This window comes from Lonsdalea quercina subsp. quercina (genome assembly GCF_000688695.1).
GTDB classification, from domain to species: domain Bacteria; phylum Pseudomonadota; class Gammaproteobacteria; order Enterobacterales; family Enterobacteriaceae; genus Lonsdalea; species Lonsdalea quercina_D.
Window position 1 is genome coordinate 173,015 of the sequence record NZ_JIBQ01000003.1, and the last position, 57,671, is coordinate 230,685.

Genomic DNA, 57,671 nt, shown 5'->3' on the forward strand with positions numbered 1-57,671 from the left:
ATTCTGACACCATTGACTATGCTTTAACGGAAGAGCTGGACAAAATTGCCGACAAATTCGCCAATCCAGACAAGGGGCCACAGCCTGCGGTCAGCCATTATCGCGCGCTAGCGCAGGCGGAGATGCCGGTCGCCATCGGCCGTTATCCAACGTCTCGCTACACATTGATGGAACTGCAGCCGGAAAATGGGCGTAAGCATCAGCTTCGACGGCACATGAGTCACATTCATCACCCCATTATTGGCGACAGCACGCATGGCGATCTCAAGCAGAATCGCGGTATGGCTGCTCATTTTGGCTGCCAGCGGATGATGTTGCATGCCAGCTGTTTGTCGCTCGCTCACCCTGTTACAGGGGAGACGCTGGAGATTAAAGCGCGCTGGGATGAAACCTGGCAGAGCGTGATGTCGCAGTTCGGTTGGGAGGGTATTCTCCCTGATTTTGAAAGGGTTGAGTTTCCCGCGACCTGAGGTCAGGATAGCGGGGTTAATCTGTCTGATTGAGGGAGTTGCGTCATGGCGCAGATCGGTATTTTTGTTGGCACTGTTTACGGTAACGCGTTGTTGGTCGCTGAAGAAGCGGAAAATATTCTCAGAGAGCGCGGGCATGAAGTGAAGATTTTCGAGGGCGCCTCGTTGGAAGACTGGCTGACCTATCGTGAGCAGCAAGTGCTGGTGGTGACTTCCACGACAGGGCAGGGTGAACTGCCTGAGTCTATTGTCTCTTTGTACGCCGCGCTACGCGACACCTGCGGGCCCTTACCTCATATGGGATACGGCCTGATTGCGCTAGGCGACACCAGCTATGACGTCTACTGCGGCGGCGGTCGTCAATTCGATGCCTTGCTGCAAGAGCTAGGGGCAGAGCGAATCGGCGAAAGGCTGGAGATCGATGCGACAGAGCAGCCGGAACCGGAAGTGGTGTCCTGTGCATGGGTTGAAACGTGGGCTGATCAGGTGGAAAGCCGCGCCTAAGATTGACCTCGACGTCAGTGGCGCTAAATCAGCGCGAAAAAAACGGGGCTTCGGCCCCGTTTTGCTGCATAGCGCAAGGAAATGAGTGGATAGACGCCTTACCGGTTTTTGGTCAGCTTTTCCAAATCGGACTCAATCTCACTAATTTTGTTGGTGACGACGCTTTCCAGATGACGTAAGTCGGCCAGAATTTTGCGTTTCAGGTCAACTTCGACCTGTTCACGCTGACAGATCTGGTCTAGCTCATCAATGACATAGCGGAGATTAGGACTGATTTCGTTAATTTCCCGGAAGCCCTGACCCGCATTATCCGCCGCAATGGTTTTACGTTGACGGGGATATTTGAATTTCACGCTTTTGGCAAAAAACTCGCCTTTATCCTTGCGGAAATAGATTTTCAGAATGTCATTGCTGGCTTCTTGCCGCAGGCTATAACGGTCGATATCTTCCGGGTTGCTGATCCCGAGGCTCTTCAGATTGTCATACATAGCATCACCTCTTCCTGTTCTAAGCCATGCTACATTTTGTGCAATGCAGCGGTCCATATGCGCCGTGTTTCGACCGGTCATAAAAATGGCGGGTCATTTTTACCCGCCAAATGTAGATTTATCAGTCGATGGTGCGCAGCAGCTCGTTGATGCCCACTTTACCGCGGGTTTTCGCATCAACTTTCTTGACGATGACGGCGCAGTACAGGCTGTGGCTGCCATCTTTGGAAGGCATGTTGCCGGAAACGACGACAGAGCCTGCCGGTACGCGACCGAAGTGGACTTCGCCGGTTTCGCGGTCATAAATGCGGGTGCTCTGGCTGATGAACACGCCCATTGAAATGACGGAACCTTCTTCAACGATCACGCCTTCAACCACTTCGGAACGTGCGCCGATGAAGCAGTTGTCTTCAATGATGGTCGGGTTGGCCTGCAGCGGTTCCAGAACGCCGCCGATGCCGACGCCGCCGGACAGGTGGACGTTTTTACCGATCTGCGCACAGGAACCTACGGTGACCCAGGTATCGACCATCGTGCCTTCATCGACATAAGCGCCGATGTTGACGTAGGAAGGCATCAAGACGGTATTACGAGCGATAAAGGCGCCCTGACGTACGCTGGCAGGCGGCGCTACACGGAAACCCTCACGCTGGAAGCGCGCTTCGTCATAGTCGGCGAATTTCATCGGCACTTTATCGTAGTAACGTGTTTCGTTGCCATCGATGATGCGGTTTTCATTGATACGGAAGGAAAGCAGTACGGCTTTCTTCAGCCACTGATGAGTGACCCACTGACCGTCGATTTTCTCTGCAACGCGCAGCGCACCGCTGTCCAGCAGGCTGATGGCCTGATTGACCGCTTCACGCGTGACGGTATCTGCATTTGCCGGCGTAATTTCTGCGCGGCGTTCGAAGGCTGTTTCGATGACGTTTTGTAATTGCTGCATCCTGACTCTCTATCTCGTGATTACCAAGGTAATAATTAATTAACACAAGCCTACTTTATCGTTTGGGTTAAGGGCCTCTGTCAACCGTTGTTGCAATTTAAGCTGCAATTCAGGGCTTAACGCCCGCCGATCGTTGTCCGCCAGAATAAATAAATCCTCTACGCGTTCGCCGATGGTGGAAATACGAGCGCCGTGCAGCGATATGCGAAGTTCGGCGAAGACTTCGCCGACCTGAGCCAACAGGCCGGGTTGGTCAAGGGCGACCAACTCCATATAACTGCGGCGATCGGTATGCGTCGTCGGCAGAAAGCTGACTTCGGTCTCGACGCTGAAATGGCGGAGTTTGGACGATGTGCGGCGGAGGCGGGGAGAGTGGTAATCCTTCTGCGTCAGCGCTTGTTCAATCGCAAGACGAATCATGTTGTGACGATCTTGCGCTACCGGGGTGCCTTCCGGCTCCAGCACGATAAAGGTATCCATCGCCATGCCGTCACGGCTGGTGAAAATCTGCGCATCGTGAACGTTCAGATTACGGCGATCCAGCTCGCCCGCCACGGTGGCGAACAGATAAGGGCGATCGGGACTCCAGATAAAGATTTCCGTGCCGCCGCGCGTGGTGTCATCGCCGATGAGCACCAGCGGTTTGCTGGGATCGTGATTCACTAGGTGGAGGGCGTGCCAGGCCAGTTGATTGGGCGTGTGACGAAGGAAATAGTCGGCTCGGCAGCGGCTCCAAATATTATTCAGCGCAGTTTCGTCGATGTTGTCCATACGCAGCAGCGCCAACGCCTGCTGTCGATGATGTCGTACCCGTTTCCGAAGATCGGGCGAGTGTTGCATGCCGCGTCGCAGCTGTTTCTCGGTAGCGAAATACAACTCGTGCAACAGGCTTTGTTTCCAGCTATTCCACAGTGTTTCGTTAGTGGCGCAGATATCGGCGACGGTCAAATTAATCAGGTAGCGCAACCGAGTTTCGCTCTGCACTTCCTCGGCGAACTGCTGAATGACCGCCGGATCTTGAATATCGCGGCGCTGGGCGGTGACCGACATCATCAGATGACAGCGCACCAGCCAGGAAACCAGCTGTGCTTCGCGCAGATTCAAGCCGTGCAAGGCAGCGAACTCCAGCGCATCTTTCGCGCCCAGCTCCGAGTGGTCGCCGCCGCGGCCTTTGGCGATGTCGTGGAATAGCGCGGCCAGCAACAGCAGCTCGGGCTGCGGCAAACGGGGGTAAAGTTTGACGCACAACGGATGTTCTTCCAGGGTGGATTCATCGGCAAAGCTTTCCAGCTTGAGCAACACGCGAATCGTGTGTTCGTCTACGGTATAAGCGTGGAACAAATCGAACTGCATTTGGCCGACGATATTGCTCCACTGCGGCATGTATGCCCACAACACGCTATGCCGATGCATTGGCAACAGCGCCTGACTGACCGCGCGCGGATGGCGCAGAATGTTCATGAACAGGCTGCGGGCTTCCGGGATGGTGCATAATGGGCTGGCGAGGTGACGGCGGGCGTAGCGCAGTCGACGCAGCGTGGTGGAGTAGATACCGCTGATTTCCGGATGGCGCACCATGGCATAGAACATACGCATGATGGCTTCAGGCTTGCGGTCGAACAGGGTTTCATCCTGCAGATCGATAAGCGTGCCGCGTAGCTGAAATTCATCGTCCAGCATGCGCGGTTTTTCATGCGGATCGAGCGCCAGAATGGCCTCATCGAACAGCTGAAGCAGCATCTGATTAAGCTCGTAAACTCGTCGCGTGACGCGAAAGAAGTCTTTCATCATGCGTTCGACGGGCGCGTTTCCTTCACCTTGATATTGCAACAGTTGCGCCACGTTAAGCTGGCGGTCAAACAGCAACCGGTTGTCGTAGCGGCTAAGCTGCGAATGCAGGGCGAAACGGATGCGCCACAGGAAGCTTTGGCATTCGTTAAGTTCGTTGCGCTCGGCCTCCGTCAGGAACCCGAAGCCGACCATTTCATTCAGGGACGTTGCGCCGAAATGACGACGCGCGACCCAAAGCAGCGTGTGGATATCGCGCAGGCCGCCCGGGCTGCTTTTGATATCCGGTTCGAGATTGTAGCTGGTGCCGTGATAGCGCTGATGACGTTCGCGCTGTTCGGCGACTTTGGCGGCGAAGAATGAAGCCGATGGCCAGAAGTCGTCGCTGAAGATGTGTTTCTGCAATGACAGAAACAGGGCGACATCGCCGCAGATCATGCGGGATTCGATCAGGTTGGTCGCGACGGAAATATCTGCCCGACCCTCCTCCAGACATTCATCCAGCGTTCGTACGCTATGACCCACCTCCAGACGTAGATCCCAAAGCAGGGTAATCAACTGGCTGACGGCCTGTGACTGTGCTTCGTCAAATCCGTCACGGCTCAAGACGAGCAGGTCGATATCGGAGAGCGGATGCAGTTCTCCGCGTCCGTAGCCGCCGACGGCGACCAAGGCCGTCTGCTCGGCACTGTCCAATTGGTAAAAGTGCCACAGTCGTTGTAGCAGGCGGTCGATGAATTGCGTACGGGCGTCGATCAAGGTTTCCGCGCTGACGCCCGACTTGAACTCATCCGTCAGCCATATCTGGAACTGTTCAAGGTCCTGTTTCAGCGTCTGGCGTTCCAGCATGTCGTCGCTGAAGGTCAGCGGAGATTGGGGGGCGGGGTGGGCCGTCGTCGGCGTCCCGGGGGAGATATGCGGCAGGTCCTGATCGATTTCGTTCATGTACGGCGCCCATAAAAAAGCCGGCGATTGCCGGCAGCGGTTTATTCCTGATGCGTGATGATTTTTGGGATGGTGTCATCCTTACGCAACGTCATTATTTCGCATCCGTCCTCGGTCACCACAATAGTATGCTCGTATTGCGCCGACAAGCTGCGATCTTTGGTTTTCACCGTCCAACCGTCTTTCATGGTGCGAATGCGGAAGTCGCCGGCATTAACCATGGGTTCAATGGTGAACGCCATGCCGGGCTTCAGTACGACGCCGCCATCGTCTGCATCATAATGCAGAACCTGCGGTTCCTCGTGGAAGCCAGTACCGATACCGTGTCCGCAATACTCGCGCACCACGGAGAAATCCTGTGCCTCGACGAACTGCTGAATGGCTTTGCCAATCGAACGCAGACGAATACCGGGTTTTACCATTTTGATTCCCAGATACAGGCTGTCTTGCGTGACGCGGCACAGACGCTCGCCCAGAATCGTGGGTTTGCCGACGATGAACATTTTGGAGGTATCGCCGTGGAAACCATCCTTGATAACAGTCACGTCGATATTGACGATGTCGCCGTCTTTGAGATGTTTCTCATCGGAAGGAATGCCGTGGCAGATAACTTCATTGATGGAGATGCACACCGACTTGGGGAAGCCGTGGTAACCCAGGCAGGCTGAAATCGCATGCTGCTTGTTGGTGATGTGATCGTGACAAATGCGATCCAGTTCACCCGTAGTGACTCCCGGTACGACGTGAGGCTCGATGATTTCAAGCACTTCAGCCGCCAGTCGTCCAGCTACGCGCATTTTTTCAATATCTTCCGGAGTTTTAATAGAAATAGCCATTGAGTGTGTCCGCAGGTGTGAATGTTCCTAACGAAAATAGGGTCAGCAAAGAGTGACTTATGGTATCAGCCCTGCAAAGGACTGCCAAATCATCATTGGCGCGCGGGCGCGAAAGCGCAAGTAAAGTTGGTGTCAGGGGGCTGTTTATGGTATAAAGCGCGCCGGTGATCCGGCTGGGTTGCGATCAGACTTTGAATGCCAAACTTTGATCTCGCCATCGGGTGACTAAATACTCACTATGTGTAAATAACACACACGTGTCGGCACATTTGCCGGGGTGCTCTGCAGCATGCTGCGGGGTCGGCATAATGGGACACGTGGAGGCATAACCCCATACTTAATTTATAGAGGTAATCATGGCAACTGTTTCCATGCGCGACATGCTCAAGGCTGGCGTACACTTTGGTCACCAGACCCGTTACTGGAACCCGAAAATGAAGCCGTTCATCTTCGGTGCTCGTAACAAAGTTCACATCATCAACCTTGAAAAAACCGTACCGATGTTCAACGACGCACTGGCTGAGCTGAGCAAAATCTCTTCTCGCAAAGGCAAAATCCTGTTCGTTGGTACTAAACGCGCAGCAAGCGAAGCGGTAAAAGAAGCTGCTACCAACTGCGATCAGTTCTTCGTGAACCATCGCTGGCTGGGCGGCATGCTGACTAACTGGAAAACCGTTCGTCAGTCCATCAAACGTTTGAAAGATCTGGAAACGCAGTCTCAGGACGGCACTTTCGATAAGCTGACCAAGAAAGAAGCCCTGGTTCGTACTCGTGAACTGGACAAGCTGGAAAACAGCCTGGGCGGTATCAAAGACATGGGCGGTCTGCCTGACGCGCTGTTTGTGATCGACGCCGATCACGAACACATTGCGATCAAAGAAGCTAACAACCTGGGTATCCCGGTATTCTCTATCGTTGATACCAACTCCGATCCCGATGGCGTTGACTACATTATCCCTGGTAACGATGACGCCATCCGCGCCGTTAGCCTGTACCTGAATGCCGTTGCCGCAGCAGTGCGCGAAGGCCGTTCTCAGGACCTGGTTGAGCAGGCTGAAGAGAGCTTCGTCGAAGCTGAATAATAAGGCTGGCTCTATCGAGCCCTTATTAACCAGGTATTGATATATGTTGGTTAGGGGGCCTGTAAAGGCCNCCTTTTACTTATCTCCCCCATGAGATAACGAGGAAAAGATAATGGCTGAAATTACCGCTGCCCTGGTAAAAGAACTGCGCGAACGTACTGGCGCAGGCATGATGGAATGTAAAAAAGCGCTGGTTGAAGCGAATGGCGACATTGAGCTGGCCATCGACAACATGCGTAAATCCGGCCAGGCTAAAGCTGCCAAGAAAGCGGGTCGTGTTGCTGCTGAAGGCATCATCCTGACCAAGATTTCTGCAGACGGCAAATACGGCGTCATCGCTGAACTGAACTGTGAAACTGACTTTGTTGCCAAAGATGCCGGTTTCAAAGCGTTCGGTGAAGAAGTCGCTACCGCTGCTCTGAACGATCGCATTACCGACGTTGAAGCGCTGAAAGCCAAATTTGAAGATCAGCGTACTGCGCTGGTGGCTAAAATCGGCGAAAACATCAACATCCGTCGTATCTCCGTACTGTCCGGCGACGCGCTGGGTTCTTACCTGCACGGCGCGCGCATCGGCGTTATGGTTGCCGCGACGGGCGCAGACGAAGAGCTGATCAAGCACATCGCTATGCACATCGCCGCCAGCAAGCCTGAATACGTGAAGGCTGAAGATGTTCCGGCTGACGTTGTTGCCCGCGAGCACCAGATCCAGCTGGATATCGCCATGCAGTCCGGCAAACCGCGTGAAATCGCAGAAAAAATGGTCGAAGGCCGTATGCGTAAATTCACCGGCGAAATCTCTCTGTCCGGCCAGCACTTCGTGATGGACCCGAGCAAAACCGTCGGCCAGCTGCTGAAAGAGCACAATGCAGACGTCACCAGCTTCATCCGTTATGAAGTCGGTGAAGGTATCGAGAAAGCTGAAGTTGACTTTGCTGCTGAAGTTGCAGCAATGAGCAAGCAGTCTTAAGAAAAAAGAGGAGCCGCCGGTTGGCGGTTCCTTTTTATCCAGCCAAAAGAGTTCATGACATCGGGTAACTCGCTATTCTGCGAAACCGGGTGTAAGCAGTGTAACCATCCCCAATACGACGACAGCCTGTTAGGACAAAACACCATGGCAACCAACGCAAAACCCGTATATCAACGTATCCTGCTCAAGCTGAGCGGCGAAGCCCTGCAAGGCGCGGACGGTTTCGGTATTGATGCTAGCATTCTGGATCGCATGGCTCAGGAAGTGAAAGAACTGGTTGAGCTGGGCATTCAGGTCGGTGTGGTTATCGGCGGCGGCAACCTATTCCGCGGCGCTGGACTCGCCAAGGCGGGAATGAACCGTGTTGTGGGCGACCATATGGGGATGCTGGCGACGGTAATGAACGGTCTGGCGATGCGTGATGCCTTGCACCGTGCATACGTCAATGCCCGACTGATGTCGGCGATCCCGCTGAACGGCGTGTGCGATAACTACAGTTGGGCGGAGGCCATCAGCCTGCTGCGCAACAACCGCGTCGTGATTTTCTCGGCCGGCACCGGCAACCCTTTCTTCACCACTGACTCCGCAGCGTGTTTGCGCGGCATCGAGATCGAAGCCGACGTGGTCTTGAAGGCGACTAAAGTCGATGGCGTTTACTCTGCCGATCCGGTAAAAGATCCGAATGCGACTTTGTACGAAACGCTGGACTACCAGGATGTGCTGGAACGTGAGCTGAAGGTCATGGATCTTGCCGCATTTACGCTGGCGCGAGACCACAACCTGCCGATCCGCGTGTTCAACATGAACAAGCCCGGCGCGCTGCGTCGTGTGGTGATGGGTGAAAAAGAAGGCACGCTGATCAGTAATAACGGCTAACGTCAAAGTAGGGTAATATCCTGCTTCGGCGATACAAGATAGCGCTATCGCTGCCCGCTACGGCTGGCATAAATTATTCACCGGATCATGCTAAGGCGTGATCTGACAGGCAACCAGTTTTCAAGGGTTCACAACGTGATTAATGAAATCAGAAAAGATGCTGATACGCGCATGGAAAAATGCGTAGAGGTTTTCAAAAACCAAATCAGCAAAGTCCGTACCGGACGGGCTTCTCCAAGCCTGCTGGACGGCATTCATGTGGAATATTACGGTAGCGCAACGCCGCTGCGTCAGGTCGCCAACGTGGTTGCGGAAGATGCCCGTACGCTGGCGGTGACGGTCTTTGACCGCTCTCTGAGCGCGGCCGTAGAAAAAGCGATCATGGCGTCCGATCTCGGTCTGAACCCGATGTCCGCGGGAACGGTCATTCGTGTACCGCTGCCTGCGCTGACGGAAGAACGCCGTAAAGATCTGATCAAAGTGGTTCGCGGCGAAGCCGAGCAGGGCCGAGTCTCCGTCCGTAACGTGCGCCGTGACGCGAACGATAAGCTGAAGGCGCAGTTGAAAGACAAAACCATCAGCGAAGACGAAGAACGCCGCGCTCAGGACGATATTCAGAAGCTGACCGACAGCTTTATCAAGAAAATCGACGCCGCGCTGGCTGATAAAGAAAAAGAGCTGATGGATTTCTAAATCTATCAGTCAGGACAGCGCCGCCAGTAGGTGAAGGTTTCTCCCTCCCTCTCGCGGCGCTTTATTTTTTACGCTTCCTTGATTCAGGTTTGGCGGTATCTATACCGGCTCAACCGGCATTGCCGACAGCAATGGAAGAGTCGAACTCCCGCCTGCTGCCACATCTGACAATCAACCGCTGTACGTATTAGAGCATCCCTATGAAGAAGCTGACAATTTTGGGTTCAACGGGTTCGATCGGCGTGAGTACGCTGGCTGTGGTCAGAGCGAATCCGAACAACTTTTCGGTCAAAGCGCTGGTAGCTGGGCGGAATGTACCGCGAATGGTGGAACAATGTCTGGAATTTCGCCCTGAATTTGCTGCGATGGCGGATGAAGACAGCGCAGGCGAGTTGCGTCGGCAGTTGAAAGAGCAGGGCTGTAAAACCGAGGTGCTGTGCGGCGAGCAGGGCGCCTGCGAGTTGGCCGGGCTGGATGGCGTCGACCAGGTTATGGCGGCTATTGTAGGCGCGGCTGGACTGTTGCCGACGCTGGCGGCGATCCGCGCAGGTAAGCAGGTACTGTTGGCGAATAAAGAATCGCTTGTCACTTGCGGTCATCTATTTATGCGTGAAGTGGCGGCTAACCGAGCCCAACTACTGCCTATCGACAGCGAACATAATGCTATTTTTCAGAGTTTACCTGAGCAAATTCAGCACCAGCTGGGGTACGCTGGCCTTATGGATTACGGCGTTGAACAGATTGTCCTTACCGGTTCCGGTGGGCCTTTCCGTGATACCGCGCTGGCGGACCTGAGGGCGATGACGCCCGATCAGGCTTGCGCCCATCCCAACTGGTCGATGGGGCGTAAGATTTCCGTGGATTCTGCGACCATGATGAACAAAGGTCTGGAATACATCGAAGCCCGCTGGCTGTTCAACGCATCGGATGAACAGATGGAAGTGGTGATTCACCCTCAGTCGGTTATCCATTCCATGGTGCGTTATCGGGATGGCAGCGTATTGGCGCAGTTGGGATCTCCGGATATGCGTACGCCGATTGCGCACGCGATGGCCTATCCGGCACGCGTCGCCTCTGGGGTACCGAAGCTGGATTTTTGCCAACTGGGCGCGTTGACCTTTTCGGCTCCGGATTATCAGCGTTATCCTTGTCTCACGCTGGCGATAGAAGCCTGTAACCACGGACAGGCGGCGACAACGGCGTTAAATGCCGCCAATGAGGTTGCCGTCGAGGCTTTTCTGCAGTCGGCTATCCGTTTTACGGACATCGCGCAGGTCAACCGGCAGGTGCTGGAGCAACTGGTACTGCCCGAACCCGACAGTGTGGATGATGTGCTGGCAATCGACCGCTGGGCAAGGATACAGGCACGGCAGGAACTGCAGCATTACCGCTGATTGGGCGGGGGTGCGCGTTTGTGGCAGGTGTTTTGAAATGGTATAGTCTGCGCCGCTAGGTGTAGGCTGTTTACGCGATAAGCCAACGGTAACGATAAGCTGTGCACGTTCACGGCTTTTTTTGCGCTGCCAGGTCCGATGACTGAAAGAACCTATCGATATTCTTGCTTGAGGAAATCAGTACACGCTATGCCCTCCAAAAATCAACAAGGCAGCCAAAGCCAGCAGTTATGCAGTCCTCGTCATGTGGCTATCATCATGGATGGTAACGGACGTTGGGCGAAGCAGCGGGGTAAACTACGCGTTTTCGGCCATCAGGCGGGAGTGAAATCCGTTCGCCGGGCAGTCAGTTTCGCCGCCCGTCATCAGTTGAACGCCTTAACGCTTTATGCGTTCAGTAGCGAGAACTGGAGTCGTCCGGCGCAAGAAGTGTCCGCGTTAATGCAGCTGTTCATGCGAGCGCTGGACAGCGAAGTGAAAAGCTTGCACAAACACAATGTCCGGCTGCGCATTATTGGCGACACCAGTCGCTTTAGTTCACGTTTGCAGGAGCGAATCCGTCTGTCGGAAGAGCTGACTGCGAATAATACCGGGCTTACCCTGAATATTGCTGCGAATTATGGCGGCCGTTGGGATATCATTCAGGGAGTCCGACAAATCGCCGAGCAGGTACAGGAAGGTGCGCTGCGTCCCGATACCATTGATGAAGCCACCCTGTGCCAGTACACCTGCCTTAACGAGCAGGCGCCGGTTGATTTAGTAATAAGAACGGGCGGAGAACATCGCATCAGCAACTTTTTATTGTGGCAAATAGCCTATGCTGAGTTGTATTTCACCGATGTCCTCTGGCCCGATTTTGATGAAGAAGTCTTTGAAGGTGCGCTGAATGCTTTTGCTCAACGAGAGCGTCGCTTCGGAGGAACCACGCCTAACGATGTCGTTGCATCCTAGGGGGACCTTTTGCTGAAGTATCGCTTGATTACTGCTTTAATTCTTATTCCTGCTGTTATTGCCGCGCTCTTTTTCCTGCCGCTGCTGGGATTCTCTTTGGTGACGTTGGCCGTTTGCATGCTGGCTGCCTGGGAGTGGGGACAGCTGGCTGGATTCGTTTCATACAGTCAACGTATCTGGCTGGCGTTGCTCTTTGGGCTGCTGCTGGCCGTCATGATGTTGACGATACCGGCTTACCAACGCTCAGTGCACGTGGTGCAGGTCTCTGCGTCGCTGTGGTCCTCTGTCGTCTGGTGGTGCGTTGCGTTGGTGATGGTGCTGTCCTATCCGGCATCGGCTCTCGCCTGGCGACATTCGCGCATATTGCGGCTGGTCGCCGGCATGCTGACTATTATCCCGTTCTTTTGGGGCATGGTGACGCTGCGTCAGATGGGCTACGAAGCCAACTCATTTACCGGCGCTTGGTGGTTGCTGTACGTCATGTTGCTGGTGTGGGGCGCCGACAGCGGCGCTTATGCCTTCGGTAAGCTCTTCGGCCGACACAAACTGGCGCCGAAAATCTCTCCGGGAAAAACTTGGGAAGGTTTGATCGGCGGGCTGGCGAGCTCCGCGCTGATTTCCGTTGTTTTTAATCATTTTGTTCCGCTGACAAGTTCGGGGCATATCCTGCTGATTTGCTCGATTGTCGCCGTGCTGGCTTCCGTATTGGGCGATCTGACCGAAAGCATGTTCAAACGCGAAGCAGGCGTTAAAGACAGTAGTCATCTTATTCCCGGTCACGGCGGGGTGATGGATCGCATTGATAGTCTTACGGCGGCGGTGCCTGTGTTTTCCTGCCTGATGCTGTTACTGTTCAAAGCTGTTTAGGGATACCGGTAGAGCCTGTTTATGATGAATATTCTCTGGAGTCTGGCCGCATTTATCGTCGCTCTCGGCGTGCTGATAACGGTTCATGAATTCGGCCATTTCTGGGTCGCCCGTCGGTGCGGCGTCCGGGTGGAGCGTTTTTCTATCGGCTTCGGAAAGGCGCTATGGCGACGTCGCGATCGTCAGGGCACCGAATATGTCATCGCACTCATCCCGCTGGGCGGCTATGTGAAAATGCTCGACGGCCGCGTGGCGGATATTCCGCCTGAATTGGCCGATCAGGCGTTTGACCGCAAGACCGTCTGGCAGCGCGCGGCCATTGTCAGCGCGGGTCCTATTGCCAACTTCATCTTTGCCGTTTTCGCTTATTGGCTGGTCTTTATTCTCGGCGTTCCGGGCGTGCGTCCGGTGGTTGGCGAAGTTTTGCCCGACTCGATTGCCGCGCAGGCGCAAATTTCGCCGGGGATGGAACTAAAGTCAATTGACGGTATCGAAACGCCTGATTGGGACAGTGTTCGTCTTGCGTTTATCAGCAAGATTGGCGACGCCGCTATGACGGTAGGCACGGCCCCGCTGGGGTCTTCGCTTATCGAACAGAAAAAACTGGATCTGCGCAGCTGGAGTTTCGAACCGGACAAGCAGGATCCCGCGGTTTCTCTGGGCATTGTGCCCCGCGGGCCGCAGGTTGAAGCGGTGTTGGCCGGAATTCAGCCCCATTCAGCCGCTGAAAAAGCGGGTTTGCAAGCTGGGGACAGGATCGTTAAAGTCGATGGTCAACTGTTGTCGCGCTGGCAACAGTTTGTCATTGCCGTCCGCGAACACCCCGGTGAGCGCGTCGAATTGTCGGTCGAGCGGGAAGGGGAAACGTTAACCATCACCCTAACCCCTGACAGCAAAACGGTAGGAAAAGACAAGATCGAAGGGTTTGCAGGCGTTATCCCGCGCGTGACGCCGCTACCTGAAGAGTATAAAACCGTTCGCCAGTACGGACCGTTCAGCGCTGTTTACGAAGCCACTGACAAAACGTGGCAGTTGATGAAGTTGACGGTTGGCATGATAGGGAAACTGATTGCTGGCGACGTTAAGCTGAATAACCTGAGCGGGCCGATATCCATCGCTCAGGGTGCAGGAATGTCAGCTGATTATGGATTGATTTATTACCTGATGTTTTTGGCACTGATAAGCGTCAATCTGGGGATCATCAATCTGTTCCCGCTGCCGGTATTAGATGGTGGTCACCTGCTCTTTCTGGCGATAGAAAAGCTGAAAGGTGGGCCGGTTTCCGAGCGTGTGCAGGACTTCAGTTATCGCATTGGCACAGTGCTGCTGATGATGTTAATGGGACTCGCACTTTTCAATGATTTCTCCCGCCTTTAAGGTGTGGATTAAGTTAGGAAAAACGCATAACAACGATGGCGATTAAAAAGTTGCTCTTAGCGTCGCTACTGTTCAGTAGCGCCACCGTATACGGTGCAGACGGATTCGTAGTGAAAGACATTCATTTCGAGGGCCTGCAACGGGTTGCCGTCGGTGCGGCATTGCTCAGCATGCCAGTCCGTGTTGGAGATAACGTCAGCGATGAAGACATCGGGAATATTATCCGAGCTTTATTTGCGACCGGAAACTTCGAAGATGTTCGAGTACTGCGGGATGGCAATACGCTGCTCGTGCAGGTGAAAGAACGTCCTACCATCGCCAGCATCACCTTCTCCGGCAACAAGTCGGTGAAGGAGGACATGCTGAAAGAGAACCTGGAAGCGTCCGGCGTTCGCGTGGGGGAAGCGCTTGACCGTACGATGATTTCCAACATCGAAAAGGGGCTGGAAGATTTCTACTACAGCGTCGGTAAATACAGTGCGACGGTGAAAGCCGTGGTCACGCCGCTGCCGCGTAATCGTGTCGATCTCAAGCTGGTCTTCACCGAAGGCGTCTCCGCCAAAATCCAACAGATCAACATCGTTGGCAACAAAGCGTTCAGCAGCGATGAGCTGATTTCACGCTTCCAGTTGCGCGACGAGGTGCCTTGGTGGAATGTGGTCGGCGACCGCAAATATCAGAAGCAGAAACTGTCCGGCGATCTTGAAACGCTGCGCAGCTTCTACCTCGATCGCGGCTATGCGCGCTTCAATATCGATTCCACTCAGGTGAGTCTGACGCCGGATAAAAAAGGCATCTATATCACCATCAACCTGACGGAAGGCGATCAGTACAAACTTTCCGGCGTCGATGTCCGCGGCAATCTGGCCGGGCACTCCGCTGAAATTGAAGGGCTGACCAAAATCCAGCCGGGCGAGCTGTACAACGGCACGAAAGTGACCCGGATGGAAGAAAGCATCAAGAAACTGCTGGGTCGCTATGGCTACGCCTATCCGCGCGTAATCACGCAGCCGGAAATAAACGATGCTGATAAGACGGTACGCCTGAACATCAGCGTGGACGCGGGCAACCGCTTCTCCGTTCGTCGTATTCGTTTTGAAGGCAACGACACCTCTAAAGACTCCGTGTTGCGTCGTGAGATGCGCCAGATGGAAGGCGGCTGGCTCGGCAATGATTTGGTCGACCAGGGTAAAGAGCGTCTGAATCGCCTCGGATACTTCGAAAGCGTCGACACGGAAACGCAGCGCGTTCCCGGCACGCCGGATCAGGTCGACGTGGTCTATAAGGTGAAAGAACGTAACACCGGTAGCCTTAACTTTGGTATCGGTTTTGGTACTGAAAGTGGCGTGAGCTTCCAGGCCGGGGTCCAGCAGGACAACTGGCTGGGTACGGGGAACTCTGTTGGGATCACCGGAACGAAGAACGACTACCAGACCTACATCGAACTGTCGATGACCGACCCGTATTTCACGGTGGACGGCGTGAGTCTGGGCGGTCGTGTCTTCTATAACGACTTTAAGGCGTATGACGCCGATCTGTCGGACTATACCAACCGCAGCTATGGCGCGGGTACGACGTTGGGCTTCCCGATTAACGAGAACAACTCGTTGCGTCTGGGTCTCGACTACGTGCATAACGACCTGTCCGACATGGAGCCTCAGGTCGCGATGTGGCGCTATCTCAATAAAGCCGGTGTTGAACCGGGCGTTGTGACCGGTAGCTCCGACAGCGCGAACTTCTCGGCGGACGACTTCTTCCTGACTCAGGGTTGGACCTACAACAACCTGGATCGGGGTTATTTCCCGACGTCGGGTAGCCGCGTGACGCTGAACGGTAAGGTGACGATTCCGGGTTCGGACAACGAGTACTATAAAGTCACTCTGGATTCGACCAGCTATCTGCCGCTGAGCGAAAATCGCAACTGGGTGCTGATGGGCCGCTCTCGTCTGGGGTACGGCGATGGTCTGGGCGGTAAGGAAATGCCGTTCTACGACAACTTCTACGCCGGTGGTTCAAGCTCGGTTCGTGGTTTCCAGTCTAATACCATTGGTCCGAAGGCCGCTTACTACAAATGTAACGGTACGGAGTCGTCCTATGCCGGTTGTCCGATCGATAAGGACAATCTTGATGATGCGGTGGGCGGTAACGCGGTCATGGTGCTGAGCGCCGAATTGATTGTGCCGACACCATTCATCAGCGAAAAATACGCCAACTCCGTGCGTACGTCCTTGTTCGTCGATGGCGGTACGGTGTGGGATACCCATTGGGAAAACACCCCGGCCTCGATTGCCGCGGGCGTGCCGGATTACAGCAAACCGGGTAATTTCCGCATATCCAGTGGTATTGCGTTGCAGTGGATGTCTCCGCTGGGGCCGTTGGTCTTCTCCTATGCCCAGCCGATCAAGAAATACGACGGGGATAAATCGGAGCAGTTCCAGTTCAACATAGGCAAAACTTGGTAATCTGAGGCCAGCAGAACGTATGCAGGCAAGCCGCACGGCAGGCAGCGTTGAGGACGCCGGCCCATATGGAGCGTTTCATCGCTGCCTGTTGTGCATACACGAGTGTGTTAAGACACAAATAGGTTAGCGTGAGGAGTTTATAGTGAAAAAGTGGTTGTGTGCCGCAGGTCTTGGCCTGGCATTAGCTGCATCAGCGGGCGTTCAGGCTGCTGATAAAATTGCAGTGGTAAACGTATCCAGCATCTTCCAGCAATTGCCGCAACGCGAAACCGTCGCCAAGCAGCTGGACAGTGAGTTCCGTGGCCGTGCGTCAGAGCTTCAGAATATGGAACGCGATCTGCAGCAGAAAATGCAAAAATTGCAGCGTGATGGCTCTACGATGAAAGCCAGCGAGCGCAGCAAGATGGAAAAAGACGTCATGGCACAGCGCGAACAGTTCTCCACTAAAGCGCAGGCATTTGATCAGGACAACCGTCGTCGCCAGATGGAAGAACGTAACAAAATCCTGAGCCGTATTCAGGATGCTGTGAAAAGTGTTGCCAGCAAACAGGGTTACGACGTCGTTATCGATGCTAACGCTGTAGCATATGCGGACAACGCGAAAGACATTACTGCCGACGTGCTGAAACAGGTTAAATAATTCGATGTTTTCAATTCGACTGGATGCTTTAGCACAACAGTTGGATGCACAGTTGCACGGTGATGGCGATATCGTCATCACCGCTGTCGCATCAATGCATTCTGCTCAGTCAGGTCAGATCACCTTCTTGTCTGACAGCCGTTATCGCGATCGCCTTGCGACCACTCAGGCTTCCGCCGTCGTGGTGACCGAAGCCGATCTGCCTTTCTGTCATACCGCCGCTCTGGTGGTGAAAAACCCTTATTTGACCTATGCGCGTATGGCGCAGGTGATGGATACGACGCCGGCGCCGGCCGAAGATATCTCACCTGCGGCGACAATTGCGTCGGACGCACGCGTAGGTAAAGGCGTCTCAATCGGCCCGAATGCGGTGATTGAGTCCGGCGTTGAGCTGGGCGATGGCGCCGTCATTGGCGCTAACTGTTTCATCGGCAAGAATACGCGCATCGGCGCAGGCAGCCGTTTGTGGGCCAATGTCACGATTTATCACAATGTCGTTCTGGGTGAACAGTGCCTGATTCAGTCTGGAGCGGTCATTGGCTCGGACGGCTTTGGTTATGCCAACGATCGCGGCAACTGGGTGAAGATCCCTCAGTTGGGTACGGTCATTATTGGCGACCGCGTTGAGATCGGCGCCAATACGACGATCGACCGTGGCGCGTTGGACGACACGATCATCGGCAACGGCGTCATCATCGATAATCAATGTCAGATTGCACACAACGTGGTGATTGGCGACAATACCGCAGTTGCCGGGGGCGTTATCATGGCGGGAAGTCTGACAATCGGACGTTACTGCATGATCGGCGGCGCCAGCGTAATAAATGGTCACATGGAAATTTGTGACAAAGTTACGGTGACGGGAATGGGGATGGTTATGCGTCCTATCACCGAGCCTGGTGTATACTCCTCGGGCATACCACTGCAGCCGAATAAAGCATGGCGTAAAACGGCAGCTTTGGTCATGAATATTGATGACATGAGCAAGCGATTGAAGGCCATAGAGCGAAAACTCGATAAAAGTTAAGTCCGTTGGCTTCAGTTCTACCGAGCTTTGCTGCAGGGAAGGGCAAAGCTGTTTTGCTTTGTTATTGGCAGACTGTGTGAGGCTCCCTCGATTGGGGAGCCGCAGTCTGCATTGTTGATGACGTTTTTATTAAGACAGGAAGAGTATTTTGAATACTGACACCCATACTCTGCACATTGAAGAGATTCTGGAACTGTTGCCGCACCGCTATCCGTTTTTGCTGGTAGACCGCGTACTGCATTTCGAGGAAGGTAAATTTTTACGTGCAGTGAAAAACATTTCCTTTAATGAACCCTTTTTCCAGGGGCATTTCCCAGGTAAACCGATTTTCCCCGGCGTGCTGATCCTAGAAGCTATGGCTCAGGCCACTGGTATTCTGGCGTTTAAAAGCGTCGGTAAACTGGAACCCGGCGAGCTGTACTACTTTGCCGCGATCGATAATGCGCGCTTCAAACGTCCTGTTGAGCCGGGCGATCAGATGGTATTGGAAGTGGAATTCATCAAAGAACGCCGTGGCGTCGCTCGTTTCAGAGGCGTTGCGAAAGTGGATGGTGAAATCGCTTGTGAAGCAGAGATGATGTGCGCTCGTCGTCGGGAGGCCTGATAACGTGATTGATCAAACCGCCTTTATTCATCCCAGTTCGATTGTTGAAGACGGAGCCGTCATCGGTGCCGGCGTACACATCGGCCCCTTCTGCTGGATCGGTTCTCAGGTAGAGATCGGTGCGGGAACGGTGCTGAAATCTCACGTCGTGGTTAACGGAGTCACCCGCATCGGAAAGGATAACGAGATCTATCAGTTCGTTTCCATCGGTGAGGTTAACCAAGATCTGAAATACGCAGGCGAGCCGACCCGCGTCGAGATAGGCGATCGCAACCGCATCCGCGAAAGCGTGACCATCCACCGGGGCACAGCGCAGGACGAGGGGTTGACTAAAGTCGGCAGCGATAACCTGCTGATGATCAATACGCACATTGCTCACGACTGTGTCGTGGGAAATCACTGCATCCTGGCGAATAACGCGACGCTGGGCGGCCATGTTTCCGTCGATGATTACGCTATCATCGGCGGTATGACCGCCGTACATCAGTTCTGTGTCATCGGTGCGCACGTCATGGTGGGCGGCTGCTCCGGCGTGGCTCAGGACGTGCCGCCGTACTTGATTGCTCAGGGGAATCACGCCACGCCGTTCGGTATCAATATCGAAGGGTTGAAGCGCCGTGGTTTTGATAAAGCGACGTTGCACGCAATACGCAACACCTACAAGCTTATCTACCGTAGCGGTAAGACGCTGGATGAGGTCAAGCCGGAGATTGAAGCGCTGGCCGCGGACCATCCTGCGGTTCAGGCTTACCTGGATTTCTTCACCCGCTCTACGCGCGGCATTATTCGCTGACGCTTATGACCCGTCCCCTGACTATTGCCCTTGTCGCCGGAGAAACCTCCGGCGATATTCTTGGCGCCGGTTTAATTCGCGCCATTAAAAACCAAGTCCCGAATGCGCGCTTTGTCGGCGTGGCAGGTCCGCGCATGCAAGCCGAAGGTTGTGAAGCCTGGTACGAAATGGAAGAGCTGGCGGTGATGGGCATCGTGGAGGTGCTGGAGCGCCTGCCGCGCCTGCTGAAAATTCGCCGGGATCTGACCCAACGTTTCACCGAGTTGCAGCCTGATGTCTTCGTGGGCATCGACGCGCCGGACTTCAACATCACGCTGGAAGGGCGGTTGAAGCAGCGCGGGATCACAACCATTCATTACGTCAGCCCTTCTGTGTGGGCCTGGCGCCAAAAACGCGTTTTCAAAATTGGTCGAGCCACCGATTTGGTGTTGGCCTTTTTGCCTTTTGAAAAGGCGTTTTACGATCGTTTCAACGTTCCCTGCCGCTTCATTGGGCATACCATGGCCGACGCGATGCCGCTGCATCCTGACAAGCTGGCCGCCCGGGCGACGCTGGGGATAGCTCCCGATGTTCGCTGCCTGGCGATACTGCCGGGGAGCCGCGGCGCAGAAGTCGAAATGCTGAGCAAAGATTTCCTTCTGACGGCCAGACTCTTGCGCGAATCCTGCCCCGATCTGGAGATTGTCGTACCGCTGGTCAACGCCAAGCGACGGCAGCAGTTCGAAGAGATCAAAAATGAGGTCGCGCCGGATTTGAATGTTCGTCTGCTGGATGGGTTAGCGCGCGAAGCGATGATTGCCAGCGATGCGGCGCTATTGGCCTCGGGGACGGCGGCGCTGGAGTGCATGCTGGCGAAATGTCCGATGGTGGTGGGTTATCGGATGAAGCCGTTCACCTTCTGGCTGGCCAGCAAGCTGGTCAAAACGCCCTGGGTTTCACTGCCCAATCTGCTGGCCGGGCGAGAACTGGTGAAAGAGCTGCTGCAAACCGAATGTACCCCGGACAAGCTGGCAGAGGCTTTGCTGCCCTGGTTACAGGACAGCGTTCAGGTCCACGAATTACAAGAAACCTTTTTACATCTGCACCAGCAGATACGCTGTGATGCCGATGAGCAGGCGGCTCAGGCGGTACTGGAGTTGGCAAAACCATGAATGATGTTTTCGTTTATCCGCAGGCAACCTGCATTGCCGGCGTGGATGAAGTCGGAAGAGGCCCGCTGGTGGGCGCCGTCGTGACCGCCGCCGTCATTCTTGATCCGGCTCGACCCATCGTCGGTCTGGCCGACTCCAAAAAGCTCAGCGCGAAACGGCGCGAGGCGCTGTATCATGAAATCAAAGAAAAAGCGCTGGCGTGGAGCCTGGGCCGGGCAGAGCCGGACGAAATCGACAGCCTGAATATCCTGCACGCCACCATGCTGGCGATGCAGCGCGCCGTGGCCGGTCTGTCATTGACGCCCGACTACGTGTTGATCGATGGCAACCGCTGCCCAGCCTTGCCGATGCCGTCACAGGCGGTCGTCAAAGGCGATAGCCGGGTGCCGGAGATCAGCGCCGCGTCCATCCTGGCGAAAGTGACGCGGGATCGTGAGATGGAAGCGCTGGATTTACTGTTCCCGCATTACGGTTTTGCGAAGCACAAAGGTTATCCCACGGCTTACCATCTGGAAAAACTGGCGATGCACGGCGCAACGCATCATCATCGCCGGAGTTTTGCTCCGGTGAAGCGGGCGCTGGGGCTGGCGTAACGCCAGCACAGATTATGTGATGCCTGCGGACATATGAGTCGCAGGCGACATTCGATTTAATAAATACTGGGATCTGGAGATGGCCGAACCACGTTTTGTTCACCTGCGTGTTCACAGTGACTATTCCATGATCGATGGGCTGGCTAAGGTCGGACCGTTGGTGAAAAAAACGGCGTCGATGGGCATGCCTGCGCTGGCGATCACCGACCATTCCAACCTGTGCGGTCTGGTGAAATTTTACGGCGGCGCTCATGGCGCTGGCGTCAAACCCATCGTCGGCGCTGATTTTTATCTTCAGAGCGAGGAGCTGGCCGACGAACTGGCGCACCTCACTATTCTGGCGATGAATAACGTCGGCTACCAGAATCTGACGCTGTTGATCTCTCGCGCCTNCCAGCGCGGCTATGGCGCCGCTGGCCCGACGATAGATCGCGACTGGCTGGTGGAACATCAGGAAGGCCTGTTGTTGCTGTCCGGCGGTCGTCAGGGCGACATCGGCAAATTCCTGCTGCGTGGCAATGACGCTTTAGTGGAACAGTGTCTGGCTTTTTATCAGGAACATTTCCCTAATCGTTACTATCTGGAGTTGATCCGTACCGGTCGGTCCGATGAAGAAAGCTATCTGCATGCGGCGGTAGCGCTGGCCACCAAGCACGGCCTGCCCGTCGTCGCGACCAACGACGTACGTTTCATCAACGCCGACGAATTCGACGCCCACGAAATTCGCGTCGCGATCCACGACGGCTATACGCTGGACGATCCCAAGCGGCCGCGCAACTACAGTCCCCAGCAGTACATGCGTAGCGAAGAGGAAATGTGCGAGCTGTTTGCCGACATTCCCGAAGCGCTGGCTAACAGCGTTGAGATCGCCAAGCGCTGCAACGTGACCATTCGACTGGGTGAGTACTTCCTGCCACAGTTCCCCACCGGCGATATGTCGACGGAAGATTATCTGGTCATGCGCTCTCGGGAAGGGCTGGAAGAGCGTCTTGCGTTCCTGTTTCCGGATGAAGAAGAGCGTGCGCAGCGGCGGCCAGCTTATGACGAGCGCCTCGATATCGAGCTGCAGGTCATCAACCAGATGGGATTCCCCGGCTACTTCCTAATCGTGATGGAGTTTATCCAGTGGTCGAAAGATAACGACGTGCCCGTGGGGCCTGGACGAGGTTCAGGTGCCGGGTCGCTTGTCGCCTATGCGCTGAAAATCACCGACCTCGACCCGTTGGCATTCGATCTGCTGTTCGAACGATTCCTGAACCCGGAACGTGTTTCCATGCCCGACTTCGACGTCGACTTCTGCATGGAAAAACGCGACCTAGTTATCGATCACGTGGCGGATATGTATGGCCGCGATGCGGTATCGCAGATCATCACATTCGGTACCATGGCGGCGAAGGCGGTGATCCGAGACGTGGGGCGCGTGCTGGGCCATCCGTACGGATTCGTGGATCGTATCTCCAAGCTGGTGCCGCCCGATCCGGGAATGACGCTGGAGAAAGCGTTTGCCGCGGAGCCGCAGCTGGGCGAAATCTACGAGGCGGATGAGGAAGTCAAAGCGCTGATCGACATGGCGCGCAAACTCGAAGGGGTGACCCGTAACGCCGGCAAGCACGCCGGGGGCGTGGTGATTTCGCCGACCAAAATTACCGACTTCGCGCCGCTGTATTGCGACCCGGAAGGGCAGCATCCGGTCACCCAGTTTGACAAGAGCGATGTGGAGTACGCCGGGCTGGTGAAGTTCGACTTCCTGGGTCTGCGTACGCTGACCATCATCAACTGGGCGCTGGAGATGATCAACCCGCGTCAGGAAAAGCAAGGGTTGCCGCCGGTCGATATCGCCGCCATTCCGCTCCACGACAAGAAAAGTTTCGACATGCTGCAGCGGTCGGAAACCACCGCGGTGTTCCAGCTGGAATCCCGCGGCATGAAGGACTTGATCAAACGTCTGAAGCCCGACTGCTTCGAGGATATGATCGCCCTGGTGGCCCTGTTCCGTCCGGGCCCGCTGCAGTCAGGGATGGTCGATAACTTCATCGACCGTAAACACGGTCGGGAAGCCATCTCTTATCCGGATATCGAGTGGCAGCACGAGTCGCTGAAACCGGTGCTCGAACCGACCTATGGTATCATCCTGTACCAGGAACAGGTGATGCAGATAGCGCAGGTGCTCTCCGGCTATACTCTGGGGGGCGCGGATATGCTGCGCCGCGCCATGGGTAAGAAAAAACCCGAAGAGATGGCCAAGCAGCGCTCGGTGTTTAAAGCCGGCTCAGAGAAGATGGGTATCGACGGCGAACTGTCGATGAAAATCTTCGACCTGGTGGAGAAGTTCGCCGGTTACGGTTTTAACAAGTCGCACTCGGCCGCTTATGCGCTGGTGTCTTATCAGACGCTGTGGCTGAAGGCGCACTATCCGGCGGAATTCATGGCCGCGGTCATGACGGCGGATATGGATAACACCGACAAGATCGTCGGACTGGTGGATGAATGCTGGCGTATGGGGCTCAAAATCCTGCCGCCGGACATCAACAGCGGTCTGTACCACTTCCACGTCAACGACGCCGGAGAAATCGTTTACGGCATCGGCGCGATCAAAGGGGTTGGCGAGGGGCCGATTGAGGCTATCATCGAAGCCCGTAATCAGGGTGGCTATTTCCGCGATCTGTTCGACCTCTGCGCGCGCACGGACATCAAAAAGCTCAACCGCCGTGTGCTGGAAAAGCTGATTATGTCCGGTGCGTTCGACCGTCTCGGCCCGCATCGCGCGGCGCTGATGAACTCATTGCAGGATGCGATGAAATCGGCCGAACAGCATGCGAAAGCGGAGGCTATTGGTCAGGTGGACATGTTCGGCGTGCTGGCGGAAACGCATGAGCAGGTCGAACAGTCCTACAGCACGGTTCCCCCCTGGCCGGAACAGGTCGTACTGGATGGTGAGCGGGAAACGCTGGGTCTGTATCTGACCGGCCATCCCATCAACCAATATCTGAAGGAAATCGAACGTTATGCCGCAGGCGTGCGTTTGAAAGATATGCACCCAACGGATCGGGGCAAAATCACCACTGCGGTGGGTCTCGTGCTTTCCGCCCGCGTTATGGTGACCAAGCGAGGCAACCGCATCGGTTTATGTACCCTGGACGATCGCTCCGGTCGTCTGGAGGTGATGTTGTTCACCGATGCATTGGATAAATACCAGCATTTGCTGGAGCAAGACCGAATTTTGATCGTCAGTGGACAGGTCAGTTTTGATGATTTCAGCGGCGGGCTTAAAATGACCGCGCGCGAGATTTTAGATATCAGCGAAGCGCGGGAAAAATATGCGCGTGGACTTGCTATCTCGCTGACTGACAGGCAAATTGATGACCAGTTGTTAAACCGTCTCCGTCAATCGTTGGATCCCCATCGATCAGGGACGATTCCGGTGCATCTTTATTACCAGCGGGAGGATGCGCGAGCTCGGCTACGCTTCGGCGCAGCATGGCGCGTGACCCCGACCGACGTGCTCCTGAACGATCTGCGCACCGTAGTGGGTAATGAACAGGTAGAACTGGAATTTGACTAATATAGGATTACTATGAGTCTGAATTTTCTTGATTTTGAGCAGCCGATTGCAGAGTTGGAGGCGAAAATTGACTCTTTGACCGCCGTCAGCCGTCAAGACGAAAAATTGGATATAAACCTGGATGAAGAGGTTAAGCGTCTGCGCGAAAAAAGCGTAGAACTGACGCGTAAAATCTTTGCCGATTTGGGCGCATGGCAGGTTGCTCAACTGGCACGTCATCCTCAGCGTCCTTACACGCTCGACTATATCAAACGCGTTTTCACCGATTTCGATGAGCTGGCAGGCGACCGCGCCTACGCTGACGATAAAGCGATCGTTGGGGGCATTGCGCGTCTGGATGGTCGTCCCGTCATGGTCATCGGCCACCAGAAAGGCCGTGAAACCAAAGAAAAAATTCGCCGCAACTTCGGTATGCCGGCGCCGGAAGGCTATCGCAAAGCGCTGCGTCTGATGGAAATGGCCGAGCGTTTCAAAATGCCGATCATCACCTTCATCGACACCCCGGGCGCTTATCCGGGCGTGGGCGCGGAAGAACGCGGCCAGTCTGAAGCGATTGCGCGTAACCTGCGTGAGATGTCCGAATTGAGCGTTCCCATCATCTGCACCGTCATCGGTGAAGGTGGCTCCGGCGGCGCGCTGGCGATCGGCGTGGGCGACAAGGTCAACATGCTGCAGTTCAGCACCTACTCCGTGATTTCCCCTGAGGGCTGCGCCTCTATCCTGTGGAAAAGCGCGGACAAGGCGCCGTTAGCCGCAGAAGCGATGGGCATTATCGCTCCGCGTCTGAAAGAACTGGGCCTGATCGACACGGTGATCCCTGAACCGCTGGGTTCCGCGCACCGCGACGTTGACGCCATGTCGGCTTCGCTGAAATCTCAGCTGCTGGCTGACTTGCGTGAGCTGGATGCATTCAGCGATCAGGAACTGTTGAATCGTCGTTACCAGCGGTTGATGAACTACGGCTACTGCTGATTGTTCTCTCCGTCTGAAAAAGTCCGTGGTCAGCAATGACCGCGGACTTTTTTGTTATGATGGCCCTTATCCTTTCCTCACACCGCGGTTGCCGGGAGTCGTTATGCTGAAACTTCAAGGAATTCATCATATTGCCATCATTGCATCTGACTACGAACGGAGTAAGCGCTTCTACTGCGACCTGCTGGGATTCACCCTGCAGCACGAGATTTATCGTGCCGCCAGAGACTCCTGGAAAGGCGATCTGGCATTGAATGGCCATTACATCATCGAGCTGTTCTCTTTCCCGGATGCGCCTTCGCGCGTGAGTCGTCCCGAAGCTCAGGGACTCAGGCATTTGGCCTTTGCCGTGGATGATATCGACCAGTCGGTCCGCGAGCTGACCCGCAGGGGCGTAAACTGCGAGCCTATTCGTATTGATGAAGAGACCGGGCGACGATTCACCTTCTTTGCCGACCCGGATGATTTGCCGTTGGAATTGTATGAACGATAGCGCTTCTGCTCGTATCGATGAGGAACTGTTAAACGCGGTCGCGCGTCAGGTGACGTCCGGCGACCGTTACCTGCTCGCCTACAGCGGCGGGCTGGATTCCACCGTGCTGCTCCATTTGCTGGTAACGTTACGCGAACAGTGTGGGCTATTGCTGCGGGCGGCGTACGTCCACCACGGACTTAGTGAGTTTGCCGACAGCTGGGCATTGCACTGCGCAAGGCAGTGTGCCGCCTGGGATGTTCCGTTCAGCACTCTGCGGGTGAAGGTAGAGGCGGAGCAAGGAGGAATCGAAGCGGCGGCCCGCGAGGCGCGCTATCGGGCCATCCGTCAACATTTGTCCCCGGAAGAAGCGCTACTGACGGCGCAGCATCTCAACGATCAGAGTGAAACTTTCCTGCTGGCGCTTAAACGGGGCAGTGGTCCCGCAGGGCTGTCGGCGATGGCATCGTCGACACCGTTCGGCGAGCGGATGCATTTACGACCGCTGCTGAACTGCAGCCGCGCTCAACTTGCCGAGTATGCGGCGTATCACGGCCTGAAATGGATTGAAGACGACAGCAATAGCGACGATCGCTTTGATCGCAATTTCCTGCGACGCCACGTTTTACCTGTTTTGACGCAGCGCTGGCCCCATTTTCCGACGGCGGTCTCTCGCAGCGCCAAGCTCTGTGCGGAACAAGAGCAACTGCTGGACGAGTTGCTGGCCGAGTCGCTGCAATCGCTTCGCCGCACCGACGGCGGATTGTCGATTACGGATCTAGCATCTTATAGCCCGCAGCGACGCTCAGCACTGTTACGGCGTTGGCTGGCGGCCGAGGGCGTGCGGATGCCTTCGCAGGAGCAGCTACAGCGGTTGTGGCAGGAAGTAGCACTCTGCCGGCGGGACGCGGAACCACAGTTGCTGCTGGGGCAGTGGCAGATTCGACGTTTTCGCGATTGTTTATATGTGTTGCCGCTGCGTGCGTCGGTCCGAGAGGCGATTTTGACCTGGGACCCGCCGTCAGCGCCTTTGGCGCTTCCCTCGGGGCTGGGTTCGCTGGCGCTGGGGCCTCAGGGGGTTGCGGTGCGCCAGCCGTATCCCGACGAAGCAGTAACCGTCCGCTTTCATGCGCAGGGAAAATTTCACATCGTCGGGCGCGAACACGGGCGCCAGATAAAAAAACTGTGGCAGGAGTTAGGGGTTGCGCCCTGGTTGAGGGAACGGACGCCGTTGATCTTCTACGGCGAACAGCTTATCGCGGCGGTGGGAACGTTTGTCACGCGGGAAGGGCGTCCTGAGTCGGAAGACACGGTCTGGCGTATCGTCTGGCATCCTGCTTCTCTGATGTCATCGGGGCTTTGAAGTGGAAACGGACAACCAGGTTGTCCGTTTAAATTGGCAGGAAAAAGTTCGGTCAGGGTTCGCTAACCACGACTTTACCTATTTCGGGATGGCTGAAGCTGAGGATATGGTCAAGCCGAACTTCTCTGACATCGCCCGCATCATCAAGCAGCAGATATTCGACGTGCTTGCGCGAAATGATGTCACAGGCTTTGCCGGACACGACTTCACCGTTACGCAGTTCCACCGTCAACGTCAGGTGCTGTTGGCAGGTGGCTTCAAGATTGTCGTAATCATCACAATTGATGGGTTGATATTCATTACTCATTGACATAATCGCTCACCAATAAGTTAGCGGCGGCATAGGCCGCCTGTTCCCTGACTGAGGACGGCAAATCGCTGTTTAAGGCAATTTCGTCCAGGGTTTTCAATACACAACCCAGTGCATCGGGTAGATAACCCAGGTCACCGCTGGCGATCTCTGCATAGAGACGACGTACTAATTCACCGTATTTTTGCACTATACCCTCCCTAAGAGCCAGCCTGGTAGCCTTCATAATGACGTCACCGGAGGTGATAAGCCTAAGAAGAAAATGAATGCTATCTTGCCAGCCGACTATAGCATAGGCATTGACCGGTTATCAGTATTATGCCCGAGACCTAATACCAAAGCCGGGGTGTGAGGCACGGCGCTTCTCCAGTACACTGTCGGCCCAAACCAAGAGGTGAAACATGGCGTTAAAAGCAACGGTGTACAAAGCGGCAGTCAATATTGCCGATATGGATCGCCATTTTTTCCACGATGCCGCACTGACGATAGCGCAGCATCCTTCCGAAACCGATCAACGCATGATGCTGCGGCTGCTGGCGTGGATTTGCCACGCCGACGAGACATTGCGGTTTACGAAAGGCCTTTGCGCCGACAACGAACCCGAGATCTGGCGGCACAGTGACGATCAGCAGATTGAGCTGTGGATCGAACTGGGATTGCCGGATGAAAAGCGTTTAAAGAAAGCATGCAGCTTGTCGCGCGAGGTGGTGTTGTATGCCTACAACGAGCGCGCGGCGCGAGTCTGGTGGCAAACGATGGCGGATAAAACGGCGCAGCTTTCCAACCTGACGGTACGTTTTCTGGATGATAAACAGCTGATGCAGATGACCACTCTGGTCGGGCGCAATATGTCGCTACAGGCCACCTTGCAGGAAGGCACCATCTGGTTATCGGACGCTCAGAATCATCTGGAAGTCGTTTTTGATGACTGGAAAATTGCGCGGCAATAGGGATGATCGCTATTCAATCAGGCCATCCTTTCCTTCATTTCTGCGCTAAACGGGTGGCTGTGTCGAGGTTCGCAGTCATGTTGAACTCACGCGAAACAGACCTCGCTCGTAGGGATAGATGCGCAGAAAAGCAGGGAGATTATGATGCATAAGCTGATCATCAGTAGTGTCTTGATGTTTGGTCTGTCGGGGCTTATCGGCTGCCATTCGCATCCGACCGTTCAGTCTGAGTCACTGCAGCCGATGGCGCAGCATTATCGGGGCTCGTTACCCGATAGCCGGACTATTGCGCTGTATCTCGACGCCGACGGGAGTTTCGTTCTGAATACGCATGTTGTGGATAGCGAAGGGCGTCCTCTGCGCAGGCTAGAGAAAGGTCAATGGCAACGCACTGCGGATAAGCTGGTGCTTACGAACACCCACGGTGCTAAGCGTTATTTTTTGGCGAAAAATAACGATCTGACGGTATTAGATGATAACGGCCGCCCATTGCGTTCCTCTCAGCAATACCGCCTGTTTGCCGTCAATCCTGCATAATGTCGGAGCGGAGACGCGCCAGTCTTATCGCTTCCCCCGCATCAAATGCGAACAGGGGAATAAACAGAGAGTGAGATAACTTCGCTTTTTGGCTATCAGGACTGACGCCCGCTGTCGGCTTCGTCTTCCGCTGAAACTTCCCCTGTTTTCTCCACACAAAACTTCCCCACATAACCGTTTCCTGAACAGGCGGGTTTTCTTTCCTCGCATGACTCACAAAATGGTTTGCTGACCTCTGTTCTGTAGGAGGATTTGGCGGGTATGGAGACAGGGCGTTAATAAATCGTCGGGCGATGTTGGGCTAGGCGGAAAATAGTCACGGCCGCCTTGCGACGGCCGTACAGCGTTTTTCCTTCGATTCAGAGCATCTTTTTCAACTGATAGAGCCAGTCGAGCGCCTGACGCGGAGTCAGCATATCCGGGTCGAGCGTCTCCAGCGCTTCAATCGCGGCCGGCGGTTCTTCGGGAGCCAGCAGCATCAACTGCGCCCCGTCGATGTGGCTGCTTGACGCATTATTGGACAGCGTTTCCAGCTCTTTCAGTTTTTGACGCGCGCGTTTGATCACGTCCTTCGGCACCCCCGCCAGCGCCGCTACCGCCAGTCCGTAGCTCTTGCTGGCGGCGCCGTCCTGCACGCTGTGCATAAAGGCGATGGTATCGCCGTGCTCCAGGGCATCCAGATGAACATTGACGACGCCTTCCATTTTCTCCGGCAGATTGGTCAGCTCGAAGTAGTGGGTGGCGAACAGCGTCATCGCTTTGATCTTGTTTGCCAGCGTTTCCGCGCACGACCAGGCCAGCGACAGGCCGTCGTAGGNTGACGTACCTCGGCCGATCTCATCCATTAGCACCAGACTGTGTTCCGTCGCGTTATGCAGAATATTGGCGGTCTCCGTCATTTCCACCATGAAGGTGGAGCGGCCTGACGCCAGATCGTCCGCTGCGCCGACGCGGGTGAAGATGCGGTCGACCGGGCCGATGACGGCCTGCTCAGCCGGTACATAACTGCCGATATGGGCCATTAGTACGATCAACGCCGCCTGACGCATATAGGTGCTTTTCCCGCCCATATTCGGACCGGTGATGATCAGCAGGCGACGCTGCGGGGACAGCGACAACGGATTGGCGATAAACGGCTCGCTGAGCACTTGTTCTACGACGGGGTGGCGGCCGCCTGTGATCTTGATACCGGGGCGATCGCTCAATGTCGGGCAGACATAGTTAAGCGTCTCCGCCCGTTCCGCCAGGTTGCTCAGCACGTCCAATTCCGCCAGCGCGCTGGCGCTTTGCTGCAACTCCGCCAGATGGGGGAGCAGGAGGTCAAACAGCTGGTCGTAAAGCGCTTTCTCCAGCGCCAGCGCCTTACTTTTAGAGGTGAGAACCTTGTCTTCGTACTCTTTCAGCTCGGGGATGATATAGCGCTCGGCGTTTTTCAGCGTTTGACGGCGCACGTAGTGCATCGGCACCAGATGGCTTTGACCGCGGCTAACCTGGATGAAATAGCCGTGCACGCCGTTAAAACCGACTTTCAGCGTATCAATGCCGAGCTTTTCGCGTTCACGGATTTCCAGCTTGTCCAAGTAGTCGGTGGCGCCCGCGGCAAGGCTGCGCCATTCATCCAGCTCTTCGTTGTAGCCGGTGGCGATAACGCCGCCGTCCCGAACCAGAACTGGGGGAGCTTCAACCACCGCGCGTTCCAGCAGATCCCGCAGTTCGTCGAACTGGCCTATCTGGCTGGCGAGCCGCTGAATCGCATCGGCGTCGATCGATGACAGCTGGGCATGAATGTCCGGCAGTTGATGAAAGGCATGGCGCATTCTCGCCAGATCGCGCGGACGCGCCGTGCGCAGCGCCAGCCGCGCCAGAATACGCTCCAGATCGCCGACCTGACGTAGAAAAGGCTGCAATTCGACGGCCAAGTCCTGTAACGCGCCAATGGCCTGCTGACGCTGCGTTAACGTCTGAACGTTGCGGCTTGGCATATGCACCCAACGTTTCAGCATCCGGCTGCCCATCGGCGTCACGGTGCAGTCCAACACGGCCGCCAGCGTATTCTCGGGGCCGCCGGACAGGTTCTGCGTCAGTTCGAGATTGCGTCGCGTCGCGGCATCCATAATGATGCCGTCCTGCTGGCGCTCCATCGTGATGCCGCGAATATGCGGCAGTGAGGTGCGCTGTGTATCTTTGGCGTATTGCAGCAGACATCCGGCGGCGCGCAGCCCGAGCTTGGCCTGTTCGACGCCAAAGCCCGTTAGGTCGCGCGTACCGAACTGCAGGTTCAGCTGCTGGCGGGCCGTATCCAGCTCGAATTCCCACAGGGGGCGGCGGCGCAGCCCGTTGCGATGTTCAATCAGCGACATCAATTCAAACGTTTCGGGATAGAGCAACTCAGCCGGATTGGTGCGCTGCAGTTCAGCGGCCATGCTTTCAGCATCGGCAGGTTCCGCTAGTCGAAAACGCCCTGAGCTGATGTCCAGCATGGCATAACCGAATCCGCGACCATCCTGCCAGATCGCCGCCAGCAGGTTGTCCTGACGCTCCTGAAGCAGTGCTTCATCACTGATGGTGCCCGGCGTCACGATGCGCACCACTTTCCGCTCTACCGGCCCTTTACTTAAGGCTGGGTCGCCAATTTGTTCGCAAATGGCGACGGACTCGCCCAGTTGCACCAGCCGTGCCAGGTAGTTTTCCACCGCATGATGAGGGACGCCAGCCATCGGGATGGGTTCACCCGCCGAGGCGCCGCGCTTGGTTAATGAGATATCCAGCAGCTGAGATGCCCGCTTGGCGTCATCGTAGAACAGCTCGTAAAAATCGCCCATTCGGTAGAACAACAGAATTTCCGGGTGTTCTGCTTTCAGCCTCAGATACTGCTGCATCATGGGGGTGTGGCTATCGAGGTTGTCGGTGGTTTTCATGCGGTTATTTTCATAATCCATTGAATTTACGTTCGATGGTGATTTTTGTTGTTCTTGTAGGGCATCACCGGTGTATCGCAGCGAGCAGCCGGTCGTGTTCGTCGTGAAGTCGGAATGCGACGCCTGCCAATCAATCAGCGGGCTATCATAGCGGAGCGCGTTCGACAGGAAAACCGATCAACAAAACGTTCTCGCTCAAGGCCAGCGACGCGATGAGCCAGGAGATTCACTCAAGGCCGATGCTGGCGAGAATACCAAGCTGAAAAAGCATCGGCGGCAACGGATATCGCGACCTTTATTGACCGCTATACTAGCTCAGCGACCTGCAAACTGACATAGGTAAAACCCGGAAGCGTCCCGCAAACTTTGTGTGAAATAGCTTATTTGGAAATGGCAGAGACTTGTGTTCATCCGTAAGAAAGGGGAAAGGGGCGACAGTACGTAAGGAGTAGCCGGTTCTAGGAAAGAGCATCGCAGCCACCTACAGCAATGATTGTACGAATCGTCAATGTTGAAACTTTTCGCGACGTGGTTCATTCATGCGGTTCCTCGCTTATTCCGCGCGATATGGCTTCCCCCCAATGTTACCTACCAATAAAACTGCCCGGTGTTTTGGCTCCAGCCTACCCAGATAAGGGGGGCTTTCTCGATACATTTTGCCTCAACGGTCATGTCGTCAAAACACAATAAGTCAGTATCTTCGTCCGTTCCTTGGTCTACACGGTAGCCCTCACCGTAGTTTTGGATGAATAAATCATAGCTTCCATCGTTACGTCTGTGAGGGATGCCATAGGTTGCTTGGATTTTATCTTTATTGGCTTCCCACCAAGCGATCTGGCGGTTTTTCAAGTAGGGGAAATGTTTGACGAGAATGATGTTGCCATCATGTACGGCTACGATTTCCACAGGGAGAAGGGACTGCCAAAGTAAATAACCACAGGCCACAGCTGCCATCAAGCTAGCTACTATTCGTTTATTCACCTCGTCTCCCGCTAATTTCCACTCTGGTATTCATTTCGGTAATAAAAGGCTTATACCCGTACTGTTTTGAGCGCTGTAATACAAACCACAACTTGAAGATGGCAAAACTATGATTGTAATCAGTATTCAGGATATCTTTATCATCGAGCCCAAAATGGTCTTGGACACGATAATGGACGACAGCTTTGTAGGAATCCCCCTGTATGTCCAGGGACTCAAGTGTGATATGGGTCGCCCAGGTATCGTGAACGGAGAGGCTAAGAGCATTTACATAGTCTAGCCAACGATCAAACTTGGGTAATACGGTCTGTTTCTGAATATTTTCGCGAAAACGCGACTCTTTATCCTTAGGGATAAATCCGTTGTCGTAATCGATTGAGGATGCAAGCGTCTTTTTGATATTGAGAAGTGTACTGCTGCTGGAATTGTCTTCCAGGATCTGTTCTTTCAATGCACTGTCCAGAAAAGGGCTACTGAATGGCTTACCCGTGTTTTCTTGCATGTGTTTGATCATCTTCATGATGATATTCTCACTTCCCGCAAAGGAGTGAGATCCGTTGCACTCTCCCTGAATTCATCAAACATCATTGCGGCTGCTTCTTCCTGAGTCACCTTTTCGATAGGAGGTGCGTCTTTTTTAAAAAGTTTTCTGATATCGATAGATATAACGGTTCTAGCATAGGTGTTTCGGCATCTAAAGATCGTATTGACCTTATGTCGGCCTGTTTTTTTATAAGTTCTACGGGGTCCACAACGGAAGATGCATTATTGACATCGATATTATATTTACTTTTCAGCGTTTCAATATCGAGATCGCCGCACTTCATGTCATCCGCTTCGTAATCATCCATTTTATGTCTGGTGGTGAAGATGAGCGCCGGTATGGCCATTCTTTGCGGTCCTTGGTGCTCTTCATAAGAGTCAAGCTGCACAAATGACGCGAACCTTTCTTCGACGATTTGCGGTATGTAACTGTAGGCGGGTCTTTTAATTTGTTTATCAATCAGGTAATTCAGCCTGTCTTTAAGAAAAATAGGCAGCCTTTCGTTGAGCCTATTTCCACCGGAAAGAATGCCCATAATCTCCACGCCATAAAACGCGTTTCTGATCAGTAATAGCTTTCCACTACGTATCTCTTCCAGCACGCTTCGATAGGCCATCCAGCGGCGATGGTGAAAAAGATGGTGTTTATCTGCGGATAATCTAAGACCCATTGGGAGGGAGCCTGGCGTCGTCAATGTTGGCTTCAGGTTGTGCGATGCGTTGCAGAGAGCGGTAAGCATGCTCTGGATGAAGCAGGTAGGGAATATCCTCAAGGTAGATATTTGTTAGATGCCTGGCGGTGTAGATATGTAAATTATTCAACTGCAAAAATCCCTTTATTTAAAGCTTTATACTGCATAACTCTCTGATTGACACTGTTACGCAATCATCCCTATTAACACCGTTATTGATATCATAACGCCTTAATATCAACGCGATAAATAACCTGTTGAATCGAGTGGTTAATGGCGGTTTGCCTGAAAGATCGCTGTTTGTATCCCTCCGATTCTTATCAACAGAGCTCATGCGGCAATAGGGTAAAAAAACAGCCGCAGATTTAAAAGGGGGAAGGCAAAAGGGGGGACGGAATCGTCTTTGAAGGTACGACTAGGCCATGCTAATTATTCAACGCTGCCCACGCGGCGGGCTCGTGCTGCCTGAGTCAGTACGCAAGCTGGCAGGTAACTGCTGCGTCTTATTCTGTTTTCGGACACGCGTTGTACTGATTCGGGACTCCACCACGTGGCCGCCTGCGTTTTAACCCCTCACTCCACACTTTCCCGATACGTTGAGGGTTGGTTGAAACTCGACTCCCCGCTAATCGTATATGCTGTCTTTCTGCGTCATCTCATGGCGATTGTGCTAAAAAAACGCGCAGTCTAATGAATGTATATTGAATAATACCTTATGTTAAAGATGAATTATTCTTGATGATGTTTTAGGGTGTTTTACTCTACCGCGCGGCAGCCGTTTAGATTAATTTTTGATTAAATATTGAGTCGACCTCTCTCTATCATCGGATGATGATATCGGTAATAATTTCAATGCCTTTCCGAATGAACTCCGTACCCAATCCAATCTAGAAGACCGCTATATTAACGCGCAGTTAATGGTTTTATCCTTGTTATTCAATGGCTTTGTTGGGTTTTATTGATCTTGGTCGGGTTTTTAATGAAAAGTCAGCCGCAGAGTCCGTTTACCGTCCTGGCGAGCTTAACTACGTGCTTTTTCTGCCGATAGTACTGATGTCGGCAATATCGTTGTTTTGCTCATATATAGGACTTAATATGTCAATCAAACGCTTCTCGCTCATCATCCTTGCTTCACTTTTACTTATCTTTTTCGCCAGTACGCTATCGAATGTGTGGATGCTGATACGCAGCAACAACTCTCTGGATAGTGTGAATAAAGAAATACGTGTCGTGCTGTCGGTCATTGACCCCATCAATCACAGTCGCACCCTGCGTGTACGTCTCATGGAATACATGGAGGATTTGGAAAAAGGGGACAGCCAGAATACTCAGTCGACGCTGGAGGGCGCGAATGCCGTGCTGGCGAAAGCCGATGCGGCGTTTCAGGCTTACCTCAGTGCGCCGAAACAACCGTCTGAAGGTCCGCTGGCCGACGCATATCGCTCGACCTATCTCGCTTACCGCCAGGATGGATTGCAGCCTCTGCTGGATGCGGCAGCCAAAAATGACGAACCCACATTTTATGCGCAGCTGGCCGTCGTACGTAAGCTGGATCGTCAGTACGAAATCGCCTTGGATAAGCTCCTGGAGTTCCGCGAGCAATATGCCAAGCGGCTGAATGAGGATGCGCAGAGTAACTTCACTTTCTCAATGGTCCTGATTGCGATTTTCGCTGTCGTATTTATCGCCATCATCGTCGGGATGATGATCCTGCTGAAGCGCTTCGTTCTGGATCAGTTGGGCGTTGCCAAAGATCACTGTAGTCAGATTGCCAACGGTCATCTGGAAACCTCGGTGAATGGGCGTCTGAAAGGCGAGATTGGCGATCTGATGCGTTCGATGGAGCAAATGCGTCTTTCGCTGGTGCAAATTATCGGGCAGGTGCGCGACTCCAGCTACACCGTCGCTCACGCATCTCAGGAAATTGCAGCGGGCAACATCGACCTGTCCTCCCGCACGGAGCAGCAGGCGTCCGCGCTGGCGGAAACGGCGGCAAGCATGGAAGAGCTGGGGGCGACCGTCAAACAGAATACGGCGAACGTATATCAGGCCACCAGCCTGACTCAGGACGCGGTGAAAGCGGCGCAGGATGGGGAAAAGGTGGCCCGAGAAGTGGGGGACACCATGCTGGGCATCACCGCCAGTTCCAAGAAAATCGAAGACATCACCAGCGTCATCAACGGTATTGCATTCCAGACCAATATATTGGCATTGAACGCGGCGGTAGAAGCGGCGAGAGCTGGAGAGCAGGGGCGGGGATTTGCCGTCGTGGCTGGCGAGGTGCGCAATCTGGCGCAGCGCAGCGCTCAGGCGGCAAAAGAGATAGAAGGGCTGATCAGCGAATCGGTGAACGGCGTACGCATGGGATCGGATCAGGTCACGAAGACCGGCGAAGCGATGTCTGCCATTATCACCTCCATTACGCGTATTAACGATTTGATGGGGGAAATTGCAACGGCGTCCGATGAACAGAGCCGCGGCATCGGTCAGATAGAACAAGCCGTGACGGAAATGGACGGCGTCACGCAGCAAAATGCGGCGTTGGTTCAGGAATCCGCCGCGGCGGCCGCGTCGCTGGAAGAGCAGGTGCATCATCTCACTCATGCCGTCTCCTCTTTCAAACTTCCAACGAATGAAAATACGCTGTTACAGCCCACGTTAACCAAGAGAACGTCTTCGTCCTCCAACGTCAAAGCGCTGCCTTCAAGCAACAGCGGTAAAAAGAAGGGTGAAGATAACTGGGAAAAATTTTAAAAACAGGCGCGCCAATCACTCACCGCCGCTGAGTTTTCCTACGCTGTGGTGATGACCCGGGAAACGGGCCGAGCCGTATAAGGGGNGTACGGTCGGCGAATGGACTTCCCGGGGGCCGACAAGTGATTGGCGAAGGGCGTTGCGGACTCACCCCTGTGGTGTCCGCCTGCCTGGCGTTTGCTCTCTGATTCCATTTCCTTCTCTTCTCTTCGATGCCTGTCGGCAAGTCCCTGATGGAAAGCGATACGTATGCCTGGTGGTCACACACAACCTGTCTCGGGGAAGGTATGGTCGTCACACCCTCGTTCGCCGCTCAGGATATTCATGGCGTTGGCAGCAATTAAAATCAGTGAATCTGGAGCCTGTGGGCATTAATTTCCCCGAACTGCCGGAAAATAACCCGATCGTTTTCTTTATTACCGCAATAGAGAGGCGGAATGAACACCGCATTTTTTATCAAAGAGAACGAATGAAAAAGGGTCCTGGATAATTCTAATGGACTTATTTTTTAATGAGCAAAAAGATATTTTCATTTTGGAAGTAATAGCCCGGAAAGCGTTGTTGAGCGTTATTTTTAGGCAGGCGTCAGGCTATTTTGGTTTAGCAGGGTGATTAAAATTAGCGCCTTTTTTTATATTTTAATTCCGACTAATTTCATCAGGTATTGGGCGTTTGCTGTTCTCGCTTTGTCTTTGCCATTAGTTTTTTAACTAAAGATACATCGTCAGCTGTTTGGCTGGCATTGGCGTGGATGATGCAATTATAAATTCGCCATAAATGTCATAACATTATGAATTTTATTAAAAAATTTGTGTTATCTGATTTGGTTTTGCCTATCTTTATGCTTTTTGACTTAAGGCAATATTATCTCGATAAAAATGATTACTTTAGTTTCATAATGGCGGTGTTATTATATCGCGACACCAGGTCGCCGGATGGGTAATCAACCTTGCACGGCAAGACTTAATAATTCAGGAGCTTTAGATAATGAAAACGCCTCGCACTATAACCTCTCCTAAAAAATTCTTTATCGGCAACGGTATCCTTAATCAGCTCCACGACTTCGTAAAAGACTTCGGGGATAACGCATTAATCGTCTGTGATGAATTCATTCTGCAGAAAGTGAAAGATGACGCTGTGCCGCCCTTACTGGAAAAAGGGATGAAATGTACCGCTGAGAAATTTAATTACGAATGTACTGACGTCGAAATTAATCGTCTTGGCGACATCGTCAACGCTCAGAAAGCGAATGTCATTGTGGGTGTGGGCGGGGGTAAAACGCTCGACGTTTCAAAAGCGGTGGCTTTCTATCAGAAACTCCCTGTCATCCTGTTCCCAACGATTGCGTCTACTGATGCGCCTTGCACCGCGCTGTCCGTTATCTACAAAGAAAACGGTGAATTTGACCGTTACCTGTTCCTTCCGCAGAATCCGGATGCGGTGATTGCGGATACCGCTATCATTGCTTCAGCGCCGGTTCGTTTCTTTGCCGCAGGCGTGGGTGACGCGCTGGCGACCTATTTTGAGGCTCGGGCCTGCTATCAGGCGGACGGCATCAATCTGGTACTGAAGAAACCGTCAAGAACGGGGCTGGAACTGGCCAAGCTGTGTTACCAACTGCTGAGTGAAAACGTGGAATCCGCCATGGATGCCATCAAAAACAAAGTGGCGACGCCTGCACTGGAACAGGCGATTGAATCAACGATCTATTTGAGCGGCGTCGGCGCCGAATCGGGTGGTCTGGCGGCCGCCCATGCGGTGAATAACGGTATGTCCGTCGTGCCGGATTTGCACAAAGCCCAGCACGGTGAAAAAGTGGTATTCGGCCTGCTGACGCAGCTGGTGTTAGAAAACGCGCCGGTCGCGGAGTTCGATGAAGTTATCCGCATCATCAAAACCGCCGGTCTGCCGTTGACGCTGGAAGATATGGGCCTGAAAACGTTTGTCGAGGCTGAATGGCGTAAAGTGGCGGAAATTGCCTGCCACAAAGACGACACCATGGGCAACATGCCGATGGAAGTGACCGAAGAGGATGTCTACAACGCAATGGTCGCGGCTAACAGCCTGGCTGAGCGTTACAAAGCGAAAGCCTAACGCTTCCCGCTGACTCCTCATGCCAACCCGCTTGCCGGGTTGGCATGTCTCTGCTTCTCCGTTTTATGCGGCACGTATCCGTTAACCGCTGACCTCTCTTTTTCTCTTTCGTCGACCCTAAGTATGGCATCGGATTTTCACTGCCAATCGGCGGCTGGCCATCGTGCGGTAGGGGTATTTTTTCGCGTGAACTCGTCCTGTCCGCGCTGAATTCATCCGAAATTTTTATTATCTATTATACTGTCTTCGTTCATAAAACTGAGGCACAGCAGAGGCTGTGAATAGAGCAGAGATGGAATATTATTGCTTCGTATTAATAAAGTTTATTATTGGTTTTACTATTGTGATTACGCACCTGAATGTTTCAGGTAAAACACAGTTATCGCAAATGACGCCGGTGGACTTCATCGGTAACTTCGTTCTCGGGGGGATTATCGGCGGCGTTATTTACAGCGACAGCATTCCACTCTACCAATACATCATCGTGTTATTTATTGGCGTTGGACTTATTTCCTTGCTGAATTTTATCAGTAAGCATTTTCATCTTTTTCGCTCTATCGCCATTGGCGATCCTTTACCGATCGTCAAAAAAGGCCGTTTTCTGATGGAAAACATCCTGCGACAGAAGAACAAAATCGACATTCTTAATGTCGCCTCGCAGCTTCATTCTCAGGGGATTCGTTCATTCCAGCAAATTACCTATGCTCAGATCGAGCCCAGCGGTCAGTTGACGGTGGTCTGTGAAGACAACGAAATGCCTTCGGTCATTGTCATGAAAGACGGTGAAATCAGGCGAAAAGAATTGGAACAAATTGAAAAAGATGAGGATTGGCTGCAAAACAAGCTTCGTGAGCATGAACTTGAAGAAGATGACATCTTTATCGCGGAGTTTTGGGACGGCAATTTGATGTTTATCCTGCGCGACGGCTCGGTCCTTAAGTAGCGTTTGTGCGATATTCGGCGGATAGCGGACGTTACGTTTCGTTAATCCGTTTTGACAGATACGTATAATCCCTTGTAGGAACACGTCTTTTCTCCTTTTCCGGGGCCATTAACCTAGGTCGATGGCCCCGGTTTTCGTGCTGCCATAAAGTCCTTTACGTAAAGATGGCTACTCAGCGAGGCCTTAAAACGTTAAAATATGCTCAGCTGAATATACTGCTATTGATTTTATTGGTTTTTTACATACATTTTTTTATTTTTAGGAATTTTATCATGCAACAGCTACCCAATTGCCCAAAATGCCAATCTGAATACACCTGGCAGGACAACGACATGCTCAACTGTCCTGAATGCGGGCATGTTTGGTCCATGGCAGGCGAGGCCGCGGAGCAGGAAGAAGGACTGGTCGTTCGCGATGCTAACGGCAACTTGCTGGCTGATGGCGACACCGTCACCGTGATCAAGGATCTGAAAGTGAAGGGGAGCTCTACGCCGCTGAAAATTGGTACGCGTGTGAAAGGTATCCGCCTGGTGGAAGGCGATCACAACATCGATTGCAAAATCGACGGTTTCGGCGCGATGAAACTAAAATCCGAATTCGTGAAGAAAAACTAAATCGCCGTGCTCTCGCTTCCTGAAATCGCCGTATTCATTTCAGGAAGCCTCCCTTTTATTTGTCCCACACGATCTATCCTCGTCGATCCGTTCATCCATTTCCGGTGGTAAATACAGCCGCCTTTCCCGTCCGCGAGCGCTGAAACATGGGCCTCGATTTCACTAATGCGACCAGCAGACCACGACCAAGAAAGCGGCCCCACCGCTGAGAATGAAACCCTCCGTCGGGCATTGCCGCCGGTTCCGCCGCGTCTGATTGCGCTGTATTGGCTTCAGCGTCCAGAGCGGCGCTGTAGAACCGCAACCGCTCGAGAAAGTCATGACGCGACGTCAGCGATAGAAAAGAGNGCGATTGAACAGCCCGCAGACACATTCGTGCTTCTCGATTGGCAGGCTGGCCTGCGCTACATTCTTGCAGAAAGCGCCTGCGCCGCCGCAGGGGCTGTTGAGGGCGCGACCTCGTGCACCTTAGTGCCTCCATAGGACCTGAAAGGAAAAAAAGGCGAGCTGAAATGGCGAAGGAGCACATAGCATATTATCTTTAAGCGGTGAGTCGTGGGGAAAACAACAACAACGGCGCAAAACGGAAGCATGACATCCGCTCTCCACGGGGAAGTAGCGGAAAGGGGAAATAGTGGCGTAGCCATCAATTCTCTATTTTTATTCTTTTTTAGTCTTAACGAAAAAATGCATTAGCCGATATATTTTAGAGAACAGACTCTTTTTTGATTCTGATGTCAGCCCTCCCTAATACATGATGTTCTTTCATGCCAGGGGGACGGTTGAGCCTAATTTCTCTGCTGCTTGATATTCGCCACCAGGAGCCTGTTCGCATTTCGAATAATCGCTTTCGGGATGGAAGCATTTGAACTTTATTTCAATACTTTGGTGTTAGTTATTACGATAACTCGTCGTTTTTACGGTGTGATGGCATTAATTGAAATATAACAAGGAGACGTATTGTGGCTATATCCGGTATTGAGACACACAGTCAAAATATAAAGCCTTATTATCCCCTCGTGGCATCAATTAGCGCGTCGAATAATAGCGGCTCATCCACAGCGGGTAGCACGGGCGGCTTTCCTCTGAGCAGTCAGACGGGAACAAGCTTCAGCGACGTTTCCACGCAGGTGTTCACCACGGGGACGGTGAGCGCGTCTGATTCAACGCAGTCGACCGACGAGCGGCTGGAGGATCTCGAGGCCCAGCTACAGTCTCGCGAAGCCCAGCAGGCTAAGGACGACAAAGAGGAAGTGCAGTCCGACTCGCTTGAACGCTCTCTACAAATGATCAACGGGATCCCGATGTACGGCGGCACATTGGTTTCGATGATCAGTTATCCCGACGGGAGCTGGGAAGCGTACGACGCCTTCTCCGGCGAACCGGTCACCACCGAAGAGCTGGTGAAGATGGGGCAAGAGAGCAGCAGTGCGGACAGCGATATGTTCAGCTTCTATAGCAAAGGGATATATAAAGGCCTCTCCGCCGCTGAAATTTACGAAAAGATTCAGCAGATGATGGGGGGAGGTTCGGACGAGATGGCCTGGGGCGTCGTCGGGTCTTCTGAGGTCTCCTCGACGAACGCTTAACGATGGCTTCGTTGTTTGCAAACCGGTTAGGGGAGCACGCGTTCTGGATAAAATGATGCCGGCCGGNCAGGCATAACGCCTGACGTAGATTGACTTTCGCACGGTATCACAGGAATAGACGTATTGAACGGCGACCGGAATATCGGCATTTATCCTTTTAACGATCTGCCTTGTTTTGTGTCATTAGCCACCCACAAATCTTCATGTTACGCGCCTAGTTGTTATTAATCGTGTTATCCACGTTGTTATTGGCGGACCGCTATTTCGGTCCGCCTTTTTTTATATCATCGTCGGGCGAATAATTTATCGCCGACGTTGCGCAAAAAATGCTCTCCGTCATCCCGTTTCACTCATCACTACCTGACGCCACCGCCGGAAGTCCGACTACTTCACCGCGCTTCTTCGAGTATCCTTGCGCTGAATAAGTTGCCTGACCGCCTCATTCGCCCCCGATTTGTTCGATGGTTTTCCCATTTTCATTCTTCGATACCGAATCCATCTGAGATGGACTCGGTGAAAAAAACGGATCTTAATGTTTCAAAAAAAATAATTACTTAAAGTGACTCATATCAATAACTTCAATAAGTTAAGCAATGTTTTGTCATCACCCACCACAGAAGAAACGGGAGACCGTTGCCTGAAAGGGCGATGCCTTCCAGCCATGCGGCCCTGGTGATAGGCGTTGCGTAAAAAAACAGAGCGCAGAGAAGCGCAAAACACGGCAGTTAATCAAAAGGATCCGTTTTCATGAGTCGTACCACTCACAAGCTGTCCCCGCCTTTTCATGCCGAACATATCGGTAGTTTTGTCCGCCCGCCACGGTTACGACAAGCGCGTCAGGATTGGGAGCAGGGGAGGCTTTCTCGCGACGCGCTGACCGAGATCGAAGACGAAGAAATTGTGCGCGCGATAGACCAGCAGAAAGCCTGCGGATTGCGTATTCTCACCGACGGTGAATTCAGGCGCGTATGCTGGCAGACCGATTTTTTCGAGCATCTTCCGGGGATCCGGCGACTTTCCGCTCCGCCTGTCGAGGAAAAGCCGATAGCGAGCGGCATTGAGGTGGTGGGGGAGATTTCGTTCGATGCGTCGCACCCGTTCCTGGCGCATTTTCGCTTTCTGCATCAGGCGATCAGCCATGATTCCACACTGCTGGCCAAGCAGACGCTGCCCAGCCCGACGATGCTCCTGCATCCCTCCCTGCGTAACAACGCGTGTTATCCCTCGCTTGAGGCGTACGGTAGTGCTTTGTCCCACGCCTACCGTCAGGCGATACAGGCCTTTTATGAGGCCGGCTGCCGTTATTTACAGCTGGATGACATGATGTGGGCTTATCTATCTGACGGCGCGGTCATCGCACACGAACAAAGCATGGGGAACGATCCGAAGTCTCTGCTGGAACTGTGTATCCATACGCTGAATCAGGCGCTGGCGGACAAACCGGAAGACATGTATGTCAGCCTGCATTTGTGCCGGGGCGAGTTTTCCGGCAATTGGCGCTATGACGACGGGCTGAATGCCATGGCACATGCGATGGCACGCGCGCAGGTCGACGGCGTGATGGTGGAATATGACGACCGCCGTCCGGCGGAACTGGAATTGCTCCGCCACGTCACCAGCCAGCAGGTCGTACTCGGGATTGTGAGCAGCCGGCAGGCAGAGTTGGAGGACCCATCGCAGGTCACCATGGCGGTCAATACGGCATCCCTTTATATGCCGCTGCGCAGGCTGGCGTTGAGCCCGACCTGCGGTTTCTCCCCCGGAAACCGCGACTCTGTCCTGAGTGAAGCGCAGCAGTGGGCTAAGCTCAAGCACGTCGTCGACATCGCGAAAACCGTCTGGATGATCCCTGATTAAGTCGACGGTTTCAGGAGAATCATAGCGAGAAAGGCGGCGCTATTCGCTGCCGCCTGCAATAACTGATTGATATCGTTTTGCCGCTAACTAAACTGGCTGCATCCAACTTCTCATCATGCGGGATCCCATGGAGCTGATTCACCTTGTTTACCGGCAATATCGCTGGCCTTTCATCGCCGTCATCCTTCTGAGTCTGGCCAGCGCGGCGCTGGGCATTGGTCTGATCGCGTTTATTAACCAACGGTTGATTGCCTCCTCGCATTCAGATCTTTGGGTGTTACCGCAGTTTCTGGGATTACTGCTGCTTCTGATGGCGGTCACTCTGGGCGCCCAGCTGGCGCTGACGCTGTTAGGACACCATTTTGTCAGCCGTATGCGCGGACAGCTGATCAAACGCATTCTAGATACCAGTCTGGAGCGCATGAACCAGATCGGCCATGCTCAGCTGCTGGCCAGCCTCTCTAACGATATCCGCAGTATCACGATCGCCTTCGTTCGCCTGCCGGAACTGGTGCAGGGCGTTGTTCTGACCGTCGGCGCGGCCTGTTATCTGGCGTGGCTGTCGCCGCGTATGATGCTGGTCACCACGCTGTGGGTGACCGTCACCATCTGGGGCGGTTATTGGCTGGTCTCCCGCGTTTACCGCCATTTCAACCGTGTTCGGGAAATGGAAGATAGCCTGCACGAAGACTATGAGCGGGTCATTTCGGGATGTAAGGAGCTGGCGCTGAATCGGGACCGCGCTCAGCGGCTGTACGAAGAGGATTATCAACAGCACGCCAGGGAATATCAGCACCATATCGTGCGTGCCGATTCTTATCATCTCAGCGCGATCAATTGGTCGAACATTATGATGCTGGGCACAATCGGCGCGGCGTTCTTCATGGCCAACGGCCTCGGGTGGGCGGACAACGCGGTGGCCGCGACCTATTCGCTGACGCTGTTATTCCTGCGCACGCCCTTGTTGCAGGCGGTCGGCGCGTTGCCGACGTTGCTCAGCGCACAGGTGGCATTCGATAAGCTGCGTCGGCTCAAGTTGAACCCTTATCAGGAAGGCTTTCCGGCGTTCGCCGCCCCGCGGCACTGGCAGTCCATCGAGCTACGCGACGTCCGCTTCCGCTATGGTCAATCCGGCTTTGAGGTTGGTCCGATTAACGTGCGTATCCAGCGCGGAGAACAGGTGTTTGTCATCGGCGGCAACGGCAGTGGAAAATCCACGCTGGCGATGCTGCTGACCGGGCTGTATACGCCGGTCAGCGGACAAATTTTGTTGGATGGCAATCCTGTATCGTTGCCGGACTATCAGGCGCTGTTCTCGGCGGTCTTTACCGATTGCCATTTGTTTGACCGTTTGATGGGACCGCAAGGCGAAGCGCCGCCAACGGCGCTAATCGAACGCTGGGTGGAACGTCTCAGTATGCAGCACAAACTGCGGTTGAACGGGACCCAAATTGAAGACTTGTCGCTGTCTCAGGGGCAGCGGAAACGGGTCGCTTTGCTGCTGGCGCTGGCAGAGCAGCGAGAAATCCTGCTATTGGACGAGTGGGCCGCGGATCAGGATCCTCAGTTTCGACGCGTGTTTTATCAGGTGCTGTTGCCGCATCTGATGGCCGAAGGCAAGACGGTGATCGCCATCAGCCACGACGATCACTATTTTAGTCAGGCGGATCGGTTACTGGAGATGCGCGCCGGTCAACTGGTGGAACTGACCGGACAGGCGCGTGCCGACGCCAGCCGCGATGCCGTCGCCAGGATCAACCGTTGCGAGGAAGGGGACGCGCGCTGACGAGCCGCTTCTTCCGCTCGGCTCTTCGCTGAAGCCCGCGTAATTACCGCGTTGCTGTGGTTCGATGTTCTTATTCCCCCGCTTTGCTTGTATGATTCAGCTCTTGGTATGACAGAAGACGGCTGATGTGATGGCCGTCGACTAAGCACCTTTTCCATACGGGCGATGTCACCTGTCATTCCGGACCACGCGGTGCTCGAAACCCTCACGTACATCCTTGTGCGCGCCGGATGCTCGGCACCGTTTGTGTCCAGACTGGCGGCGGCAATAACGCTTTGTGGGATAGGTTCTATGATTAATTAAGGACTCGTCGTTACATGACACGACCGATTTTTATGGTTGGCGCCAGAGGGTGTGGCAAAACTACCGTGGGCGGGGAGCTGGCGCGCGCGCTCGGCTATCAGTTCGTTGATACCGATATTTTCATGCAGGAAACCAGTCAGATGACGGTGGCTGACGTCGTAGCACAGGAAGGCTGGCCGGGTTTTCGCCGACGCGAATGTGCCGCACTTCAGGCGGTAACGCAGCCTGAGTGCGTGATTGCCACCGGCGGCGGCATTGTGCTGCTGGACGACAATTGCCGCTTTATGCAGGAGCAGGGAAGAGTCATCTACCTGCATGCGCCAGCAGGGCTATTGGCTCAACGGCTGGTGGTCGACCCTCAGGCCGAACAACGGCCAACGCTGACGGGGCGCCCCATCGCGGCGGAAATGGCGGCGGTACTGGCAGAACGTGAGGCGCTCTACCAGTCTGTCGCGCACCACGTCATTGATGCGACGCAGACCCCTGACGCCATTGTCGCGGACGTATTGCAGGCGCTCAGGATGGCGGCGGCCTGAGCCCGCGTCGCGGCGACAGCCGATGCGGCCTTGTTCCAGGATAATTTTTCATAACATGATGACTGTTAGATAAGAGGATGTTTGTATGCTGCAGGTGAACGAGTATTTCTCAGGAAAAGTAAAATCGATTGGCTTTGACAACAGCGCAGATGGCCGTGCGAGCGTAGGGGTAATGGCGGAAGGCGAATACACCTTCGGTACCGGTCAGGCCGAAGAAATGACAGTTATCAGCGGTGCGTTAAATGTACTTCTGCCGGGTGCGGTGGAATGGCAGTTGTTCTCCGCCGGGGAGATGTTCTCCGTGCCGGGGCATAGCGAGTTTAATCTGCAGGTCGCCGAACCGACGGCCTATCTGTGCAAATACCTCTAATCCAGGTCGTCTGCTAGGCGGACACCGTCAGACACGGTGTCCGACGCGCCGAAGTCGCCGTCTCAACCCGTGTGTTATTCACCCTGCTGATTTTTCACTGCACCGCACCTCGGTCAGCGTGAGTGCGTCATCCCTTTTCTCTGAATGTTTTTTCTGTGGAAGCGATTATTTCTGGGTTTAGGCGTCGATCGTTATTTTACGTGTAATGAAATAAATTAAACGTCGACGTAACACTATTTCACTATCACCCTTGATCTTTGAAGTGCTATTTTTCTCGGCGCATTATCGGCAGCCAAAATAAAAACTTTACTCGCTTTGGTGAAATATAAAAATTGCCTATGGAACGCTGTGTTCTATTTTTATTAAAGGGTTTATTGGAAGCCTAATTTATCGATTTTGATGCTATTTTCTTATATTAAAAAAAGGACATAACGCTGTGAATAAATTTCCTTCCGTTGTATTTTGCTGAAGGGGCCGCGGCCGCGCGGGAGTAAATGGGGTGCATCAGGAGGAAAAACAGAACGCTGGCAGAGTATATAAAGAAAAGAAATCCTCTGGCATTTAATTGAGGAAATTATATTGGATATTCAAATCGTTATTACAAATGGTTGACTATTATGCTCAAAACTACACGCGCTCGCATTTTGGCTGTATGTACCGCAATTATCGTTTTATCTCTGATTATTAATACCTTCCTGAATTACCAGGTTGCGGGGAAATATAACGATAAATCTATTGATAATATGCTGTCTGCCGTGACGGAAAGTCACAGCCTGGCTATTGGCGACTGGGTGGCATCGAAAAAACAGATGATGGCTTCGTTGTACGATGTCGCCGCTGGCAGCGACGATCCTGTGCCGATATTCCGGCAGATAACCCGGTCGGGCGACTTCATCAATGTGTATATGGGCTACGCCAACGGGACGGCCAAGTTCGTTGAGACCGGCGGCATTCCCGCAGACTATAACCCGACGGTACGGCCGTGGTATCAGCAGGCGGTAAAAGAGGGCAAGCCGCTGGTGACCGCACCTTATATGGATATGGTCACCAATACCATCGTGGTGTCGTTTGTCGCGCCGGTCATTGATAACGGCACCCTGAAAGGCGTTGTCGGCAGTGATATGGCGATGAAAAATGTGATCGCCAACGTCAATGCCATTCATCCCACCACCGAGAGTTACGGCCTGCTTATTCAATCCGACGGCACCATCATCGCCCATCCCAACCCTGAAATGACGATGAAACCGCTGAAGGACATCGCGCCTGAGGTGGCCTTAGATCGCATTCTGTCCGCCAAAACTCCCGTCGAGGTGACGCTCTCCGGCGTCGACAAACTGGTGCTCGCCAGACCTGTCGCGGGGACGGACTGGTATGTGCTCGTCGCGCTCGACAAGGCGCAGGCGACGGCGGGGATGCATTCGCTGCTTCTNACGTCGATCATTACGCTGGTGGTCATTGCGCTACTCGGATCGCTGATCGTCAGCGTGATGGTGAATTCGTCGCTGAGACGTCTGCTACAGGTGCGTGATGCGATGGACGACATCAGCAACGGAACCAATGACCTGACCCAGCGTTTGCCGGATGAAGGGCATGATGAAGTGGCGCAGATCGCACGTTCGTTTAACAGCTTCGTCGATAAACTCAGCATGATTATGCTGCAAATCCGCGATGTGAGCGCCTCGCTGCAAATGGCGGCCAACGAGATTTCCGCGGGCAATAACGACTTGTCCTCTCGTACCGAAGCCTCTGCGGCGAGCTTGCAGCAAACGGCGTCGGCGCTGGAACAGATTTCGGCGACGGTCACCCAGTCGGCGGGGTCGGCCCAGCATGTCAATGAGCGCTCACTGATACTGGCGAAAGATGCCCGCAGTGGCGGCAAAGTGGTCTCGGATGTGATTGTGACCATGGACGATATCGTGGTGGCCTCCGGAAAAATCGGCGACATCATCGGCGTCATTGACGGCATTGCGTTCCAGACCAATATTCTGGCGCTTAACGCCGCAGTCGAAGCCGCTCGCGCCGGCGAGCAGGGCCGGGGATTCGCCGTCGTTGCGGGTGAGGTGAGAGCGCTCGCTCAGCGCAGCGCCCAGGCGGCAAAAGAGATCAAGGAACTGATCGAGTCCACGGTGCGCAGCGTGGGCGCAGGCTCGAAGCAGGTGCGTCAGGCCAGCAGCACCATGAATGAAATTGTCGGCGGCGTATCGACGGTCACGACGGTGATGTCAGAGATCACCCATGCATCGGAAGAGCAGATGAGGGGAATTCAGGAGATCAATAAGGCGATGGCGCAGCTGGACTCAATGGTGCAGCAGAATGCGGCGTTAGTTCAGGAGTCTGCCGCCGCGTTTGCTTCGCTGCAATCGCAAACCGAGGAGCTGAATTCGGCGGTCGGTCACTTCAAACTGTAATCGTTATTCCCCCGCCTACAGGCGGGGGGATGTTAACGAAGGAGAGCGGGAAGGGATTAACGCGGGGCTTCTCCGCCCAACGCTTCGATCAGGTTAGCGATGAGCGCGGCCAATTCCGCCGTCATCAGAATGAAATCCGCATCGAATTTCTGCGCGAAATCCTCACGGTCAATATCATCATTCTGCTCCCGCAGCTCGTCTGAGAATTTCAGGCGTTTCAGCGAACCATCGTCGGCCAGCATCAGTTGAACTCGCTCCTGCCAGTCCAGCGCCAGTTTGGTCACCAGCTTGCCCGCTTCGATATGTACGGCAATTTCGTCGCTGACCAAATCCTGTTTCTTGCAGCGAATCACGCCGCCGTCTTCCAGGATGGCCTTCAGCTCGGCTTCGTCCATCAAGGCGAAGCCCTGCGGGGTTTGGCCGGAGCGGACCCACTCGGTCATCGTCAGCTCGATGGGGCTTTCCATCGTCAGCGGCACAACGGGCAAAGAACCGAGCGTTTTGCGCAGCAGCGCCAGCGTATCTTCCGCCTTTTTGGCGCTGGCGGCGTCGACCATAATCAGGCCGTTGACCGTATCAATCCACAGCCAGATCTGGCTAAACCGGCTGAATGCACGCGGCAGCAAGCTGTGCAGCACTTCATCCTTGAGGGCGTCTTTCTCGGTTTTTTTCAGTTTGCGGTGCTGTTCGTTTTCCAGCTTATCGATTTTGGCTTCCAGCGCCTGCTTGATGACCGGCGACGGCAGGATCTTTTCCTCTTTGCGGGCGCAGATCAGAATTTGGCCGTTAACTTCGTGCGTCAGGGCATCGCTGTGGGAGCCCATCGGCGACNCCCAGCCGCTTTTGGTCATGTCCTGACTGCCGCACGGCGTGAAGGAGAATGAGGCCAGCTGCTTTTCCATTTCGTCCGCAGACAAGCGGACGTCGCGGCTGAGGCGATAAATCATTAAATTTTTAAACCACAGCATTCTGTTATTCCAGGCTGATGCGCAAAAAGAAGACGCGCGCAGGATTAATGTCAGCGCGCATGATAACGACTGAGGCGGGCGACGTTAAGATAAAAAGGCGGTTGCCGTCGCCCGCCGGATTGGCGCAAGTATCACGCCGGGGTTATTTGACCGCGTAGAGACTGTCCAACTGGCTGATCCCCAACCCATTGCGTTTTCTCACCCGAATTTGCACCTGAATACGCTCTTTCATCGCTTCGACGTGGCTGATGACGCCGATGGATTTTCCCGTCGCATTGAGGTTGTCCAGCACGTCCAGGGCGGAATCCAGCGTGTCTCCGTCCAGTGAGCCGAAGCCCTCATCAAGGAACAGCGAGTCGATGCGGGTCTTGTTGCTGACCAGATCGGAAAGCGCCAGCGCCAGCGACAGGCTGACCAGAAAACTTTCGCCGCCGGAGAGCGTACGAGTATCTCGCGTGGCGTCGGCCTGCCAGGTGTCGACCACCTGCAGTTCCAGCGTATCGGAGGCTTTACGCTGCAGCAGGTAGCGCCCGTGTAAGCGCGACAGCTGGCGGTTAGCCAGATACACCAGATGATCCAGCGTCAGCCCCTGTGCAAATACCCGGAATTTATGACCGTTATTTGAGCCGATTAGCCTATTGAGCTGCGCCCAGTCTTCGCATTGCTGCCTGCGCCGTGCAACCTCTTCCAGCAAGGTGCGTTGTTTGTCCTGCAACTGCTGGTCGCTTTGCAGCTGTTGCCGGATCTCTCCCTGCTGCTGCGCGCCGTTTTTCAGCATATTGCCAAGTTCGGCGAGCATCTGCAGCACGTCGGCATAGACCAGGTTTTCCTGCAGCGATTTCGGTCTGGCCGCCTGATGCTGGGCGAGTTTTTCTTCCGCCTGAGCATGTAGCGCATCGGCCTGCTGCTGACGTTGAGTGAGCCGTTCCTTCAGTGCGATGAGTTGCTCGCGGGCCTCTTCGCTCAATAGCGCGCGGGTGAAGTCGCTTTCATCATCGAACGGACTGGCCCGCAACGCGTCGGTAAAGCGGCTTTCCGCCTCTTTCAACGTGTTATCGGTGCGTTGCCACTGCTGTTCCAGCGACTGTTTTTCGCCGGTCGTCCGGCTGAGTTGTGACTGGCCTGACTGCCACTTATCCTGCGCCAGTCTGAGAGCTCGCTCGTCATCCTGCGCCTGCTGACGCAGGTACGCCTGTACCTCTTTGACGCTCTGATTACCCAACAAATTCCAGCGCGACTGCTGCGCCGTTTCCAGCGATTGCAGCGTTGCTTTCAGCTGCTGCTGTAACGTGGCGAGGGCCGTTTCCGTGTCTTTCAGGCGCTGCTGCGTATGTTCGGTATCGGCACTTAGCGCCGACAGCCTGGGTTCGTACACGTGTTGTTCATGTTCGTTCTCCTGCCAGCGCTGCCATTCGCGTCGGCGGAGGTTTAGCCACTCTTCTTGTCGGGCGTCGGCGGGGGCGTCGAGATTGAACTCGGCCAGCTTATGGCTCAGGGCGTCATTCAGCCGGGCCAGCTCTTTCTCGGTTTTTTCCTGTGCCTGCTGCAATTCCTGGCGGGACTGCGTCAACGCTTCCTGTTGCTGCGCATTGAGCGCCAGCTGCTGTTGAGTCTGTTGCAGCGACTGCTGCGCGGAGGTCAGTAAATCCTTACTATCCTGAATTTGTCGTCGAGTTTGTTCACGCTCGGCGAGCTGCGCCTGCAACGCGTTCTCCTGCGCGTCGCACTGCTCCTGCCAGCGGGTCAATGCTTCCGGCTGATTCAGGTCAAAGTCGATATGCAAGCGTTCACTGACGTTTTGGCACTCCTGACGCAGGACGGCGATTTCATCGTTAACCTGATTCAGCCGCAGATGCTGCTGCTGGCGCTGCTGCTGCAACAGGTGCAGCTGGGTGGTGGTTTGCACCACTTTAGCCTGCAACGCATCCACTTCCTGCCGCAGCGTATGCAGTCGCCGCTGGGTTTCGGACGGACGCAGCGACTGATAACGCTCGACCGCCGGATGATGCGTGGAGCCGCACAGAGGGCACTCTTTACCGGACTGCAGCTGTTTACGCTCGTTCTCCAGATTGGCGATGCGCAATTCCAGTTCGTGGCGTTTATCCAGATCGTCCAGGTGGCCGACACGCTGCTGATGCTCTCGGCGCTGCTGCTCCTGTTCCCGCTCCAACTCCTGGATTCGATGGTGGTCGTCAAGTAGCTGAGATTCCAGAAGCGTGTGTTGGCTAAGCAGGCGTTGCAGGACGGTCGCGCGGGTGGCGAACTGCTGACGGTCTTGACGCTGAGCCGCCAAATCACTCAACTGCTGACGCAGCTCGTCCGTCGGCTGCGACGATTCACGCGCCTGAATGCGTTGCTGCAACTGCTCGAAATTCTGCCGAGCGCCTTCCGTCGTCGTCTGTTGCGCCTGCTGTTTTTCCAATAGCGTAGCGTGCTGTTGCTGGAAATAATCGGCGCGAACCTGCTGTTCGTCCGCCTTGGTGCGCTGTGATTTCAGCTCCTGTCGCAGTGCTTGCAACTGGGGAAACTGCGCTTCCCATAACGGGATATGGCTGCCCCAGTATTGATAAAGGCTGTGTTGCTGTCTGAATTCGGCGATGTGAGCCAGCCGGGTCTGAACGTGATCGCGTTCCTGACGCAGTTTAGACTGGTTTTCGATCAGATCTTTTTGCAGTTGCTTCTGCTGGTCCTGCGACTGCTGCTGCTGGTCGCGTTGTTCGCGCAGCGTGGCGATACGCTGATCCAGCGGCTGGATCTGTTCGCTAATCAGGGTTTCCTGCCGCTGGCGCTCTTCGGCGTGCTGTTGCTGACGCGCCGCCGCGTTTTGTTTCTGGGTTTGCAGTTGCGACAGCGTGCTCTGCTGCTGCGTCATTTGCAGATCGAGTTTGGCGATAAGATTCGCGAGGTGCGTCTTTTCCTGCGCATAACGTTGGCGCTCACTGTAAATCGGGCGCAGTTTTTCCGCAGGAATGCTGGCATCCAGACGCGCTAATTGAGGCTTCGCCTGAACGTAGTCCAACTGTAGCGACCGCTGCTTTTCTTGGCTCAACGTCAGCGCCCGCTGATGTTCCTGCAGCGTTTCAAACCAGCGCTGATGGGCGGCGATATCATCGCGATGACGCGTATTCTCCAGCTCCTGCTGCTGGAGTTCGCTGAGCTGTTGTTCGAGTTCAGCACGCCGCTCGCTGCTCAGACATTCAATACCGCCAGCCTGCGTCTGTAGCTGTTCGAGCGCGTTTTGCGCGGCTTTATGCTGCTCAAAGACGCGCTCGGAGATCCGCCCGTAGATATCGGTGCCGGTTAACTCTTCCAACAATTCGGCGCGGTCATTGGCGTCGGCGTTGAGAAAGGCTGCAAATTGCCCCTGAGACAGCATCATGGACTTGGTGAAACGGTCAAAGTCCAGCCCGGTAATCTGCGCGATGGTCGACAGCTTGTCGTTGACTTTATCGCTGATGATTTTGCCGTCCGCGCAGTACGCCAACTCCACCTTCGGCGCCTGCAGGTTGCCGTCCGGCGCGTTGCGCGCTCGGCGCTGGCTCCAAAAGGCGCGATAGGCGATGCCTTTCACCTCAAACTCGACTTCGGCCAGGCATTCCGCGGTGTGCCTGGTCATCAGCTCATTCTGACTGGGGGTGACTTTCAGTCGCGGCGTCTGGTGGTACAGCGCCAGGCAAATGGCGTCCAGCAGCGTGGTCTTACCGGCGCCGGTGGGGCCGGTGATAGCGAACAGACCATTGCTGACAAACGGCTCGCGGGTGAAATCGATTTTCCATTCACCCTGCAACGAGTTGAGGTTTTTCAGCCGTAGACTCAAAATCTTCATGCGGTTGCCTCCTGGCTATCGTCTTCCACGTCTTGCAGCACCTGAGTGAACAGCGTACGCAAACGTTGCCGCTGGAGCTCCTCCAAATCCGGCTCCAGCGCCAGCCGTCTCTCGAAGACTTCACCGGGCAGCAGTTCGTCCAGCGTCTCTTTCTCCTGCTGAACCAGCATTTGCAGATGCTGTTCGCGCGCGCGGCGCAAGAGCACCACTTCTACGTTCAAATCGTCCGTCAGGTTTTGAATATGCTGCTGGATGTCGCTCAGGTAGTCCTGAGTGGCGATTTCAATGTCCAGCCAAACCGGTTTTTCACCGTCGTATTCACGAAAACCGGCCAGGCGACGTTCGATCTCGGTCAGGCTGCCTTTGACCAGTTGCATCGGCTGAGAGGCGGGGATTGTCAGGGGGGAGACATCTGCGAGCTTGTCCTGCTCGAAACGCACCAAATAGACCGATTTCTCGTGGTTCAACTCGTCGAAACTGAGGGGGATAGGCGAGCCGCTGTAGCGAATGTGTTCCGTCTGCGCGATGCGCTGAGGACGGTGAATGTGACCCAGCGCGATATAGTCCGCCGGCGGAAACGCCTGTGCGGGGAAAGCATCCAGCGTACCGATGTAGATATCCCTCACGGAATCGGTCGTGGTCACGCCCACCGTCGTCAAGTGGCCGGTGGCGACGATCGGTAGCGCGAGGCCCATCTCTTCGCGTCGGCGCACGGCAAGCTGATAGCTGCGCTGATAGTGGTTGGCAATCGCTTCCTGCAGCGCCAGCTGCTTGTCGGCGCCAGACTGCCCGGCCTGGCTGGTCAGCACGTCGCGCGGTCGCAGGAACGGAATAGCGCATAGCAGCGCGCCGGGCTTGCCCTCTCGGTTGTTCAGCACAATAACCTGCTGTTCAAGATCGCCTTCGCAGCTCGCAATGACCTGCGTGTTCAGGCAGGAAAGTAACAGTCGGGACTCGTTCAGCGTGGCGACGGAATCATGATTGCCGCCTAAAATAACCAGCTGACAGCCGGTTTTATGCAGTTCGACCACGAAGCGGTTGTACATCTCCCGGGCGTAGCTCGGTGGCGTGCCATTATCGAAAATGTCGCCGGCCACGACGACGGCATCGACGTGATGCTGCTCCACCTGCTCAATAAGCCAGCGCAGAAACGCCTGATGTTCCGCGGCCCGGCTCTTAGTGTAGAAGTACTGTCCAAGATGCCAGTCGGAGGTATGAATAATTTGCATGGCGCGTCCTGTTGCGGCGTCGGGGGTAGCTGAGTGTTACGATTATCGGCGATTATAGACAGACAGTTTAGGGCTGTCTCAGGGAATATCCGCCCCAGCGCGGTCAGTTAACCGAGGATGACGCGGGAACCGCTTTATCATAAATCTGTCATAAAACTGACGCATAATCCCCACCGCACGCCAATAGCGACGATTAACGGCAGGATTAACGATGGCAAGACGCATTTTGGTAGTAGAAGATGAGGCGCCTATCCGTGAGATGGTGTGTTTCGTTCTGGAACAGAACGGTTATCAGCCTGTAGAAGCCGAAGATTACGACAGTGCGATCAATCGCCTGTCGGAACCTTATCCCGAGCTGGTCTTGCTGGATTGGATGCTCCCCGGCGGTTCCGGCTTGCAGTTCATCAAACACATGAAGCGTGAAACGCTGACCCGTGATATTCCCGTCATGATGCTGACCGCGCGCGGCGAAGAGGAAGACCGCGTCAAAGGNCTGGAAGTCGGCGCGGACGATTACATCACCAAACCCTTCTCCCCCAAGGAGCTGGTGGCGCGTATCAAGGCGGTGATGCGCCGCATCTCCCCGATGGCCGTCGAAGAAGTGATCGAGATGCGCGGTCTCAGCCTGGACCCTTCGTCGCATCGCGTCATCACTGAAGACCGGGCGCTGGATATGGGGCCGACCGAGTTCAAGCTATTGCATTTCTTTATGACCCACCCGGAACGGGTATATAGTCGGGAACAATTGCTGAACCATGTCTGGGGCACAAATGTCTATGTCGAAGATCGCACCGTCGATGTTCATATACGCCGCCTGCGCAAAGCGCTGGAAGCCAGCGGGCACGACAAAATGGTGCAGACAGTACGGGGAACCGGTTACCGATTTTCGACGCGCTACTGATCCCGGTCGCAGTGGAGACAACCTCACGTGTTAGAACGTTTATCCTGGAAAAGGCTGGCGGCGGAGTTGGCGATCTTCTGCCTTCCCGCGCTGCTGCTGGGACTGATATTCGGTTATCTGTCGTGGTGCTTGCTAGCGGCGGTACTGGCCGCCCTGTGCTGGAACTACTATAACCAGCTTCGCCTGTCTCACTGGCTCTGGATCGACCGCAGTATGACGCCGCCTCCCGGTCGCGGCAGCTGGGAGCCGTTGCTCTACGGCCTGTATCAAATGCAACTGCGCAGCCGTCGTCGCCGTCGCGAGCTTGCGGTGCTGATCAAACGCTTTCGCAGCGGGGCGGAGTCGCTGCCCGACGCTATCGTCATCACGACGGAAGAGGGGGGGATTATTTGGTGCAACCGCCTGGCTCAACATCTGCTGGGGCTGCGCTGGCCCGACGACAGCGGGCAAAATGTGCTGAATCTCCTTCGTTACCCTGAATTTTCCCGTTATATGCAGTCGCAGGAGTTTGAGCGTCCGCTGACGTTGCAGATTAACAACGGCCACCACGTCGAATTTCGTCTCATGCCTTATTCCGAAGGCCAAACGATGATGGTGGTGCGCGACGTGACGCAGATGCATCAGCTGGAAGGCGCCCGCCGCAACTTTTTTGCTAACGTGAGCCACGAGCTGCGTACGCCGCTCACCGTATTGCAAGGGTATCTGGAGATGATGCACGACGGGCCGATGGACGGAC

At 54.4% G+C, this 57,671-nt stretch carries 48 protein-coding genes (2 of these 48 running past the window's edge); 35 read left to right on the top strand and 13 right to left on the bottom strand.

The window, feature by feature from the left end; translation table 11 throughout:
* A protein-coding gene (gene truC, locus SB13_RS02070; protein ID WP_026738753.1) for a tRNA pseudouridine(65) synthase TruC crosses the window boundary here: on the top strand, window positions 1-470 show its 3' portion. It extends 286 nt beyond the left edge of the window; the window shows 470 of its 756 coding nt (coding positions 287-756); its start codon lies off the left edge, out of view; the stop codon is at window positions 468-470.
* 45 nt (window positions 471-515) lie between these two features.
* Complete coding sequence (locus SB13_RS02075; RefSeq protein ID WP_026738754.1) at window positions 516-974, top strand: flavodoxin; 459 nt, start codon at window positions 516-518, stop codon at window positions 972-974.
* 98 nt (window positions 975-1,072) lie between these two features.
* Here SB13_RS02075 and SB13_RS02080 read toward each other — a convergent pair whose 3' ends face one another.
* The 4 genes from SB13_RS02080 to map all read right to left on the bottom strand — a co-directional run bounded on the left by SB13_RS02080 (window position 1,073) and on the right by map (window position 5,977).
* Window positions 1,073-1,462, bottom strand: coding sequence for a DUF3461 family protein (locus SB13_RS02080; protein ID WP_026738755.1), 390 nt, complete (start codon window positions 1,460-1,462; stop codon window positions 1,073-1,075).
* Between the two features lie 121 nt (window positions 1,463-1,583).
* Window positions 1,584-2,408, bottom strand: a complete 825-nt coding sequence (gene dapD / locus SB13_RS02085) for a 2,3,4,5-tetrahydropyridine-2,6-dicarboxylate N-succinyltransferase (RefSeq protein ID WP_026738756.1) — start codon at window positions 2,406-2,408, stop codon at window positions 1,584-1,586.
* A 39-nt stretch (window positions 2,409-2,447) separates the two neighbouring features.
* Entirely contained in the window at window positions 2,448-5,141 is a 2,694-nt protein-coding gene (gene glnD, locus SB13_RS02090; RefSeq protein WP_026738757.1) for a bifunctional uridylyltransferase/uridylyl-removing protein GlnD, read from the bottom strand.
* A gap of 41 nt (window positions 5,142-5,182) precedes the next feature.
* Window positions 5,183-5,977, bottom strand: coding sequence for a type I methionyl aminopeptidase (gene map, locus SB13_RS02095; protein WP_026738758.1), 795 nt, complete (start codon window positions 5,975-5,977; stop codon window positions 5,183-5,185).
* 356 nt (window positions 5,978-6,333) lie between these two features.
* Here map and rpsB point away from each other — a divergent pair, with 356 nt between their 5' ends.
* The 19 genes from rpsB (at window position 6,334) to tilS (ending at window position 27,826) form a co-directional block, all read left to right on the top strand.
* Window positions 6,334-7,059, top strand: coding sequence for a 30S ribosomal protein S2 (rpsB, locus tag SB13_RS02100; protein ID WP_026738759.1), 726 nt, complete (start codon window positions 6,334-6,336; stop codon window positions 7,057-7,059).
* A 112-nt stretch (window positions 7,060-7,171) separates the two neighbouring features.
* A complete protein-coding gene (gene tsf, locus SB13_RS02105; RefSeq protein ID WP_026738760.1) occupies window positions 7,172-8,029 on the top strand; it encodes a translation elongation factor Ts in 858 nt (285 codons plus the stop codon).
* A gap of 144 nt (window positions 8,030-8,173) precedes the next feature.
* Window positions 8,174-8,905 carry a UMP kinase gene (pyrH, locus tag SB13_RS02110; RefSeq protein WP_026738761.1) on the top strand — a complete coding sequence of 244 codons (732 nt, stop codon included), beginning with the start codon at window positions 8,174-8,176 and terminating at the stop codon, window positions 8,903-8,905.
* Window positions 8,906-9,040: 135 nt separating this feature from the next.
* On the top strand, window positions 9,041-9,598 hold the full coding sequence (frr, locus tag SB13_RS02115; protein ID WP_026738762.1) for a ribosome recycling factor: 558 nt from the start codon (window positions 9,041-9,043) through the stop codon (window positions 9,596-9,598).
* Between the two features lie 200 nt (window positions 9,599-9,798).
* Window positions 9,799-10,992, top strand: a complete 1,194-nt coding sequence (gene ispC / locus SB13_RS02120) for a 1-deoxy-D-xylulose-5-phosphate reductoisomerase (protein WP_026738763.1) — start codon at window positions 9,799-9,801, stop codon at window positions 10,990-10,992.
* A 189-nt stretch (window positions 10,993-11,181) separates the two neighbouring features.
* Window positions 11,182-11,943, top strand: a complete 762-nt coding sequence (gene ispU, locus SB13_RS02125) for a (2E,6E)-farnesyl-diphosphate-specific ditrans,polycis-undecaprenyl-diphosphate synthase (RefSeq protein ID WP_026738764.1) — start codon at window positions 11,182-11,184, stop codon at window positions 11,941-11,943.
* A gap of 9 nt (window positions 11,944-11,952) precedes the next feature.
* Window positions 11,953-12,810 carry a phosphatidate cytidylyltransferase gene (gene cdsA / locus SB13_RS02130; RefSeq protein WP_026738765.1) on the top strand — a complete coding sequence of 286 codons (858 nt, stop codon included), beginning with the start codon at window positions 11,953-11,955 and terminating at the stop codon, window positions 12,808-12,810.
* A gap of 21 nt (window positions 12,811-12,831) precedes the next feature.
* Window positions 12,832-14,187, top strand: coding sequence for a sigma E protease regulator RseP (gene rseP, locus SB13_RS02135; RefSeq protein ID WP_026738766.1), 1,356 nt, complete (start codon window positions 12,832-12,834; stop codon window positions 14,185-14,187).
* A 35-nt stretch (window positions 14,188-14,222) separates the two neighbouring features.
* Window positions 14,223-16,649, top strand: coding sequence for an outer membrane protein assembly factor BamA (bamA, locus tag SB13_RS02140; RefSeq protein WP_026738767.1), 2,427 nt, complete (start codon window positions 14,223-14,225; stop codon window positions 16,647-16,649).
* A gap of 142 nt (window positions 16,650-16,791) precedes the next feature.
* On the top strand, window positions 16,792-17,289 hold the full coding sequence (gene skp / locus SB13_RS02145) for a molecular chaperone Skp (protein ID WP_026738768.1): 498 nt from the start codon (window positions 16,792-16,794) through the stop codon (window positions 17,287-17,289).
* A gap of 4 nt (window positions 17,290-17,293) precedes the next feature.
* Entirely contained in the window at window positions 17,294-18,316 is a 1,023-nt protein-coding gene (gene lpxD / locus SB13_RS02150; protein WP_026738769.1) for a UDP-3-O-(3-hydroxymyristoyl)glucosamine N-acyltransferase, read from the top strand.
* Window positions 18,317-18,464: 148 nt separating this feature from the next.
* Window positions 18,465-18,920 carry a 3-hydroxyacyl-ACP dehydratase FabZ gene (gene fabZ / locus SB13_RS02155; RefSeq protein ID WP_026738770.1) on the top strand — a complete coding sequence of 152 codons (456 nt, stop codon included), beginning with the start codon at window positions 18,465-18,467 and terminating at the stop codon, window positions 18,918-18,920.
* 4 nt (window positions 18,921-18,924) lie between these two features.
* Window positions 18,925-19,713, top strand: coding sequence for an acyl-ACP--UDP-N-acetylglucosamine O-acyltransferase (gene lpxA / locus SB13_RS02160; protein ID WP_026738771.1), 789 nt, complete (start codon window positions 18,925-18,927; stop codon window positions 19,711-19,713).
* Between the two features lie 5 nt (window positions 19,714-19,718).
* The gene (lpxB, locus tag SB13_RS02165) at window positions 19,719-20,864 is read left to right on the top strand and encodes a lipid-A-disaccharide synthase (RefSeq protein ID WP_036150015.1); all 1,146 of its coding nucleotides are present in this window, start codon (window positions 19,719-19,721) and stop codon (window positions 20,862-20,864) included.
* Complete coding sequence (rnhB, locus tag SB13_RS02170; protein ID WP_026738773.1) at window positions 20,861-21,457, top strand: ribonuclease HII; 597 nt, start codon at window positions 20,861-20,863, stop codon at window positions 21,455-21,457. The genes lpxB and rnhB overlap by 4 nt, the downstream gene beginning before the upstream one ends.
* Before the next feature lie 79 nt (window positions 21,458-21,536).
* On the top strand, window positions 21,537-25,019 hold the full coding sequence (dnaE, locus tag SB13_RS02175; RefSeq protein WP_026738774.1) for a DNA polymerase III subunit alpha: 3,483 nt from the start codon (window positions 21,537-21,539) through the stop codon (window positions 25,017-25,019).
* Between the two features lie 12 nt (window positions 25,020-25,031).
* Entirely contained in the window at window positions 25,032-25,991 is a 960-nt protein-coding gene (gene accA / locus SB13_RS02180) for an acetyl-CoA carboxylase carboxyl transferase subunit alpha (protein WP_026738775.1), read from the top strand.
* 103 nt (window positions 25,992-26,094) lie between these two features.
* The gene (locus tag SB13_RS02185; RefSeq protein WP_026738776.1) at window positions 26,095-26,484 is read left to right on the top strand and encodes a VOC family protein; all 390 of its coding nucleotides are present in this window, start codon (window positions 26,095-26,097) and stop codon (window positions 26,482-26,484) included.
* Complete coding sequence (tilS, locus tag SB13_RS02190) at window positions 26,474-27,826, top strand: tRNA lysidine(34) synthetase TilS (RefSeq protein ID WP_026738777.1); 1,353 nt, start codon at window positions 26,474-26,476, stop codon at window positions 27,824-27,826. Before SB13_RS02185 ends, tilS begins: the two co-directional genes overlap by 11 nt.
* A 52-nt stretch (window positions 27,827-27,878) precedes the next feature.
* Here the strand turns inward: tilS and rof are convergent, their stop codons facing one another.
* Together rof and SB13_RS02200 are read right to left on the bottom strand one after the other, a co-directional pair.
* Complete coding sequence (rof, locus tag SB13_RS17125; RefSeq protein WP_026738778.1) at window positions 27,879-28,139, bottom strand: Rho-binding antiterminator; 261 nt, start codon at window positions 28,137-28,139, stop codon at window positions 27,879-27,881.
* Window positions 28,126-28,326, bottom strand: coding sequence for a YaeP family protein (locus tag SB13_RS02200; RefSeq protein WP_026738779.1), 201 nt, complete (start codon window positions 28,324-28,326; stop codon window positions 28,126-28,128). The genes rof and SB13_RS02200 overlap by 14 nt, the downstream gene beginning before the upstream one ends.
* 211 nt (window positions 28,327-28,537) lie before the next feature.
* Here SB13_RS02200 and SB13_RS02205 point away from each other — a divergent pair, with 211 nt between their 5' ends.
* Window positions 28,538-29,086, top strand: a complete 549-nt coding sequence (locus tag SB13_RS02205) for a YaeQ family protein (protein WP_026738780.1) — start codon at window positions 28,538-28,540, stop codon at window positions 29,084-29,086.
* 141 nt (window positions 29,087-29,227) lie between these two features.
* A complete protein-coding gene (locus SB13_RS02210) occupies window positions 29,228-29,623 on the top strand; it encodes a copper resistance protein NlpE N-terminal domain-containing protein (RefSeq protein WP_081821813.1) in 396 nt (131 codons plus the stop codon).
* A gap of 359 nt (window positions 29,624-29,982) precedes the next feature.
* Here SB13_RS02210 and mutS read toward each other — a convergent pair whose 3' ends face one another.
* The 4 genes from mutS to SB13_RS02235 all read right to left on the bottom strand — a co-directional run bounded on the left by mutS (window position 29,983) and on the right by SB13_RS02235 (window position 34,736).
* Window positions 29,983-32,541, bottom strand: coding sequence for a DNA mismatch repair protein MutS (mutS, locus tag SB13_RS02220; protein WP_026738782.1), 2,559 nt, complete (start codon window positions 32,539-32,541; stop codon window positions 29,983-29,985).
* A 588-nt stretch (window positions 32,542-33,129) separates the two neighbouring features.
* Window positions 33,130-33,522, bottom strand: coding sequence for a DUF943 family protein (locus tag SB13_RS02225; RefSeq protein WP_026738783.1), 393 nt, complete (start codon window positions 33,520-33,522; stop codon window positions 33,130-33,132).
* Window positions 33,515-34,042, bottom strand: a complete 528-nt coding sequence (locus SB13_RS02230; RefSeq protein ID WP_051616303.1) for a DUF3289 family protein — start codon at window positions 34,040-34,042, stop codon at window positions 33,515-33,517. Before SB13_RS02230 ends, SB13_RS02225 begins: the two co-directional genes overlap by 8 nt.
* Before the next feature lie 88 nt (window positions 34,043-34,130).
* On the bottom strand, window positions 34,131-34,736 hold the full coding sequence (locus tag SB13_RS02235) for a DUF3289 family protein (protein WP_026738784.1): 606 nt from the start codon (window positions 34,734-34,736) through the stop codon (window positions 34,131-34,133).
* Between the two features lie 1,116 nt (window positions 34,737-35,852).
* Here SB13_RS02235 and SB13_RS02240 point away from each other — a divergent pair.
* From SB13_RS02240 to SB13_RS02285, 10 genes are all read left to right on the top strand, one after another.
* Complete coding sequence (locus SB13_RS02240) at window positions 35,853-37,511, top strand: methyl-accepting chemotaxis protein (protein WP_072000189.1); 1,659 nt, start codon at window positions 35,853-35,855, stop codon at window positions 37,509-37,511.
* A gap of 987 nt (window positions 37,512-38,498) precedes the next feature.
* Entirely contained in the window at window positions 38,499-39,605 is a 1,107-nt protein-coding gene (locus SB13_RS02245) for a glycerol dehydrogenase (RefSeq protein ID WP_026738785.1), read from the top strand.
* A gap of 292 nt (window positions 39,606-39,897) precedes the next feature.
* Window positions 39,898-40,548: a DUF421 domain-containing protein gene (locus SB13_RS02250; RefSeq protein WP_026738786.1), complete on the top strand. Its 651-nt coding sequence runs from the start codon at window positions 39,898-39,900 to the stop codon at window positions 40,546-40,548.
* A 272-nt stretch (window positions 40,549-40,820) separates the two neighbouring features.
* The gene (locus tag SB13_RS02255; RefSeq protein WP_026738787.1) at window positions 40,821-41,162 is read left to right on the top strand and encodes a zinc ribbon domain-containing protein YjdM; all 342 of its coding nucleotides are present in this window, start codon (window positions 40,821-40,823) and stop codon (window positions 41,160-41,162) included.
* A 962-nt stretch (window positions 41,163-42,124) separates the two neighbouring features.
* The gene (locus SB13_RS16995; protein WP_051616305.1) at window positions 42,125-42,751 is read left to right on the top strand and encodes a hypothetical protein; all 627 of its coding nucleotides are present in this window, start codon (window positions 42,125-42,127) and stop codon (window positions 42,749-42,751) included.
* A 747-nt stretch (window positions 42,752-43,498) separates the two neighbouring features.
* Window positions 43,499-44,608, top strand: a complete 1,110-nt coding sequence (locus SB13_RS02265) for a 5-methyltetrahydropteroyltriglutamate--homocysteine S-methyltransferase (RefSeq protein ID WP_026738788.1) — start codon at window positions 43,499-43,501, stop codon at window positions 44,606-44,608.
* A gap of 127 nt (window positions 44,609-44,735) precedes the next feature.
* The gene (locus tag SB13_RS02270) at window positions 44,736-46,394 is read left to right on the top strand and encodes a multidrug ABC transporter permease/ATP-binding protein (RefSeq protein ID WP_026738789.1); all 1,659 of its coding nucleotides are present in this window, start codon (window positions 44,736-44,738) and stop codon (window positions 46,392-46,394) included.
* Between the two features lie 317 nt (window positions 46,395-46,711).
* Window positions 46,712-47,233, top strand: coding sequence for a shikimate kinase AroL (aroL, locus tag SB13_RS02275; RefSeq protein ID WP_026738790.1), 522 nt, complete (start codon window positions 46,712-46,714; stop codon window positions 47,231-47,233).
* A gap of 85 nt (window positions 47,234-47,318) precedes the next feature.
* The gene (gene ppnP / locus SB13_RS02280; RefSeq protein ID WP_026738791.1) at window positions 47,319-47,603 is read left to right on the top strand and encodes a pyrimidine/purine nucleoside phosphorylase; all 285 of its coding nucleotides are present in this window, start codon (window positions 47,319-47,321) and stop codon (window positions 47,601-47,603) included.
* Between the two features lie 617 nt (window positions 47,604-48,220).
* Window positions 48,221-50,011: a methyl-accepting chemotaxis protein gene (locus SB13_RS02285; RefSeq protein ID WP_026738792.1), complete on the top strand. Its 1,791-nt coding sequence runs from the start codon at window positions 48,221-48,223 to the stop codon at window positions 50,009-50,011.
* A 56-nt stretch (window positions 50,012-50,067) separates the two neighbouring features.
* Here the strand turns inward: SB13_RS02285 and rdgC are convergent, their stop codons facing one another.
* The 3 genes from rdgC to sbcD form a co-directional block, all read right to left on the bottom strand.
* Window positions 50,068-50,979: a recombination-associated protein RdgC gene (gene rdgC / locus SB13_RS02290; protein ID WP_026738793.1), complete on the bottom strand. Its 912-nt coding sequence runs from the start codon at window positions 50,977-50,979 to the stop codon at window positions 50,068-50,070.
* A gap of 142 nt (window positions 50,980-51,121) precedes the next feature.
* Window positions 51,122-54,805 carry an AAA family ATPase gene (locus tag SB13_RS02295; RefSeq protein ID WP_026738794.1) on the bottom strand — a complete coding sequence of 1,228 codons (3,684 nt, stop codon included), beginning with the start codon at window positions 54,803-54,805 and terminating at the stop codon, window positions 51,122-51,124.
* Window positions 54,802-56,034, bottom strand: coding sequence for an exonuclease subunit SbcD (sbcD, locus tag SB13_RS02300; RefSeq protein WP_026738795.1), 1,233 nt, complete (start codon window positions 56,032-56,034; stop codon window positions 54,802-54,804). Before sbcD ends, SB13_RS02295 begins: the two co-directional genes overlap by 4 nt.
* A 211-nt stretch (window positions 56,035-56,245) precedes the next feature.
* Between sbcD and phoB the strand changes: the two genes are divergently transcribed.
* The gene (phoB, locus tag SB13_RS02305) at window positions 56,246-56,935 is read left to right on the top strand and encodes a phosphate response regulator transcription factor PhoB (RefSeq protein WP_026738796.1); all 690 of its coding nucleotides are present in this window, start codon (window positions 56,246-56,248) and stop codon (window positions 56,933-56,935) included.
* 27 nt (window positions 56,936-56,962) lie between these two features.
* Window positions 56,963-57,671 carry the 5' portion of a phosphate regulon sensor histidine kinase PhoR gene (gene phoR / locus SB13_RS02310; protein WP_026738797.1) on the top strand. Its footprint extends 617 nt past the window's final position, so 709 of the gene's 1,326 nt are visible here — the first part of the coding sequence; it begins with the start codon at window positions 56,963-56,965; its stop codon lies beyond the right edge, outside the window.

Bases quoted from the DNA above. Each gene is read 5' to 3' on its own strand.
- SB13_RS02250 (WP_026738786.1), top strand. From the start codon at position 39,898: ATGGAATATTATTGCTTCGTATTAATAAAGTTTATTATTGGTTTTACT.
- ppnP (WP_026738791.1), top strand. From the start codon at position 47,319: ATGCTGCAGGTGAACGAGTATTTCTCAGGAAAAGTAAAATCGATTGGC.
- lpxB (WP_036150015.1), top strand. From the start codon at position 19,719: ATGACCCGTCCCCTGACTATTGCCCTTGTCGCCGGAGAAACCTCCGGC.
- SB13_RS02230 (WP_051616303.1), bottom strand. From the start codon at position 34,042: ATGAAGATGATCAAACACATGCAAGAAAACACGGGTAAGCCATTCAGT.
- SB13_RS02235 (WP_026738784.1), bottom strand. From the start codon at position 34,736: ATGGGTCTTAGATTATCCGCAGATAAACACCATCTTTTTCACCATCGC.
- SB13_RS02255 (WP_026738787.1), top strand. From the start codon at position 40,821: ATGCAACAGCTACCCAATTGCCCAAAATGCCAATCTGAATACACCTGG.
- accA (WP_026738775.1), top strand. From the start codon at position 25,032: ATGAGTCTGAATTTTCTTGATTTTGAGCAGCCGATTGCAGAGTTGGAG.
- lpxD (WP_026738769.1), top strand. From the start codon at position 17,294: ATGTTTTCAATTCGACTGGATGCTTTAGCACAACAGTTGGATGCACAG.
- pyrH (WP_026738761.1), top strand. From the start codon at position 8,174: ATGGCAACCAACGCAAAACCCGTATATCAACGTATCCTGCTCAAGCTG.
- SB13_RS02210 (WP_081821813.1), top strand. From the start codon at position 29,228: ATGATGCATAAGCTGATCATCAGTAGTGTCTTGATGTTTGGTCTGTCG.
- rpsB (WP_026738759.1), top strand. From the start codon at position 6,334: ATGGCAACTGTTTCCATGCGCGACATGCTCAAGGCTGGCGTACACTTT.
- dapD (WP_026738756.1), bottom strand. From the start codon at position 2,408: ATGCAGCAATTACAAAACGTCATCGAAACAGCCTTCGAACGCCGCGCA.
- SB13_RS02265 (WP_026738788.1), top strand. From the start codon at position 43,499: ATGAGTCGTACCACTCACAAGCTGTCCCCGCCTTTTCATGCCGAACAT.
- sbcD (WP_026738795.1), bottom strand. From the start codon at position 56,034: ATGCAAATTATTCATACCTCCGACTGGCATCTTGGACAGTACTTCTAC.
- bamA (WP_026738767.1), top strand. From the start codon at position 14,223: ATGGCGATTAAAAAGTTGCTCTTAGCGTCGCTACTGTTCAGTAGCGCC.
- ispC (WP_026738763.1), top strand. From the start codon at position 9,799: ATGAAGAAGCTGACAATTTTGGGTTCAACGGGTTCGATCGGCGTGAGT.
- SB13_RS02240 (WP_072000189.1), top strand. From the start codon at position 35,853: ATGTCAATCAAACGCTTCTCGCTCATCATCCTTGCTTCACTTTTACTT.
- SB13_RS02245 (WP_026738785.1), top strand. From the start codon at position 38,499: ATGAAAACGCCTCGCACTATAACCTCTCCTAAAAAATTCTTTATCGGC.
- rseP (WP_026738766.1), top strand. From the start codon at position 12,832: ATGATGAATATTCTCTGGAGTCTGGCCGCATTTATCGTCGCTCTCGGC.
- tilS (WP_026738777.1), top strand. From the start codon at position 26,474: ATGAACGATAGCGCTTCTGCTCGTATCGATGAGGAACTGTTAAACGCG.
- glnD (WP_026738757.1), bottom strand. From the start codon at position 5,141: ATGAACGAAATCGATCAGGACCTGCCGCATATCTCCCCCGGGACGCCG.
- aroL (WP_026738790.1), top strand. From the start codon at position 46,712: ATGACACGACCGATTTTTATGGTTGGCGCCAGAGGGTGTGGCAAAACT.
- tsf (WP_026738760.1), top strand. From the start codon at position 7,172: ATGGCTGAAATTACCGCTGCCCTGGTAAAAGAACTGCGCGAACGTACT.
- SB13_RS02075 (WP_026738754.1), top strand. From the start codon at position 516: ATGGCGCAGATCGGTATTTTTGTTGGCACTGTTTACGGTAACGCGTTG.
- SB13_RS02080 (WP_026738755.1), bottom strand. From the start codon at position 1,462: ATGTATGACAATCTGAAGAGCCTCGGGATCAGCAACCCGGAAGATATC.
- map (WP_026738758.1), bottom strand. From the start codon at position 5,977: ATGGCTATTTCTATTAAAACTCCGGAAGATATTGAAAAAATGCGCGTA.
- SB13_RS02270 (WP_026738789.1), top strand. From the start codon at position 44,736: ATGGAGCTGATTCACCTTGTTTACCGGCAATATCGCTGGCCTTTCATC.
- rnhB (WP_026738773.1), top strand. From the start codon at position 20,861: ATGAATGATGTTTTCGTTTATCCGCAGGCAACCTGCATTGCCGGCGTG.
- SB13_RS02295 (WP_026738794.1), bottom strand. From the start codon at position 54,805: ATGAAGATTTTGAGTCTACGGCTGAAAAACCTCAACTCGTTGCAGGGT.
- SB13_RS02205 (WP_026738780.1), top strand. From the start codon at position 28,538: ATGGCGTTAAAAGCAACGGTGTACAAAGCGGCAGTCAATATTGCCGAT.
- ispU (WP_026738764.1), top strand. From the start codon at position 11,182: ATGCCCTCCAAAAATCAACAAGGCAGCCAAAGCCAGCAGTTATGCAGT.
- SB13_RS02185 (WP_026738776.1), top strand. From the start codon at position 26,095: ATGCTGAAACTTCAAGGAATTCATCATATTGCCATCATTGCATCTGAC.
- rof (WP_026738778.1), bottom strand. From the start codon at position 28,139: ATGTCAATGAGTAATGAATATCAACCCATCAATTGTGATGATTACGAC.